This is a genomic window from Desmonostoc vinosum (assembly GCF_059505385.1).
Map to the genome: position 1 here is coordinate 1 of NZ_JCACKM010000058.1, position 41,582 is coordinate 41,582.

Genomic DNA, 41,582 nt, shown 5'->3' on the forward strand with positions numbered 1-41,582 from the left:
TGAATGCATTGGCTGGTAGTTCTATTGCTTGTCCATCTATTGACTCGCAATTACTTATGACTTATACCGCTTATTTGGTTCAAAGCGGTTTTTTGAATGTTGCTTATACCATTTCTCAAAATTCTTAATCAACATTCCTTTTTTAGTATCAATTCTCTATAATCCTGCAAAATATCAATCTGCGCGTCTTTGCGTCCCCGCGTCATCATCTGTATCAATTTTAAGGTGAAACGGTATTAGTTGTAGAGAGTAATTGATGCATATTCCCTAATTTTTGTACAGACCTGCTGTTTAAAGCATATCTACAAAATTGTTGATTTCTAATTCTGTAGATTAAAAAAAGTCAGGATGTTTAGATATATGAATCTTTCTCAATACACACTTCTAATTACTGGAATTGATGGGTTTATCGGTTTGCGTACAGCTGAATTAGCTATAGCGCAAGGTATGAAAGTCCGTGGACTACAAAGCTCTTTAGAAAATGACAAAAAAGTGCAAAATTTAGGTATCGAAGTGATTACTGGAAGTATCAATGATACTACTATTGCTCAAAAAGCTTGTCAAGGAGTAGACATTGTTTTACACACAGATCAAATTGCCGAAGAAGCTGGCTCACTCGAACATTTTCGTAAGATAAATGTTGAGGGCAGTGTCAATATTGCTCAAGCTGCTAAAAATATTGGTGTTAAAACCTTTGTGCATCTTTCTAGTGTGATGGTTTATGGTTTTAACTATCCTAATGGTGTTACAGAATCAGGCCCACTTTCTCATGAAAATAATCCTTACTGTCAAACGCAAATTGAAGCTGAAGCAGCACTTTTAAAACTGAATAATCCACCAGATTTTGGTATTGTTATTATTAGATCTGGGGATGTTTATGGCCCTGGGAGTATTCCTTGGGTAGTCAAACCAATTCTGATGATGCGTCAGAAATTATTTGCATATGCCAATGATGGTAAGGGTGTAATCAATCATTTGTATATAGATAATTTAATTAATGCCATATTTCTAGCAATAGAAAAAGAAACTTATGGTGAAATATTTAATATCACTGATGGGCAAGAAACTTCTTGGAAAGAATATTTTACGCATTTAGCAGCAGTAGAAGGTTTACCTGCTCCTTTTTCATTACCAAAAGATGAAATGAAGTTATTTTTACAGATGCGGGTTCAAGGGCAAAAACTTTTTCGAAAAAAAGTCGATATTTTACCTGAGTCTGTAGATTTTATGACTCGTCCTTATGCTTATTCTATTGAAAAAGCAAAAAAGCTGTTAAATTATCAACCAATTATTGACTTAGAAGAAGGGATAAAGATAACACATCAATGGCTGCAAAAAACTGACATTCAAAGTTTGATTAGATAGTCTACGAATTTGTAGAAAATTTATCTATTATGAACATAAAACAGCCACGAGTAAGTATAGGTTTACCAGTGTACAACGGCGATAAATTTATCAAAGAATCCATAGATTCGCTCTTAGCTCAGACCTTTGCAGATTTTGAGTTGATTATTTCAGATAATGCCTCTACAGATAAAACAGAAGAAATTTGCCGAGCATACATTGAACAAGATAAACGTATACGTTACTACCGCAATCAACATAATATTGGTTGTGCCCCTAATTTCAACCGTGTATTTGAATTGTCTTTAGGTCAGTATTTTAAGTGGGCTGCTCACGATGATTTACATGCTGCGGATTTCATCAAGAAGTGTGTTGATGTACTTGATGAAGATCCTACGATCATACTGTGTCATTCCTACACATATTTAATTGATGAATATGGAAAATTTATCCAAAACTACGAAGTTAAACTTAAAACGTATTCACCAAAACCACACGAGCGTTTTCACGAATTACTGAATTGGCATTTATGTTATCAATGCTATGGAGTAATACGTGCTAGTGCTTTGAAAGCAATACCGCCTATGGGTAGTTATGCGTCTGCTGACGGAACTTTACTGTTGAGGCTTAGTCTTTTAGGTCAGTTTTATGAAATTCCAGAATATCTATTTTTTGCTAGAAACCATCCACAACAATCTATGAGTATGTTCTGGCCTAATCACTTGTTGATTCTAAACAGTCATTCCAAAGATTCATTAAAACTACCTGATTTTTATGCGTATTCTATTTGGTTTGATTCAGCCAATCAAGGAAAAGTTTTGTTGCCGCATTGGAGAATTTTATGGGAGTTTATAGTTTCTATATGGCTCTTTGATTTGAGTTTATATGAAAGATTATGTTGTCATTTAAGTATATATATGCAGTTGAAAGGTACAGAGTATCTGCTGCTGAAAGATTTGCTGAAATTGTTAAAATCACTTTGGCAAAGTTGGCAAGGGCCATTAGTTAAAGAACAATAAATCGCTTCAATTCATGTGTGTAATTATGATGAAAGTATTTAAATACTGTCATTTACTTCTTGCTATGCTTACGAGTATTAGCTTTGCTAAAACAGCAAATGCTAGGGAAACTGCAACATTAAGTATTGTTGTAGATGGTATACGTCATCAAAAAGGCGAGATTTGCTTCCGAATTTACGCAGGTGAACAAGGATTTCCTCTAAATAATACTAGTGAGGTTCAAAGTGGCTGCGCGAAGATTACGGGAAGCTCTATAAAAAAGGAGTTTTTGGGTTTACAGCCAGGTGCATATGCTGTTGCTGTTGTTGACGATCAAAATGGCGATCGCCAGCTTAACAGAGATTTATTCGGGATTCCACAAGAAGGTTTTGGTCTCTCCCAAAATCCAGTTATATCAATACGAACAGGTATACCCAAATTTAAAGACGCGAGTTTTGTTCTGAAACAAGATACAAAAATCAGCATTGTGATGAAATATTCGCTTGATCCGTGAATTGATAGATGGGAATGGAGAATTGGAAATTGAGATAAGGAATAAAGCAATGCTTTTAACTAGTTTATCAATAGCATTTAATTGGCATCGTAAGTTTTTAGGAAAGTCAAGAGTTGCTTTAAGAGAAACACAAAATAAAACTTTGGCAGAAGATGTCAAAGCTGTTTTATCTTACAAAGCATTTATCAATACAAAAACTAAGAACACTGTTGACAACACAAGAATATTAGGAATATTAGCAGCTGCAAAAGGATCAGAGAATTATCTACCTTATACTATTCCCAAAATCATTCAACAAGTCTCAGAAATAGGATTGATGGCTGACATAATTATAGGTTTAAATAATGGGTTTGAATGTCCAACTGTTATTGACCGTTTTACTTTGCTTACTGATGTCCAAATCATTCATCTATATACTGAAGAGAAGATAGTAAACAATATTCCCGCTAAAATATTTGACAATTTGATGTGTAAGGGTAAACCTTATGACTTAGCTAATTTCAATGTTAAAAAATGCAAACACAGAATATTTGTTGTTCATCAAAGAGAGGGACAATATTCAGCAGGTAAAATTAGAGTTTTGGGAGATATTTATGGCTCATTATTGCTGAAGAGTACATGTAATGGATGGATACCGCCTGCTCTTTTAATAGCTTTTGATGCTGAATCTCAATTTTTATGTGAGCGTAAGTATCCAATAGTTGAGCCAAATACTAACGGTTTAAAGATAATATTAAATCAATTCCAAAGGCAACCAGAAATTGATGTTTTAGGTACAAGACAAAGGCATATTGTTTATCAACAAGGAATAGAAGATGGAATTGAAATTTTACTACCAAATTTTGATGAGGATCTGCCTCCTATCCAATGGTTTATGAATATTGCTCATGGGAGAATAAACGGCTTTATGTATAAACCAGGAGGAGGTACAGTTGGTAGAACTGATGTGATAATTAGTTTAATATCTGTAATTGCCGAAAGGTATCCAGGAATGAAACTTGAAGATTCTCATCTCAGTATCTTAGCTAAACATGCAGGCTTTAAAGGCGACATATTTATAGATGTTATTTGTACTAACAGAGTTCCTAGTTTAACAGATATGACAATGGATAATCCGCCTAAAAAAAGTTGGATTGAGCAAATATATAGATGGAATACTACTCATGAAGCAATGAAGCTATTATATGGAGAACATAATATAAAAGAGATATCACATGATGGGTTTCCCTGGTTTGGTTTAAAAAAGATAGTACCATTTTGGCAAAGAGTATTTACAAATGAAAAACTAAATTTATACACGGTGTATAAAAAACTAAAAGTTTTGACTATCGCTTTGTTAACTTCTCGCAAAATTAGGAATAGAAGTATGCAAAATCCAGAAGTGCTACAAGGCAGTAAGGCTAAAGCATCTTGGTAAAGATAGCTGAGTGATAAACAAAATATCCGACTTCTTCAAGAGAAGTCGGATATTTATGACATGCTCTAGATAAGCTACGATTTATTATTGAGGACAGTAACTAAATATCACCAACAAGCGATCGCTTCTTTTCCTTTGAGTATATCAGGCTTATCTAAACTCCTCTTCTTAATATTTTGAGAAATATAAAAGGCTGTTGCTAAAACTTTTACTTTCCGACTTACTGGATATAAATTTATTTCATCTCTACCCCTCACTTTTCGCAAAAATTTTATTAGTTCTGTGAAAAGAGACAAAGGAATTTTACCAGATGCTATTTTGATTTTTACCTATGTATATTTAACTGTGATACACATATTATGCGAATGAGATACTCATATGCAACTCTTAAAAGAGTATTTACTAAGTTAAAGATACTGATTCTAAATAATTGCTCTTTTATTTGAGAAAAGTTAAGCGATCGCTTAACATGATTCATGTATAAATACTTTTACTATTTTTCTACATTTATATTTTAATCTCTCTAAAGGATGTTGAATTACTAATTACTTCGGTACTCCAAGTTTTCCATGAATTGAACAAAAGTAGACTCATCCTTTAGGAAGATGCTCGTCAGGAAGAGTAGCATTAAATTAGGTTTGGTGTGTCGAATAACTGCTTTCTATGGAGGTTTAGCAAAGCGCTAAGCCTTTTTTATAATTTTATTTTTGATAAGATTACCTTTTTTGAATTCAAAATTGAAAATAACGAAGGCATGAGGCAGGAGACCGTTTTTGTAACGGGGATTTATACTCTGCTTCAAAAACTTGGGACGAAGTCCGGTTTTAGACATGATTGTTTCGATAAAAATATTGGAAACTAGATGGCGTAAGCCACAAAGGTTCAATGCGTTATTCTCCAAATCCACGCCAGTCCGCTCAAGTCGGGAAACCCGCCCACGCGGCTGGCTCCTCCATTTTGGGTTAGTATATTTGTTCATTAATCAAATAAAATTGCTATAATTTAACATTGATTACTTAATATTAATATTTGTTAAATAATTTTGTTGATTTAACTGTCTTAACTGTCTTAACTGTCTTAAATATTTTAGAATAATTACTTCTTAACTGTCTTAACTGACCTTGAACACATATTTAATTACTGATATACCTTTAGTTGCAGAAACAATTTACATTAAGGAAAACACCATGTCTACAAACACAGTTAAAACAGTGGATGTCGGAGTGGTACCGTTCTTTGGGCGTTTTTTACAAGAGCAAACCACTGAAGGAACAGATACACCTTCTTTTCCTTGGACTTTCAAGTTTCCTTCCGATTTGGAAGACCAATAATTTTGGTCTTCTGCATCTCAAATGAAAGGATTGGCAGTTACTAAATAACTGCTAATCCTTGTTAACAACCAATAGCAAGGAATAATATACCCATTCTGTAAAGAAAAGTAGCCGCGATCGCTTCTACATCCCCTACCATTTTGAAAGTTAGCAGTGGGTTTTTACTACTAAATTTATTGAGATTAAATCTCTTACTTAAAATTACGAATTATTTATATTTGGAGATTAAACCCTTGTGACAAGCATAGTAAATACACAAACAGTTTTGATGTTTGATGGGGTAGATGATTATATAGATTTTGGCAGAAACGATCTTAGCGGTGTTTTCGCTCAAGGGAGTTCAGCTTTTACGGTTTCAGGGTGGGTAAATCCACATGAACTAACAAGTAAAGCAACTAGTTACGGAACACGCAATGTATTTTTTGCTCGTTCCTCAGAAAGATACAGCGATAATTTTGAATTTGGTATCAGTGAAACAGGAAACTTAGATGTCTTCATTGATGAAACTGTTAGCAAGGGTATCAAAACTTTCGGACAAGGAGAATTAACTATAGGACAATGGCACTTTTTTGCCATTGTTTTTAATAGTGGTCAACTAACCATATATCTCGATGATCATGAATACAAAGATTCTCTTAGAGGTTCATCTTTAAACAAAGCAACAAGTTCTATAACTCTAGGCGCAACGTTACATAAACAGGTTTATTTCAAAGGGCAATTAGCAAATATTAGCGTCTGGAATTATCCCTGTACTCAAGCACAAATCCAGACTCATCGTTGTGGGCTAATAGTCGCAGAGGAAGCAGGATTAGTGGCTTACTGGAAATTAGATGACGGGCAAGGAACAACAGTTAAAAATCAAACTGGAAAGTCTTTTCAAGGAAATTTCCGTGGTAATCCTAGTTGGGATTTAGTAGAAATTCCATTTGCAACACAATCATCCAATCAAGTTCCGTTTGCAGTAGAATCATCCAATCAAGAAGAGATCCAAAACGAGAGCCAAATTGAGACAACAGAAGTTATTCCTGAAGAAAATATCTCACCACTAACCACCAATTTATTAGCAGCAACGGTATCGTTAGTCAGCGACGAAGAAGACCAACCAAAAGAAACTCAACAAACAGAAATCAACCGCGAAGAATCCGAGATTATCCCAACACTGATAACTCTTCAATCACATGAAGAGGAAACCAAAACAGACCAAACTGAAGATCCCGTCAATATTCAAGAAGCACAAACATTAACTCAGGAGAAATCCCCAGAAACTATGAATACAAAAGCCCAGCCCAAATATAAAATACTTTCCATTGATGGAGGCGGTATTCGGGGCATCATTCCTGCATTCCTCCTCTCAGAAATTGAAAGGCGAACACAAAAGCCTATATTCAGTTTGTTTGATTTAATTACTGGCACTTCCAGCGGCGGAATTTTAGCACTTGGACTAACTAAACCTAGATTAAATTCAGAGCTATCTGAGAACTTATCGCTAGCTGAATACACTGCTGAGGATCTTGTACAACTATTTCTTGAGTATGGTGTGGAAATATTTTATGAGCCATTCTTTGAAAGAATACTTGGGCCAATAGAGGATATATTTCTCCAGCCAAAATATTCTTCCGAAAGTAGAGAAGAAATTTTCAGGCAATATTTTGGCAATATCCCTCTAAAAAATAATCTCAAAGAAGTTTTTGTAACTAGTTACGATATCGAGCAGCGAATTCCGATATTTTTTACTAATCAACTGGAAAAACAAGAGATAAAATCTAAAAGTTTTCGCAAGTTGTGTGAAGGGTTTTCGCTCCTAGATGTAGCATTAGCAACTACTGCTACCCCAACTTATTTTGCTCCTCATCGAATTGTAAATTACCACAATACTAACGGCTTCTATACTTTAATTGATGGTGGAGTGTTTGCTAATAATCCAGCCCATTTAGCTATTTTAGAGGCACAAATTAGTAGTAAACAAAAAGCCAACAAAGTTCTTAATACAGAAGATATCTTAGTAGTTTCTTTAGGTACAGGTTCGCTGACGAGTGTTTACCCATATAATGAAGTCAAGAATTGGGGACTCTTGCAATGGGGAAGACCACTTTTAAATATTGTGTTTGATGGTAGTAGTGAAGTAGTATCTGGAGAACTAGAACGCTTGTATGAACCTAGTGATAAAGAAGCTAAAAGTTTTTATTATCGCTTTCAAACATTTTTAGATAGTGAGCTAGAAGAAATAGATAATACCAAGCTACAAAATACTCGTCAGCTACAAGCTACAGCCCATCGACTGATATCTGAAAAAAGTCAACAAATCGATGAACTGTGTAGTCTCTTGTTGGGCTAAATCAGATTTCTTATATCTTGCACTAGTGTGCGATTTCTAATCGCCAAGCCTAAGTGTAATACCAATTTCCGAAAATAATTAGATGTTGGGTTTCGTCCCTCAACCCAACCTACGTCTTTTTGAATTTTGAATTGGTATTAGTCATGTTTTCACTTTATAAGGATTGTAGGTTAAGTACAATGGATGAACTCGTCAAAAAAATTGCTGCTTTAGGCCTTCCTGGCATACTTTTCGTGATTGCAACAGCTACATCAGGAGGTAGTGTTGCTGCCGTTGTCACTATGCTTTCATCGCTGGGTGGGCCTTTCGGCCTCTTAGGAGGTTTAGGCCTGCTTGGACTGGTAGGTATTCTAGCGGAATATATAGCGGGATTTGGAATTGAAAACGTTCTCAAGCTCATTTATACAGAACGTAGCAATACCGAATCTGTGAGATTTCTTCTCAAAGAAATTAAAGATTTACCCATTACAGATGAGCTAAAACTCAAACTGAAACATCATATTAGCCCAGTAGTTGTTACTGAACCTGAAGAAGGCCCTACTCCGAAAACAATCGAAATTGTCGATGAGGAATTATCAACCTAGTACATTCGATTTGATTCCTTGTTTTTTAATGGAGATTTACTAATCTTGAATCTCTAAAAGGAGAAATGGCCTCTGAGGCTAATTTAATTCTCAAAAGCCATTTCAAAATTCCTATTAAGGATTTCAGGATGAAGAGTTAACAAATTTTTCAATCTTTGGCAACACTCCACAGACAGAGGAACTCTAGTTAAAGACAGTTTAAATTAGCTAGATATGGTAAACACTTGGTATATGTAAAGGCGTGGCTTTTAGTCATGCCTTTTTTGTTTGAATAATTATTCAATATTACTATGGAAAGATGAATCAATAAAAAATCTATTATTTTGGTATTCAAAAATACTAACATGAGATAACAGGGAACAACAAAAGTATATTTTAGTGTTGGGTTTTTGATGCATTGACTGTACAACAAAGGTTTTAAACATACCACATATCGACAATTATCGATATCATTCTTTAGATAGTAGAGATAACTATTTTATAGAGTTACTATTCAGCCTGTTAATGCCTGAAAAACGTGTATGCACCCTGGAATGATCGCCAGGGTTTTTTTTGTCTATATTTATTGTAAGCACTAGTTACATATCAGGTTTGACAAGATTTGCATACAGTCTTTGGGAAGATGAACTTCAGTAAGAGTAATACTAAATTATTCTTGGTGTAGTAAATGCTTGGTATATATAGAGGCTTGGCTGAACCAAGCCTTTTTTTATGGTTGAATACAAATATTTTCTATTTTCAATGTAACAAGTTAGCAGAATCAACGTCTAAAAATAAGGTTGCTTGCGCTTGTTGACGTAAAATAGAAGCTGGACAATTTGTACTAATAGATTGCTGCAACATCTGCTTAATGATATTTGCTTTACGTTTTTCGGGTGCAAGACAGAGAATTTTTCGGGCTGAACAAATCATAGGTATGGTGACAGTAAAAGCGTATTGTGGAACAGTCTCTAAATTCGGAAATTGACCTGTGTTTACCTGTTGCTGACGGTTCGCTGTATCGAGTTTTGCTAGTTTCACGCTATAAGGATCTTGGAAATTAGCTACAGCAGGATCGTTAAAAGCTAAATGTCCATTTTCACCAACGCCAAGACAGCACAAGTCTATTGGTTGGGCTTGCAATAGTTTGGTATAGCGATCGCATTCTACTAGAGGTTGCAATGCATCACCTTCTATATAATGAAATTGCTTGGGTTTTATCCGCTTGTGGACACGCTCTTGCATGTAGTGCCGAAAACTGGCACAATGCTCAGCAGTAATTCCCAAGTATTCATCTAAGTGAAACAAGGTAATCTTTGACCAATCAATACCTCCTAATGCAATCAAAGCATCAAGAAATTTGAGTTGGGAGTTACCTGTTGCTAACAAGACAGCGGCGGAATTTTGTTGCTGGAGCAGGTGTTGTAAATACTTTTGGGCAATTTCGGCAACATCCTGGGCCATTTCGACTTCAGAGTTGTAAATCTGCACCATCAGCTGATTGACAAGGAAAAATTTTGTGGCGGCTGGCATTTGCTTATTACACAACAAACGTCATGAACTCCCAATTACAAAGGCAACGAGCAATTAGGGCATTTGAAGATTTTTTATCTACCCCTTTAGAAAAGCTCCTACAACGGCATCTTAACATTCCTACTCAAACATTAGCTTTGGATTTATTTAATGATGTAGCTGAGAATGTACCTGCTTACAAGGCTTTTTTAAGAGAAAGGGAAATAGATTCTACAAATATTAAAACTTTTGAAGATTTCCAGAAGTTGCCAGCGATCGCCAAAGAAAATTATATATCGCGTTATCCTTTGGCTGACTTGTGTCGTCACGGAGAACTAGCAGCGTGCGATATGATAGCCGCTTCCTCTGGTTCTACAGGGAAACCCACATTTTGGCCCCGTTTTTTGACAGACGAGTTACAAATCGCTACCCGTTTTGAACAAATTTTTCACGATAGTTTTGACGCTGATACTAAATCTACCCTAGCTGTGATTTGTTTCACTCTGGGCACTTGGGTAGGTGGCATGTATACCACAAATTGCTGTCGCTATCTTGCCAGCAAAGGCTATCCCATCACTGTAATTACTCCTGGTAACAATAAAGCAGAAATTCTGCGCGTTATCCAAGAATTGGGTGCAGTATTTGAGCAAGTTGTATTGTTAGGATATCCGCCATTTCTCAAAGATGTGATTGATACTGGCATTGCTGGTGGTGTGGAATGGCAGCAATACCACATTAAACTAGTGATGGCAGGAGAAGTATTTAGTGAGGAATGGCGCAGTCTGGTTGGTGAACGGGTTGGTTCCCCAAATCCCTACTACAACTCAGTTGCACTTTATGGAACTGCGGACGCTGGGGTGTTGGGTAATGAAACACCATTGAGTATTTGCATTCGCCGCTTTTTGGCAGCAAATCCAGATGCAGCTAAAGCTTTATTTGGTGAGTCCCGCTTACCCACTCTGGTACAGTATGACCCCACCAGCCGGATTTTTGAAGTTCAAGATGGGACTTTGCTGTTTTCTGGCGACAATGGCGTTCCCTTGATACGTTACAACATCTTGGATAGCGGCGGCATCATTAGTTATGATGCCATGCTTGAGTTTTTGGCAGGATGGGGTTTTGATCCTATTGCCGCATTAGATAGTCAACTGACAAAATCTCATGGTACTCAGCACTCACCCAGAGGTGTGCATCCGCTACCTTTCGTCTATGTTTTCGGACGTTCTAATTTTACTGTTTCTTACTTTGGTGCAAATATCTACCCGGAAAATGTGACAGTGGGATTAGAACAACCAGTCATTCAAGAATGGGTGACGGGTAAGTTTGTCTTGCAAGTCAAGGAAGATGCAGACAAAAACCGATTTTTATCTGTGATTGTGGAATTAGCACCAGGATTAGAGATTAGTGAAGAGAAAAAACAAGCGATCGCATCTTCCATTCTCTCGCAATTGTTGCGTCTTAACAGCGAGTTTGCCAACTACGTTCCCCCAGAATATCAGACACCGCAAGTTACATTAACTCTCACTGGCGACGCCGAATATTTTCCCATCGGCGTCAAGCATCGTTATACGCGTCGTTAAATAATTCGTAATTCGTAATTCGTAATTAAGTTTTGTAATGGTGTTAAATCCCCATTACAAAACTTGTCGGTTATAAGCTAAAAAACATCTAAATTACATAATCAAATTAAATAAAACTCTTGTGGGGTGGGCATCTTGCCCGCCCTAATTATGCAAGTTATATGTGGAACAGCTTAGAACCGGGGACTTAAACCCACGGAACTTGTTAATTGAAGGGAATAGGGAATTGTCACTACTCCCCTAATGCAGATTTGACATAAGAAATTGCTAAGGGTGTGATTTGTTGGACGAGATTGTTGATTACTTCTTGTTCATACTCAGTCCAAATTCTCGGATGACTAAAAACGCAAGGTTGTAAAATGCCCCAAAGTTGACCATGATGGCGAATATGGGCGTGAATTAGGGCACGATGTCCAAAAGTTTTCTGCTCAAATTGCCGATTTAAAATTTGAGGATTAGCAGTTTCTATATCTTCAATAAATATAGAAGGTTCAGCACGCAACGCCGCCGCGAACATCGGATCTTCCTTTGGCAAGGATGAGGGTTGAAGTTGCCATTTATCATGGTAAACACGCGGTATATCTGGAGTGCGAACCCAACAAAAGGCAACTCTACCAAAACCTGTCTGGGGATTGTGGAGATAGAGAAAACAGCGATCGCATTCTAAAAACTCACCCACAACTGGTAATAGTCCTGAAAGTACCTCAGCAGGCGATTGATCCAAGTTTACAATATTGGCGATCGTCGGTGGCAGGTTTTGCGGCATCATGAGAACTTAACAAATATATATATAGTCATCGTTTTAGATTAGTTCTTAATCGTTCTTTGAACATCTCCCAATAGAAAAATCCCGCTTAGAACTAATATCTAAACGGGTGATTTTTTCTTAAACACTTTATTCCAACCTAGTTGAGATTACAAATCAGGTGGTAATATAACTTGGTCAATTGCATGGATCACGCCGTTGCTACCTGTGATATCTGCCTGTATGACCTTAGCATCATTCACAGTTACACCTGTGGCAGGATCAACTTTGACATTGATTGCGCCACCTTCAAGACTTTTAACTTCGCCAGATTTCAAATCGGTAGACAATACCTTACCAGCTACCACATGGTAAGTTAAGAGCTTGACCAATACTTCTTTGTTCTCTGGCTTCAACAAATCTTGTACAGCGTCTTGCGGTAGTTTAGCAAAAGCTGCATCAGTGGGTGCAAAAACGGTTAAGTTATCCTTACCTTGCAAAGCATCGGTCAAACCAGCAGCTTTCAAAGCTTTGGTGAGAGTTGTGAAAGAACTGTTTGATTCTGCTAGCGCTAATAAGGTTTTGCCTTGAGTTTCGCTTGTATCAGGTGTGGTGGGTGTCCCAGAAGGTGGTACTTCTGTTGGTGTAGCCGGAGTATCACTAGGTACGGGTGTAGTACCACGTTTATATTGAGGCTCATCAAAAATACTCGGTCTGGGATTTAGTACCCCACCACTGTTGTTAGTTTGCGAAACTTCTTTTTTGGGTTTCTTTTTGCCTTTTTCTAATTCAGTAGCAGCCTCAGTAGGTGTATACTGAGCATTGGCTTGAATACGTTGACCTCTGTTATCAGGAGCTTCGTTGAAAACACTGGAGTTAGGATTTAGTGCCTCTTTTGCTTGGGATGATAAACTCACAACGAGACTGACAGCTGTTAATCCCGCTATACTTGCCAATGTAGTCAAAAATTTGCTGTAATAAGCCTTCATAAATTTTGTTTTTCTTTTTGTCTAAAGGTTACATAAAGATTTATAACATTTTGTTATGCACAAAATCTAACCTAAGAAGGAAGTATATTTTTTCGCAAAAATATTTTGTGCTAATAAGAGTTATCCAACAATTGGCAGGTACTAATCAAGCATTATACAAATTTAGCACCAATCTTATGTAAATTAGGCTGACCCTACCCTAAAGTTGATTGGCGATCGCACTACAAAACTAGAAACTGACAATTAAAAAAATATCATATCATTTTGGGGCAGAGGAGCAGGAGGTGGGGAGAGGGACAGTTGTAGTGAAGTTCAGAAATTTGGATAATTTATTTGTAAGATTATATACTATTGTTCGCAAAAATCACTTAAACCTGAAAACCTTAAGCCTTTGATAATCAGGATATTTTTTGATTGAGCAATTAATAAATTGCCACAACGAGTAAATCAAATACTTAAATAGTTAAGTATCTTAAATCATCAGAAAAATCACAAAGGTTAGGTTTGTTTATGTAAAGTGAATTAAAATATTTAATTATTTGATAACCGAATTTGAACAACAAATTGCAGTTTTTGAGAAATCGCTAATTTTGCTAAAAATTGAGTCATGATTTAATCTTCAAGTAAGTAAAAAATCAATTAAGCTAGCGATCTCACTAAAAATAACATTAACAGAAGATAGAATTAGAGAGTCAATAAATTAATCAGTTACAAGGGATACAATATGTTAGAATTATACCAATGGGAGTTATCTCAATACTCAGAAAAAGTGCGGTTAATCTTAGATTATAAAGGATTAGAATACCGCAAAATAGAAGTAACGCCCGGAATTGGGCAAGTAGAACTATTCCGTCTCACTGGCCAAAAACAAGTTCCAGTATTAAAAGATGGTAATAAATATATTGCAGATTCTACGGAGATAGCTAAGTATTTAGACTTAGAGTATCCTGAGCGGCCGTTGATACCGATAAATCCCAAACAACGGGGTTTATGCTTACTTATAGAAGAATGGGCAGATGAGTCAATAGGTATCAAAGGTAGGAAAGCTTTATTTTCTGCGATTAGTCAAAATCAAAGCTTCCGCAAATCTTTATTACCAACTTCTACACCAGATGTACTCAAAACTCTAGTCGAAGGAGTGCCAACCGACCTGTTGACAGTTTTAGGTTTTGGTGTAGGCTATAGTCCAGATGCAATCAGGTCAGCGATCGCGGACTTAAAACAAGACCTCGAAGCCTTAACCTTATTGTTGGCGGATAGTCCCTATTTAACTGGAGATGAACCCACTTTAGCTGACCTAACAGTCGCTGGTTTATCGATCCTGTTAAAATTCCCCGATGGCCCATATCTAGATCTGCCAGCCACAATTAGAGGTAAAGGAGTGCCAATCTTCGCCGAAAATCCCGACTATGAAGCATTCTTCACCTGGCGCGATCGCATTTATGCCCAATTTCGCAAACCATTAATTGGTGCAGCCTCATCAACTGGCAGTGCGCCGACTTCGATTCCGATTGATTAGGGATTGGGGATTGGGGACTGGGTACTGGGGATTGGGGATTGGGGACTGGGGACTGGGTACTGGGGATTGGGGAATAACAAATGACGAATGACCAATGACCAATAACAAATGACAACTAACCCATTAGGTTCGGTTATTCAAGGATCTCTGACTGGGGGATTAGAAGTAAGATTACACCCTGATATATCTGTTGAAGATATGCGGGTGGGTAAGTTTTTGGTTGTGCAAGGGATGCGATCGCGTTTTTTCTGTATGCTGACAGATGTAGCTTTAGGAGCTGCTAATGCGCGGATTATCGCTAATCCCCCCAGTTGGGAAGATACTTTTTTACGTGAGGTTTTAGCCGGTAGTAGTACATATGGCACTATCAACCTCGCACCAATGTTGATGTTTACCCCCGAATCTGATGAGTCTTTCTCCACCACAAATGGCAAATCTGTAAATCCCTTTATCCCATCAACAACGGGTTTGGCTTCATTCCAGCCACAAACCAGTACCACGATGGAATTGTTACCTGTTAAAACTATTCCCAGCCATTTTAGTCAGGTATACGAGGCCAGTGTCGATGATTTTCGCCGCGTGTTTGGTTGGGAAGATGACCCCCAAAGGCGTAACTTTTCTATCGGCAAACCTTTGGATATGGATGTGCCGGTTTGCATCGATTTAAATCGCTTTGTTGAACGTAGCAACGGGGTTTTTGGCAAATCTGGTACTGGTAAATCCTTCTTGACGCGGTTACTTTTGGCTGGCGTTATCCGTAAAAATGCAGCAGTCAACTTGATTTTTGATATGCATTCAGAGTATGGCTGGGAAGCAGTCGCCGAAGGTAAGAACGTTAACACCGTTAAAGGCTTAAAGCAACTGTTTCCTGGTAAAGTCGAAGTCTATACCCTAGACCCAGAATCAACAAAACGCCGGGGTGTGCGTGATGCTCAAGAACTTTATCTGAGCTATGAGCAAATCGAAGTTGAAGATGTGAAGTTATGTAGCCGTGATTTGGGACTCTCGGATGCAGCTCTAGACAACGCCAACATCCTTTACAGCGAGTTCAACAAGTCTTGGATTGTTCAGCTTTTGAACATGACCAACGAAGAAATCGAAATGTTTTGCGACGAGAAGCGGGGACATAAAGGGTCAATTATGGCGTTGCAACGCAAACTACTACGCCTAGACGGATTGAAGTACATGCGAGCAGTTTGCCCCCAGAATTATATTAATAAAATCTTACAGTCTTTAGAGGCCGGCAAGAATGTTGTGGTAGAGTTTGGTTCCCAGTCCAATATGCTTTCTTATATGTTAGTGACCAACATGATCACCCGGCGGATTCACGAACACTACGTCAAAAAAGCTGATAAATTTTTGCAAAGTAAAAATCCTACCGATCGCCCGACGCCACTCATGATTACTATCGAGGAAGCGCACCGTTTTCTTGACCCAGCAGTAGTACAGAGTACTATCTTTGGAACAATTGCCAGAGAACTGCGAAAATATTTCGTCACACTTTTGGTAGTTGATCAACGCCCGTCAGGCATAGATAATGAAGTTATGTCCCAGATTGGTACTCGCATCACCGCCTTGCTCAACGATGAAAAAGACATTGATGCAATTTTTACAGGCGTGTCTGGTGGTAGTGGTCTGCGATCAGTGTTAGCAAAATTAGACTCCAAACAACAAGCCTTAATTTTGGGTCACGCCGTTCCCATGCCAGTAGTGGTACGTACTCGACCCTACGATTCAATCTTCTACACCGAAATTGGTGACACAGATTGGCAAGAAAAGCCAGATGCAGAAGTCTTTGCAGCTGCTGAGTTAGCCAAAGCTGATCTCGGTTTCTAAGAAGTCATTTGTCCTTTGTAATGACAAACAATCCTACGAGTGACCAAAGAATAAAAGGATACAAGCACCATTATTTATAAGGGTTGTAATGCGTGAATTTTGCACTTCGCAGCAGTAGCGAGTCCGCGTTCGCTTTTATCGTCTCGTAGGCTCCTACGTTGCTTTAAGCGAAGCTATGCCGTAGGCTTTAACCCCCTTGGCGTTAGACTTTCCTCTCGCAGAAGACCGCACTAGCTCACCAATGACTCATTCGTAACATCCCCCCTGCGATCGCAACTAATAAGTTCGGTTATCCGGCTAGTTCTGGGCAACAGAAGAAAGGATTTTAACGTCACTATAGATATAGTCAACACTCTCAAGGAAGTTTAATTTTTTTGCAAACAAGCAATTTTGGATTATAATTAAAAGATTTTTCTAGGCTACTTTACTATCCGCCTGATTTATCGTAATATAAAGTTAAGTAGAACTCATACTGACTTCGTATATTACAGTTGCCGCCAGCAACTAGAGAAAAGAAGAATTATCAACAACCACCCAGCGTGCTTTATAAAGATTGAAAACTTAAGGATGGTAGTGGAACCCATCTCAGGGGCGCATTGTCTTTACAACGTCCTGTATAAATACATTGCTTCTGGTAGCACCCTATGTTTCGTAATGTACGTACTACCTTCCCCCAACCATTCAAGTAATAAAATATTCATTGTGTTTACGGAGTAGAGGAAAACGCACCAATGCCTACTGTTAACACCCAAACGGAAAACCTGAACACCAAATTTACGGCTGATATGGTGCGAACCTATCTGCGAGAAATTGGTCGTGTACCCCTGCTCACCCGTGAGCAAGAGATTGTTTACGGGAAGCAGGTGCAACAAATGATGACGCTAATCGAAGCCAAAGAGGCTTTAGCGAAAAAATTGCAGCGGGAACCAAGTTTATCAGAATGGGCTGATCAGGTTCACCAATCGGAAACCGAGGTAAAACAAACGGTAGCCCAAGGCAAACGCGCCAAGCAAAAGATGATCGAAGCCAATCTGCGCTTGGTAGTTGCTATTGCGAAGAAGTACCAGAAACGAAACATGGAGTTTCTGGATTTAATTCAGGAAGGAACTCTAGGATTAGAACGGGGTGTAGAGAAATTTGATCCTACAAGGGGTTATAAATTTTCCACCTATGCTTACTGGTGGATTCGCCAAGCAATTACCCGCGCGATCGCCCAGCAAGGACGCACCATCCGTTTACCAATCCACATCACCGAAAAGCTGAACAAAATCAAAAAAGTCCAGCGCGAACTAGCTCAAACTTTGGGGCGATCGCCCACACCAGCAGAAATTGCCAAAGAACTGGAACTAGAACCCGCCCAGATCCGCGAGTATCTGAACATGGCGCGTCAACCAGTTTCTTTAGATGTGCGAGTTGGCGATAACCAGGACACCGAACTGCAAGAAATGCTCGAAGACGATGGCCCATCGCCAGAATACTACACCAACCAAGAATTCTTGCGCCAAGACCTCAACAACCTCCTAGCAGAACTAACTCCTCAACAACGAGAAGTATTAGCACTGCGCTTTGGTTTAGAAGACGGCAACGAAATGTCCTTAGCGAAAGTTGGTGAACGGTTGAATCTCAGCCGTGAACGTGTCCGCCAGTTAGAGCATCAAGCCCTTGCTCATCTGCGTCGCCGTCGTGCCAATGTTAAAGAATACATTGCCAGCTAACGTAGAGACGTAGCCATGCTACGTCCACATAAAAAAGGTAACGCGCCTCCTAAATTTAGGGGGCTATTTTTTTGGCTCTATCGTAGATCGCCCTCAGACTAGAAGTCTGGGGCTACACAAACGAAGTCCGCCTCTGCGGACTTATTGAAACCCGCGTAGGCGGGTTTAGTTTGTATAGCCGCGATTTCCAATCGCCTGGTGTTTCTTCTGAAGAACCATTTTTTTATCAAGTAAATATTATGAGTGGAACTCACAAGGAACAATGAAAATACCTCTTCTGTATTCCCTGTTCCCTGCTGTAATTTGTCATTAATTGCACACAATCGAATCAATCATAGAGTGAAATATGAACAGTCTAAGCAAATATTTTCTGACATTATTGATTTAAATTACATAAAAAAATCGCTTTTCTACAGTTTTTTTTTGTAACCAATGTATATCAAACTATTGACAGAGCCTGGAAAATTCCAGACTTAGATCAGGTTGAAGAAAGTTCCGAAGAACTTATGCTGATGTTTTCAAAGGAGAAGTAGGGTGACTAACAACATTCGTCGGTTTTTACTCCCTCAGTTGGCAATTCCTGCTGTCGGCTTACTTCTGGCTTTAGGTTTTATCAGCAAGCAAAGTCAACCAGTGCTGAGTAACCAACTCGAAGAAACATCCACATCATCAGCTCGTTTTCAGAAAGACTCCGAAACCTCAATTTTGTCTCGACTCAGAGAAGTGCGAGAACAGAGGCAAGCCAAGGTGGCCTCTCGCAGCAAGATGGTACAGAAAATAAAGCAAAGTAAAGCTAAAACAAATCGCTCTCCACAGCAGTCTAAATTGATATCCTCTACAGCTTTGGCGAATAGAAAAAGAACAGCACCTACAACTACAGCAATGGTTGCGGAACCTCAACAAGCTCGTAACCAAGCAGGAATTTTACCAAGAACAAACCTCCCCAGAACGGATGGTATTTATCTCTACGGTCAGTCACCACAACCAAATCAGCCAGGGCAAGGATATATCATCTTTCAAAAGCGGCGTGGTAATGTGACGGGGGCTTTGTATATGCCCCGGTCAGAGTTTAGTTGCTTTCGAGGTACACTCGATCGCTCAGGTGAGTTAGCGATGACAGTTAACAGTACACCAGATGGAGCTAATTCTAGTCAAGTAGCTGCAACTAGCAGACTGCCTCGTGTACCAAACGACGAATTTAGTACTTATGCACACTCAGTAACACTGCAAGAATACTATAAGCTAAATTCTATTAGTGCTAGCGATCGCCGGATGTTGCGAGTGTGTAATCAATCTTCCTAGATGGTTGGAAAGGGAATAGGGAATAGGGAATTTTTATGAAAAAGTGAGTCGCACAATTATATCGTTGAAATCTTGATCACCTACATTGTGTAAATCCTCAAAACCAAAGATGTTATCACCCAACAAGCGAAGATGGTCAGCCTGATCAGAATTAGCTCCCAAAAATGGGAAGTAAACAGCTGGATCGTTACTGGAATTGCTATCTAAAATTGCATCGGGTCTACCATTAGCAATCAAAAATGGTGCAAAAATCCCATCAGCAGGAAAACTACCAGTAAAAGTATTTGTAGTTTGGTTATTACCTGTCAAATCAATCCCCACAACACGCCCACGCACAGCCGCTTGAGTATAACCAGCCTGCCCAGGTAAAATATCTGCATTGCGATCGCCATCGGTATCAATGCCACCATTTTCACCAGTTATTTGATAGAAACCCATAAAGTTATCAAAAGCGGCTTCGGCGTTGACAATAAAATTAGCTTTCACTGGTGTGATTACACCCCTTAAATCAATCAGTTCAGCTTGTGATCCACCTTGGAGTTTTGCACCTAGAGGTGGGCTTTGATCATTACCTTGAATCTTGACAATCAAATCTTGGAAGTCATTAGTACCACTACCATCTTCCCAAGCTAGAGTAAACTGGTCACTACCTAAATTAGTTACTTTTTGTGTCGTTTGATCAGAAAACAACACTTCTGTAATTGGGTTATTTCCAGCGCGGCGTAAACATAACCGACCTTAATTTTGGTGTTGCTATGACGATGGGTATGGGGATGCTGAAAATAGCCATCAAGACCTTGCTGTTGCATGAAATCGGCTATGGCTTGAGCGTGGCTCACACAAATTTGTTGAAACTCTGCCAAGGATAAAGGCAAAAAACAGGCGACAAAGGGATTGATGGGGGAAGGTTTGCCGGATTCCAACTGATGAGCCGAGGCTTGAAGTAAGTTCAGGGCAACGGCCTCCTGGGCTGACCAACGACAGATTTTTTTGAGAGCAAAAACCCAATCACTTAAAATTTCTAGTCGCGCAAAGTCCAAAGGCCAAGATACCTGATAACAAGATACTGCCTCTTCCCAGCGCTTCAAGGAGCGTAAGACATTGCCCAAATTAAACCAAGCTATTCCAAGTTGTGGATCAAGTTGCACCGCCCACCGCAAATGTTGCTCTGCCTTCTGGTAGTTTCCCTGGCAATTGAGAAAAAAGCCGTAATTGCTGTGATTATTGGCATGATTGGGCTGTAATACCAGGGAGCGATGAAAGGCTTGATCCGCCGCTTGATATTGAGAATTAGCAGATAAAGCGATCGCCAAATTGGCATAGGCATCGGCAAATTCAGGATTTTGAGCGCTGATATATTTCCCCTTGGGGCTAGCAAATTATCAAAATGCCAAATTTAAATATTTAAAAGCAAACCTTGGTATTCTAAATAGTGAAGCACTTGGTTGACACATTGCTCAACGGTGAATCTATCTGTTTGACAGATAATGTCTGGATTTGTTGGTTCTTCGTAAGGGTCAGAAATGCCTGTAAAATTTTTAATTTGTCCCGCCTTAGCTTTAGCGTAAAGTCCTTTAACATCACGGGATTCACAAACTGCTAATGATGCTTGGACGTAAATTTCTTTAAAGTTTGTAGTTGTCTGTTTTAGTTCCTCTCGAATTTCACGATAGGGACTAATAGCGGCAACGATCGCAATTATGCCATTACGACTGAGTAAGTTAGCCACAAAGCCAATACGACGCACATTTATATCTCGGTCTGGTTTACTAAAGCCTAGTCCTTGTGAAAGATGGGTGCGAACGACATCACCATCTAGCAGTTCTACACAATAATTGCGCCTGAGTAGTTCTTGGGCTACACTTTGAGCGATCGTTGTTTTGCCAGCACCACTTAATCCTGTCAGCCAGAGAATTGCACCTTGTTGTTTCATATTGAATTTAATCATCGACAAGCAATTATATTAGACCTCTTGCAAAAGCCAGACACTCGCCAGAAAATAAATTTTCTGGCTGATAACTAAAGTCGGTTGAAACCGACTAATAATAGTATTTTTAGTCCGTTGAAACGGACTTTTGCTATTAGGCAGAGACTTGAGTCTCTGACGGTTCAAGTATTTTTGCAAAAAGTCTATTAAGTATTTTTCTCAATGGCGATTGCTCCTCATTTCAATTGTTAAGAGGGAACAGGGAAAGCAAAACCGAGAAATTCGGCATACTAAGATTTTCATCCTCTCTGCTTTCCCTGCTTTGTTGAGGGTTTGAAATAACTGTTTTAATATTCAATTCCTGGTTGCGCTTTAACACCTTGGTCACGGAAAGGGTGTTTAACCAGGGTCATTTCAGTGACTAAATCGGCTCGTTCAATTAAAGCCGGTGGTGCGCCTCTACCTGTCAAGATTACATGTTTATCAGCTGGCTTTTGTGCTAACCCAGCTAAGACTTCCTCAACTTGTAAATAACCCATCTTGAGGGCAATATTAATTTCATCCAACAAGACTAGGCGAAAATTGGGATTGCGGATGTATTCTAATGATTTTTCCCAAGCGGCGTGAGCTTTGTCAAGGTCGCGATCGCGGTCTTGGGTTTCCCAAGTGAAGCCTTCACCCATGGCATGGAATTCTAGCTGGTCTTCCCAAAAACTGAAAACTCTTTTTTCTGAGGGTTCCCAGGCTCCTTTGATAAATTGGATAATTGCTACTTTATAGCCATGACCTAGCGATCGCAACACTATTCCTAAAGCCGCAGTAGTTTTACCTTTACCATTGCCAGTATTGACGATAATTAACCCTTTTTCTGGTACAGCTTGTGCTATCCGCCGATTCTGCACTTCTTTACGTCGCTGCATCTTTTTACGGTACTGTTCATCAGTTAACGATGATGACATTACTTCGTCAATCAAGCGTCCAATTTCGTTATCTGAGTTCAATTTGTTGGAGGTATCGTTGTTCATCAATCTTGATTGGAAATAATTTTTACAAAATAAGGGCAGAGGGCTTGATGATAAAAAATCCTTCAATTATACTTCTAGCTAATGCATTAAAGCTGTGAATGATGCGTTACGCTACGTGATCACAGATACTTAGATTTTTTCATAAATCAAATTGAAATCCTATATTCAGTGAAATATTACTGAAAAACATTGGTATATTTTTAAGTTTTTTAACCCCAGCAGTATACAATTATATAAAGTTATATAGTGTACAAACTAAACTTTTAATTTGAATTTACTATTGCTATTTTAAATAACTTAGCAGATTAATTAAAGCATTTTATAAAAACTGCGATCGCATCCTTCACCAAAACAGTGCTGAGTAATCATTAGAAAAACGGTTGCCATCAGCGGCAGCAGATAGCCTCGAACTCAGCACCAGGGGTTTCAATCGTCCGCTGCGTTTGAACTGCTAGCCTGCTGATTGTTGCGATTTCTTGCTGCTTCTAGTTTTTGCCGAATTGCAGCCTGCACCTTCTCATCAAAATCAGGGTCATCAGGACTAGCAATAATCCTGCGTGGACGTTGATTAATCCTGTCTAAATATGCTTGAAAAGCAGCTTGATCTCCACGATACTTAAGAAAGTACTGCTTCAACCCAGCATCAGATATTGCATCATAATTAGTGCGACTCATTAGATAACTCTCCATTAGGCAGAATTTGGAACTCAAGCTCGTCGTCATACCCTACGATGATTTATACCCATGTGCTTAACTGTGGTGGAAAAGCAGTTCACAGTCCTCCAGATTAAAGATAATATTTCTCATCAATCTATTCATCATCTTCACTCCAATACTGTTGAGGCGCATTGCCGTGGATTTCTATAATTTTGGCTTTTTTGATTTTGTTATCAGGTGGATTAATTGCTTCCAATTGCACATCAAATTCCCAATTGTCTCCAAAGTCATAAAGATAAGTCATCCTAGCACCCGGCTCTAAAGACAAGTCACCAATCTTGACTTGATTTGCAAATGGTGGTGTTTCCATGTAAGGATGACCAATCTTAATTGTGCGACCACAACGGTCTTTGTAGCTAAACTCATACAAATGGTCATAGTCAAAATCAAAAGCATCAAGAATTGTTTCAGCTAACCAACTAAGTTCCTTTTTCGCTGGTATAACAATGCGTCTCCAACAGCGAGTCAGAGACACTTTAAAAATATAAATACCATCATGAAAACCTTGCTGAGTCAAAATTAAATTATGCTCCCATTCCGGGAAAAACGGTTTGAGGTATGACTGTAATTTTCCAAAAGTCACATTGACATCATCCCGTAACTCTCCTCTTATCCCCAGGGGAAATAGTAACTGTAACAAAGCATCACCCAAAGGCAAGCGTTGTAAACTAGTAATTCGCCACCCTTTACCCTCTTGAGGTTTTCCTTGCTTAATATTTATTAAACCAAATAATTCTAATAGAGCAACATTATGCAAACCAGGGTAATAAGCAATATCTTGCTGATTTTCGTATTTGGCAAATTTTAAACCTTTATCTAGAACCCGTACCCAAAACTGAGTACATCTAAATAAATTCCCAAATGGGTCTTGGTGTTCACCTAAAATTTCGTTATTTCCCCAAATTAACCAAGCTTCTAATAAGTTGAAATAGCGTTCTGTTGAGTTCAGATTTGACCATGATGTCAAGATAGCAGTATCTAAAACTAAAATTTGCTTTTTCCCTTGGGCTTTAATTTGACCTATTCCAGAACTGCGTAATAGAAGATAAAGTCCGTTAATGTAAGGATACGATTTTTGTACAGGGCGTTTGAGTTTGATTTCAATTGGATGACTCAATCGAGAATTAAGTTCTGATAATACTTTCAGTGGTAGAAGGTTATTAACACTACTAACTTCCACTCCTTTTGGTTGTATGAAATCTAACAGAGTTTGAAAATCACGCACAATTGTACCAGGGTGATTTTCATCAATGCTGAGTTCTTGCAATAGTTGTGTTTGTGATTCGTTTATGGAAGGCAGTTCAGGACTGAGTGTACTTTCTAGCTGTGCAAATATATCATCCATAAAAAATTCTAGATTTTAAATTTCCAATTTATCCTTCCGTGCAACCCTGTTGTTTATACTGTAGTTTTCAGATTTTATTGACTAAATGTTGACACACTAACTATTACATTAGGATATTCAACACCGTTAACCACTTGAAATATGAATGATAATATTTTCACTTTCTTGTTGACAATCTCGCAAATTTGATATGAATAGTAACACTCGTTTACAGATGATTCTTGCTGATACACCAATTGGTATAGTATTACCTGCGATCGCCCAACTTAGCTTACCCAATTGGTGGTTAGCAGGAGGTGCAATTCGCAACACAGTTTGGCGTTCAATATTTGGTAACGACTGTGAATTATTTATCAAAGACTTTGATATCGCCTTCTTTGATCAAGCCGGGAACCGTTCTCAAGAACTAGCAGCAAAAGCCAGCCTCACAGAACAGTTCCCAAATGACTTATTTGATGTTAAAAATCAAGCCAGTTTTGCACGTTGGCGTCCTGGTGACAGACCTTACACAAGTACAGAAGACGGCATCAAAGAATGGTTGCATACCGCCACAGCGGTAGGAGTTCGACTAGATACACAAGGGCAATGGCAATTTTTCACTCCCTACGGTTTAGATGACCTGTTTAATGGCATTATTCGACCCACACCAACACATATACACAATCAAGATGCCCACAACAAAGCATCCGGATTTCTGCAAAAGTGTTCTTGTCTGCGGTCGATATGATGAAGTGGGGAGTGGTTCGACTCCGCTCACCAACCGGGGGATGAGGGAGATGAGGGAGCAGGGGAGGCAGGGGGAGAAATAACAAACATCAATTCCCAATTCCCCATCACATTTGCTTAATATGTGCGTAGAGAAGTTCGCGATCGCTTTTAGGATCTACAATTAAGCACTGACTTTTACCACCATCGCCATCACTTACGGTAACGACGGTGACATGCGCTTTTGGACACACCCCCAAACAACTGGTACTCACAACCCGAAATTCACCCCATAACCCCTCAAATTTCAGACGAGATTTCAGCCAATTCTGTAAGTCGTCTGAAGCCGTAGAACCTCCCCGCTCTTTTGCACACTGGGAACACACCAACACTAAACCAGACTTGCACTTGAGAGAAGCAGTTGGAATAAGAGTGCTTGATGAGCGAGAACTCACGGGTGAAGGTGGTTGAGCAGGGGATGAGAACCACTTGAAGATGCGTTGAATCAGTGCTTTGATACGCTTAATCAGTTTCTTCATGAACGACTTGCCTACCTATTTCTCTGACAGCATCGCGTAAATTTCCCGCTTTGTCTGTTCTAGTTAAATAATTCGTAATTCGTAATTAAATGAAGATTGATTACAACAAAATCTTTCCCCGCGTCCCCGCGTCCCCGCGTCTCCACATCCCCGCATCCCCGCGTCGTTCAAAGCGCACAATATTAAAAACCTACATCTGTCAGCCTCTCTGCTCCCTTGTCACAATCTCCAGCCAAAATAAAGTTAGAGATCTTGTGGAGTTATCACTAATGCAATTAGCAGACAAACTGCCGCGATGGTTAACTATAGGATTGGCATTTCCTATTACTATTCTTAATGGTTGGCTATTGCTCCAGGTTGTGCAGTATTTTCAACCCCTAGTCAGCGTTTTTGTGGCTGCTGTTTTACTCGCTTTTGTTTTGGACTATCCAATTCAGTTTTTGCAGAGACGAGGGGTGCAACGTAATCTGGCTATTGTAGGAGTTTTGCTTGCAGCTGTAGTGATTTTAGTGGCTTTAGGCATCACCTTAGTTCCCCTGATCATAGAACAACTCAATGAGCTAGCTAACATTTTGCCCAGTTGGATTGATTCTGGTACTCAACAATTGCAAACTTTTCAGGATTGGGTGCTGAATCAACAACAACTTCCTATTAATTTAAGTGGTTTATTCACCCAAGCTCTTGAGAGATTATCTAGCCAACTTCAATCTTTTACAGGTAGAATTTTGAGTTTTGCGGTAGATACAATCGGAATTGTGGTCAATGTACTACTAGCGGTTGTGTTAACTATATATTTAGTGTTGAATGGCGATCGCTTATGGGATGGAATTTATCAGTGGTTTCCCTTACATATTGGGTTACAATTACGACAACTACTGCGAGAAGATTTTCATAATTACTTTATCGGTCAAGCAACATTAGGTGCTGTACTGGCATCGACAATCACACTGGCATTTGTGGCACTGCAAGTTCCTTTGGCTTTACTTTTTGGTATTGCTATTGGCTTTTTCTCTCTGTTTCCCTTTGGAACGGGGATAGGCATTGCTATAGTAAGTTTGTTGGTGGCATTGCAAAATTTTTGGTTAGGGGTAGAAGTTTTAGGTGTTGCTGTGGCGATCGACCAAGTTAATTCTAATTTTATTGCACCACGCATTCTCGGGAATTTAACAGGTCTAAATCCTGTATGGGTAGTAATCTCGTTACTAGTAGGAGCAAAACTAGGAGGTGTGCTAGGTTTGCTAGTTGCCATTCCCACCGCTAGTTTTATCAAAGACATTGCAGATAGCTGGCGTGCTGGAGGATTTACTCAGATAAATGAGATTGAATCAGAACCAACAAAAGTGATCAACGAGAAAGCCGGAACTTATAGCCAATAGGCAGTCCTCAAGAAGAGGAAAGGAAGCAGGGAGGAGGGGGAAACCCCATGTATAAGCTAGGCATCTCCCTCCCCAACTGGTTGCGCTTGCCTGGAAAATAAAAGCAACTGTGATCGCTCGATTTAACTGGAAATATGCCTGACTCACTTGCAAATCTAGACCTTTCTCCGCTGAACCTGGATCTAACAACATTAAAAGCAATTGAGCAATTGCTCAATCACATCGAATTGCTGATTAACGAAGAACCTGAAAATGCAGTCACTTTTTTATACAAAATAAAACAAGAGATTGTGCAACTAAAAGGTCAAACAGGCAAGCTAGGCACTGACATAATACATCTAGGAGTTAGTGAATTAAGACAATCTTTTCATGCTCATTTGGGTTCAGATCAGATTCAAGACAATAAAAGCCCTTCTTCCCATCTGCTAATTTTTTATGCTGTAGAGTGTGGATTAAAGAGTATATGGCTGAAAAGAAACAAGCTGAACAGCACTGCTAAAATTCAGGATCAATCCGTTCTCACAAAAGATGGACACAATATTACTGTCTGGCTCAAGAAACTGGGAATATCAGCTCAATCTTTGGGAAGTAACAAAATTCCTGGTTTTCGTCTTGAAAGAGGAGGTTCAAGTTGGGATGTTGGAAAAGCTCACCAAGCTTGGCGGTATGGTGTTCGCATGGAGTTTCAAGATGAAAAAGTTTTAGTTGAATGGTTAGATAGTCTCTGCAACTGGATTAAGAACAACATCAGCATATGATTCCTTTAGATATCCGTCTTTACACTTGGGTTGACGTTGAAGAAGTTTTACTTCGCATTCAAGAACAGAGTGGTTTGCCACAATGGTTAACTTGGGTGCAAGCCTATTGGGATAGTTTAACAATTGGAATTTGCCCTGGTACTCAAGCAGAAGCGAAAGATTGGCTGTCAGAAGTATACGATCCTCGATTCCGAATTGATTCGCAGCAGGATATGGCAAACGGTTTGATTCTTTTAGAGAGTCTACTGAAGGTAGAACGTACTTTACCAGTAATTTTGGAAGAAACAGAAGAAAAACCACCTGTTCCTAAACTTATACCGAGTTTGGCAAGATCAGGAATACTTGTTCCACACGGTCAATATCATAGACTTCCGCCTAGCTTTGCCTCGGATTTGCCACCATTAGTAGCTTTCCATTCATTTAAAGGAGGTGTCGGACGCACAACTCATGCTCTTGCTTTTACTCAAGCATTAACAAAGGAAGGGTATCGTGTTCTACTGGTAGATGGGGATATGGAAGCACCAGGAATCAGTTGGCTGTTTGAGAAAAGATTACCTTCTCCACCCGTATCTTTCGCCGATCTGCTAGCTTTAGCTCATGGCGATCCATCTCCAGAAGCAAACAACACAGTTCAATTAGTTGCCGATCGCCTCCAGAGTGCCCTAATTGATGATATTTTTGTCTTGCCTTCATTCCGTTCAACTGAACGATTTTCCTCTTTATAAATCAGACCGGAGCATCTGATACAAGGTGCTAAAAATCCTTTTATTCTGACACAAATATTAGTTGATCTGGGGAAAACTTTAGCTGTAGATGTTGTAATAGTAGACTTGCGTGCTGGACTTTCGGAATTTTCTACTGGACTTCTTTTAGACCCACGAGTTTACCGCATTTTTGTTACCACTTTAAGTGGGCAGTCTATTTCAGGAACAACAAGACTTCTAAAACTGTTGGGGGAGAGAGCGCCATCCGCACGGAATACAGACCCATTACCAGCAATAATCATTAGTCAAGTTCCTGATGAAGTTCAAAATACAGAATTATCACCTGATCTAGAAAAAAGTTTGTTATCTGAACCAGAAAAAACACTAATTAAGGCAGCTAAATCTTTTATAAAAGAAGATCAAGAAATTATAAGAGTGATTACAGGATTTTATGATAATTTGCTTATTTTACCTTCAAGTTGGGAAGAGGTAATAACTAGAATTAATCGTTCAGAAATTATCGATGCTGTACGCCCATTACTAGATTTATTACCTATAAAACGTGGTCAGCCTCTTGAAGAAAGCCCTCCTACTTTAAAATCTCAAAGAGAAAGTTTCACAGAATTTACTAAAAAACTGGTGTTTGCAGAAACGACAGAAGCAGATGATTTTTTAGCCACTATTCCTTTACGTAACTTGGCTTCAGATCACAGACGCCAAGTCCCAATTACAGTTGTAGTTGGAGCTAAAGGATCGGGAAAAACCTACACTTTTTTACAAATAATTCGTAGAGAAAACTGGCAAACTTTTGCTGAAGATGCTTGTGCAACTCAGGTTCAAGTCGATGCTTTCATTTGCCCTATTTTGGCATCAAAAAACCTTGACCCTCCAGCTGTGCAATTGGTAGGGGAAGTCCAGAAAAAAACAGCACAGGTATTGGGTTTTAATAGTCCCAGAGACATCCAAAGTATTCGTGACCATATTGGAAATTTTGGTCAGCTTAATCTATACGAAGGACAGTGGCGAGAACGGTGGTTAGATTTAATGGCCTGGGGTGTTGGATTCCAACCTCAAAAAGAGGGTGCTGGTAGAGCATTAACTGAACATCTACTTCAGAAGCAACAGCGACTGCTTATAGTTATTGATGGTCTAGAAGACCTTTTCCAGAACTTTGCTAGTAACGAAACTCAACAGACAGCTCTACGGGCTTTACTTCAAGAAGTTCCAGAGTGGCTTGGGCAGCAGCCTAGTCGTCCTCTAGGTATTCTCATTTTTGTTAGACGTGATATGGTACTGGCTGCTGTACGCCAAAATGCGGCCCAAATGATCGCACGCTACGAGCCTTATGCTCTGAAGTGGAATAGAGAAGAGGCTTTAAGACTCGTGGCTTGGGTAACTAACCGATCAGAAATCAAACTCAACATTGATATCGAAAAACTTCAGGATTTGCGGGAAGAGGAACTGACTCAGATTTTAGTACCTTTATGGGGTAAAAAACTAGGTTCCGATAGCTCGAAGGAAGCTGCTTCAGCCAGATTTGTGATTGCAGCGCTTTCAGACTTTAGAGGACAAATTCAATCACGGGACTTAGTACGTCTTCTCCATTTAGCTGCAAGAGAATCTGTAAATGATAATCGCTGGCAAGATCGCATTCTTGTTCCTGCAGGAATTAAGGGTGCTTTACCTGAATGCAGCACTCAGAAAATAACGGAAATTGAGTTAGAAAACACCGCTTTAAAAGATGTTTTTACTAAATTACGTAATCTTCTTGAAGAAGAGCGAAAAATTCCTTTCACGCGCGAGCAGCTACGATTATCTGTAGAAGAAATGAAGATATTGGAAGAAAATGGTGTAGTCATTCGAGAAAAAGATGATTATTATATGCCGGAAATCTTTCGTTTAGGATTGGGCTTTTCGTTGACTGCTGTTGGGCGTCCGTCGGTTATGTCGCTGGCGCGTCGTGCTGCTAAACGGGGAGCTTAAAAAGCGAAAGCCTACTTTAAGTTAATTGCGATCGCACCATCCAAGCTAAGATACCTAAAATTTGCTCCACTGGGGGAATCAAGTATTCAGTTAAATCAATAGTTACAGTGCTGTCCTTCAACTTGAGAAAGTCCACAGGTTGCCACTGCTAACACTACCGTCAATAGTAGTAATAGGTTTTTCGTTTTTGGCATTAAATCTTTGAGCAGCGATCATTTCTGCAATACACTGCCCCAAGGTTAAACTCTTGTTTGACTTTTGTTTGACTTTTCTTAGAGAAAACTCTCTATAAGACATCAACTGTCTCCCATGAAATCCCCTCTCTGTTTTGGGATACCATGTACACACAAATTAATCACCCCAATTTTTGCTGTGTATTGTGTGTACACCGTAGCTGTTTCGGCAGAGGGTTGGAGGTAAGGTTACGCCGGATAAATCCGCAAGCGGCGATTTGGTTCTTCCCCAAAACTGTGCGACTTGAGGCGATAGTGTTCTACCAACTCATGTTGCATCTTGCGGACTTGAGGAGAACGGGGGAGTAACTCGACTGGTTGCCCTTTGGGAATGACAATTTGCTCTACAGCTAATCTCGCTTCTTCGAGAGCGTCAATTTCGTCGTCGCTGCCGCTGTGCAAAAACAGTTGCAGTTCTTTGTCATCGGCAATTTCTGGGTCATCAATGTTCAGTAAGCGGCGTAAACCACGGGTAATCTGGGGAATGGTACTGGATTTAATCATGTGAATAGGCACATGACGAGCCTTAGCCATTTGACGTAATTTGGCGTGGTTTTTGACGTGCGATCGCAATGCCAAAATTGCATCAGCACTATCAATATCTTTTGTCAATACTACTGGTAAAGTTAGTACATTGATTACCTGTTCTAGTTGATGGCGACTAACACCATAGGGATAAATGTGCAGTGGCAAATCTTCGCCATTGGGCCCGGACTGTCTAGTTGCATTAAAATCAATACTTTCAGAATAATTGAAAGATTCATCTAGCAAGCGATCAAATTCACTGCGTCCAGAAACCCGTTCGCGTTCTACAGGCAATGCTGGTAGTGCAACCATTTGTCCAGATGCCCGCCAACCATTAGCTGGTCGTGGTGGTGCAAAAGATTCCTCCCCTGTGGCTATTTGTCCACCGCGACCATTGACAACGGCTAACTGTCGTGTAACTGAGACTTTGCCATGTTCATCAACGGTTCTTGTCTGTGGATTAGGTTGACGCCCTCGCAGTAGATTATCTACAGTGTCAGCAACGCTTTCATGGACAACCCAGCGCTGACGCTCTAACATTTCCACAGCAATTTCAAAGGTGGGAGGGGCTTTGCGTTCCAAAACGGTTTTTTGACTACCCCGGCGTCTGGCTTCGTCGTCTCCCAGTGTCACAGCTTGGATACCGCCAACTAAATCAGCAAGAGTGGGGTTTTTGATCAGGTTTTCAATTTGATTACCGTGGGCAGTACCTACTAGCTGCACACCCCGCTCAGCAATGGTACGAGCTGCTAAAGCTTCTAGCTCGGTGCCAATTTCATCAATCACGATGACTTCTGGCATGTGATTTTCCACTGCTTCAATCATGACTTGATGCTGTTGTTCTGGATGAGCTACTTGCATTCGTCTAGCTCGACCAATGGCGGGGTGGGCAACATCACCATCCCCAGCGATTTCATTAGAGGTATCGATAATTACCACTCGCTTATTCAAATCATCTGCCAAGACACGGGCAATTTCACGTAAAGCAGTGGTTTTACCTACACCTGGACGCCCAAGCATGAGAATCGATTTACCAGTTTCCACCAAATCGCGGATCATGCCAATGGTTCCGAATACCGCTCGACCAACACGACAGGTCAAGCCAATAATCTTGCCAGTGCGGTTACGAATGGCGCTGATCCGATGCAAAGTTTGCTCAATTCCTGCGCGATTATCTCCACCAAAGGTTCCGACTCGCACAATGCAATCATCTATCTGTTCTTGAGTAACGGGTGCATCGCTGAGATACTCTGCTTGATTAGGAAAGCGAGCTTCTGGGCGACGACCCAGATCCAAGACCACCTCTACTAAACTATCTCGTTTGGAATGATTCTCTAGTACTTGTCGCAGGTCTTGGGGCAAAATATCTAACAACTTTTGGAGATCGTCTGTAATCGTCATGCTTTTCTGGTGACGTTTTTCAAAGATAACGAATGAGCGATTAGCGCTCCTGCCGTGACTTGAGCTGGGAAACGAGAGAATGGGCAAGCTCTACAGCCTGCCAGAGTAATTCGCCGTCTTCTTCTAGGCGAATAGTTGCTTTGACACTTGTGTTATTTACCTCCTTATTCTCTAACTGTTCGAGAATTGGTGACAGCAATACACGGGCGTAGCTGCCGTAGGCTACCCCAGAAATTGAGGAGGGGGAGATTGACAGACGCGGGGACGCGGTGAAAAAATTCTCCGTGTCTCTGTGTCTCCGTGTCTTTGTGTCCTCTTCTCCTGCCTCTTTGAGCAGTCCCATCGCTTTGAGTTTGGCAACAGTGTAGCTATTGGTGCCACCTGCTAATTGCACATATCCCGGTAATTTGGCTGCCAAAACTTTTTGTCCCAATTTCACTGCTGCTATGGTGGTGCCATCTCCAATATCACCACTCATGGGACGGCCATCGGTTTGCCAAATTAAAGCACTATGGCATGGGGCAATCAACTCATAAATTGCGTGTAGATAATCAATCAGATCCTCACCATCAGGACAGCTAATGGCTAATACCTTTAGTTGGTTTACCCACGGTGAAATTGCTTGCCACAAGCGCTGGAATTCTGCTAAGTGTCCTACTTTTGTATGTATTTCTACAGCATCTACTCCCGTTGACATTACCAATGGTGCGATCGCTCCCGGCTTTATCATATGTGACTCTGTATAAATTATATCATATGGACAAACTGGAATGCAGCGTCCACAGCCATAGCATTTTTGTTCAACAACTCCTGAAAAGTGGTCTTGTATACGGTTAAACACAATTGCTTGCGCCGGACAAATCCTTTGACAGGGTCTGGGGCAGTCGGTAGGGCACTTAGTAGAATTAAACTCGGCTTTGCGAAAATGGGGATCTTCTCCATCGTTCAAGCTGACCATCAAAAAGGGTGAGTTACCTTTGTAGTCAAAGCCTCGCTCCTGAGCGTCTCTAGTTAAGGCTCTGGCTACTTGCAACGCTTCTTGCGCCGCAGCAATCACTGCTGGATCAGCTGCAACATCTATGCAGTCAGTACCCGCCAAAGTGTAGGCTAATGTCAAACTTCTGACCGCAGGCAAGTGCTGGAAGCTAGCTCCGCAAATGAGCTTGAACCAGTGACCTTGTTTGAGAGATTGTAAAGGGGCGAACAGATCAGTCACATCTCTATTATGCGTTTACGCGAATAAAAATAGTAGTCTGTGATCATAAATTGTTCTGATTTCCTCACGGGGGGTGAGGGAGATGTGGTTCGACTTCTCCTGTCGGATGTGCTACGCGTAGCTTGCTACCGCGTAGGGGTACGCGGTAGGTAAATTAATTTTTATTTATATTTTCCCATCTTCGACTGCGCCTAATGCCTTGAGGGTGGCAATTTCAGCTGAGGTTAAACCCTTAACGCCTGTGATATTCATGTGTTCATAGGGGCGATCGCTTCTGAGGGTTTTTAAACACTCACCAGTTTTAATATCCCATATTTTGATTGTTTCATCTCGGCTACCGCTAATTAAGGTTTCACCATCAGGACTGAAGGCAACTGAAAATACCCAAGCAGTATGTTCCTGTAATGTTTTCAAACATTCTCCGGTGGGAATATTCCACAACTTAATAGTAAAATCTTCACTACCTGTAGCCAGGATTTGCCCATCAGGACTAAAAGCTATGTCCTGTACTACTTTCGAGTGTCCTTGCAAAATTTTTAAGCATTCGCCTGTTTCTAAATCCCATAATCTCACTGTACTGTCAGAACTCCCGCTAGCAAGAATTTTACTGCTAGGATGAAAGTCAACCGAGCGAATAGTACCACTATGTCCCTGGAGAATTTTTAAGCATTCACCTGTATTAACATCCCAAAACTTGATATTAGAATCAAAACCCCCACTCGCTAATGTTCCATTAATGGGATTAAATGCAACTGAATGTACTGTACTTTGATCTGCATCAATAGTTGTTAGACATTGCCCTGTTGCAATTGACCATACCTTTAATTGTCTATCACTACTACTACTAGCTAGCAGCTTACCATCAGTACTAAAAACAATTGAATATATCCAGTCTGTATGCCCAGATAAAATTTTTAAGCATTCACCTGTATCGAGATTCCATAATCTGACTTTTGCGTCAGCACCACTACTGGCAAGCATTTTTCCACAAGGACTAAATGCAACTGAAAATACCCAAGCAGTATGTACTTGCAAAGTTTTTAAACATTTACCTGTGTTGGCATCCCAGATAATTGTTGCATCATTGCCTCCGCTAGCAAGAGTTTTACCAGATGGGTTAAAAGCTACCGAACTGATCCAATCGGCATGACCCTGGATAGTTTTTAAGCATTCACAGGTATTGATATCCCATATCTTAACTGTCTTATCATAGCTACCACTAGCTAAGGTTTGAGCAGATGGGTTAAAGGCTAATGAACGCACTACATTATTGTGTCCCGGAATAATCTTTAAGCATTCCCCAGTTTGAACATCCCAAAGTCGTACTTTTTGGTCAACACCACTACTAGCAATTATTTGATCACAAGTACTAAAGACAACTGACATTACAGTATCAGTATGACCTTGGAGAATATTGAGACATTTTCCTGTATTAATATCCCACAAGCGGATTGTGCGATCGCTACTACCACTGGCAAGAATTTCGCCAGTAGAATTTAAAGCAATTGACCGTATTCCTTTAGTGTGACCATGAAGAATTTTCAAGCATTCTCCACTGTTAATATCCCAAATCCTGATTGTGTTGTCTCTATGTCCACTACCACTAATCAACCTCATACCAGAAGGGTCAAAGGCTACTGAACGTACATAATCGCTATGCCCATCTAAAGTTTTTAACGATTCTCCAGTATTTACATCCCAAAGCCTGATGATATTTTCATTACCACTACTAGCAAGTATTGTCCCGCTGGGATTGAAAGCGATTGAACGTATTCCCGAAACATGACCTGGCAAACTCTTGAGACATTCTCCTGTTTGAATAGACCATAGTTTTATTGTTTGATCGTAACTACCGCTTGCAAGTATTTGACCACAAGGGCTAAAAGCAACAGCAGGGATGATACTACCATGACCTTTGCAAGTTAAAATTTCTCTATAGGTGGCAGTTTCCAACAAGCGAACTATGCCATTTCCATCACCTGTAGCTAATAGCCTTCCATCAGGACTGAATGCAACTGAAAAGATGGCACCTAACGCTTGTGTAAAAGCACAATCTACTAAACTTGCTGCCAAAAAGTTGACATTTACCAAATTTACATGAGTAAAATTCGCTCCTTTAATGACTGCACAACTTAAATCTCTTCCCTGCAATGCTGACTTATCTCTCTTCAGGGCTAACGTTGCGGCATTCCCGCCAACATAACCCACCTCATCTTCGCTTTTACCTCGTGTCGCTTCAATCACACTAATCAGGGATTCGTGATTAGCTAACATCGGTAAAAGCAAATCCATGACGGCTTTTGTGAGTGGTGCTTTGCCAAAAGTCTCTCTTAGCTTTTCCAAAGGCTCACTTTTAAATGTTCTTAGTGGTGCGTTCCCCAAACCATTACCACGTGAGAAATAACCAGACCAAGTATCATCAACGGGTGTGAGACTTTGATCTATGGGCGATCGCGCCTGTGCCAATTCCGTAAAATCACTAGCTAATGCCCCTAGCTCAGCAGCAAATTTATACGCTACAAAAAACTCTAACAGCGATCGATGCGCTGGAGTATAGTCACCATCAGCATTGCGGACAAGCATTGTCTGGGCCATCATGTCATAATGCCAGTGATCTAAATCCTTCTCTTGTTGCACAACAGAACCAAATAAGCGGCGAATGCGTTCCGGGAACAGTCGATAATTCAAGCTCATTTGGTTTGTAGACAGCATTTCCCAAGAAAGTTCGCACAAAAAGTACAGTTTTTCCGCTAAAGAGGTAAAAGTACGTTCTGCTTTGATATCGCGTTCCATCTTGCGCCGCACTGCATACAAATAAACCCGTGACATATCCACAGGTTTACCAGCCTCAATCTCTGGCAATGCTTCCAAAATTAAGTCAGTCATTACCGGACGACGGGCTAAGTCTAATAATTGCGGATTGCCGATTACTTGTGCAACTGTCGCTGCTTCCGCCTGATATAAAAGCACCTGCTGAATTTGCTCATCGTTGAATTTTTCCAGTTCCAAAACTTCAAATTGCGGTGTTTCCCCGGTCAATTTTTTAGTTGATGCTTGCAGTTCTGCATTTAGTAAAGCCCGTCCTTCTTTCGCCTCTGGGAAATGTTCAGTACGACAAGTGAGGATCACTTTAGCACCGGGAACTACTACCTTTGCCAATTCCCAAAAGTTGTTAATCATCTGTTGGCGGTCAACTTTTGCTGCCATTTCGTCAAAGCCATCGAAAATCAGCAGCAATTTACCCATGCGATTAAGTTGGTCAAAAACTTCGCTGTTGATGCGAATATTGTGTTGGGTAAAAAAGAAACCTGCCAAAACATTCTCCACATTTAGCGCCCTAGCAAAGTCACGTAAAGTGATTACCAAAGGAAGACGGGGACGTTCAACACCACGTTTTTGAGCATCGCGGTAACGTTGCAGTGCTGTCCAAGCATAGTAAAAGACAAACCAAGTTTTACCTGTGCCAAATTCTCCTAGAATTGAGATATGCTCTTTGGCAGGGTCATCAAGCCAAAGGTCAATGTAACCATTAATCCAACCGTCTTCTGCTTCATATCGACTCACCCCGATGCGCCGCTTAGTTACTAAATCAATTTCTTCTTTGGTGCAAGCAAGCGGTACATACTTGGTATCAATTTGGCGACGTTTGATTTCTGCTTCTAGCCAGTCGAGATACCCGCTAAAGTCAGCATCTAAATCAATTAGTTCGTCAAATGTAAAGCAGTCAAGGCGATGATTTTCTTCCTTTTTAACTTCATCCCTGGCGGCGCGGGAAATACGGCGGGTAGTTACTAACCACCCTTCATCAGTTTTTTGCTCATCAACTGAGGAACGCAAGGCCATTACATCACTCAGTCCTACTTCTCCCGCCACGCCACGTACAAGAATGCGGTCATAACTGCGACGTACTGGGATATTGATAATCCATTCAAAATATTCCTCTGTCCAGATTTCATACTTTTCAAAGCTATAGCCCAAGGTTTCAAACCATCCTCGCATTTGTTGGGCTAAGGCGTAGACGCGAAGTGTCTTGTTGTTAGTTGCAGTTGCAGTTCCTGGTAATGCGGGATAATTTTCAACTGCTAACCTGGCGATTTCTGTGCGAATTCCCTCCAGCGTTGGTAATCTTTCCAGTTGTTCTTGGATACTTGCAATCCTTTTATGTAGAGAACCTATTTTTTGGTTCATCAACACATCAGCAGGTGTACGACTACGTTTCGCCACTTCGATAAATACCGTCGCAAATTCAGCTACCTCTCGTCTGACATCAAGTTGCAAACCTCTGATATCATCGCCCAATGCATAAGCATCGAGAAAAGTATCAACCTCAGAAAGCAGAATTGAGGGATTGTTATGGTCTAATGCTGTGCGAAAAGCTTGTTTAATTGCTTCTTGTCGAAATAATTCCAGTAATGGTTTTGGTTTACCTACACCATATTCTACTAAGGCGTAAGCGTAAACACCGCTAAAATCAGCAGGTGGATGCTCTGGATCTAGATGAAATTGTTGGAGTAACTTAATTACAGTTTCACTACGCAGAATTTTTTCTTTAATTAAAGGATTAGCAATGCTAGTAATGGCGTTAAACACTAGATCTAGGTTAATCAAGCTCATTAGTATACTCCGAAAGCACAGAGCTATCTTGCTAACTAAGGGTTAATTACTATTACAAATGATTTACCGCCAAAAAAAGTTTTATTTTATACTTTCTCAAGTATTGAGTAGGTCGGCGTGAATATTTATTATTGAGATAAAGTAGAAAGCAAGGAGCAAAAAGCACGAAGAAAAAGAGTTTAAGTCTATTTTATTTTTCAATGCATAGTTGTGTTTTTCCACGTCGTTTTACTGATCGCAAGAATATACCTAACATCTGCTTTCACCTATCGGCGTTAACTGCCACAACAATAGCTAACACTTTCAAGTGCTGATGTGAAGTGGGAAATTAACTGAAACTTTTACTAACATGCGATTGCGTCACGATTAAATCTGTTGTTTGTACTTGCGTCACGATGGGAACGCGAGTAAAAGTATAATGCAACAATTTATTCTTTGATTACTAGAAAAGCAGTTCAACATCATAGCGATCGCATTTATCGCATTTTAGCAATTAGCGCGATCGCTCAATGCACCATCAAATTGTGACTACCAATCAGCTTGATGCATCGAGAGCGGCTGAGGGCGGGGTATGATCGGTATTAGTTTGACGCGCAGTACGCCGCTTGCGTAGCCTGTCGTAGACATCGCTTTTACGAGTTCCTCCAGCCATTTGATACTCATGGCTATTTTTACCAAACTTATAAGCAACGCCAAGCAAAATTTGCTGAGAGTAGTCTGCTAAATCTTTTTCTTTTTCAGCAATCTGAGTTGATAAAACATCAATAGTAGAGAGGATAGTATTGTAAGTTTCCAGAGATTCACGTAGAGATGCAATTTTATCAGTATAATTTTTAACTGTTAAGCCCACTCCAATATCTAGCGTTGGACTAATTGATTTGACGCAGGCTAGACGCATCTCTGCCTTACTGAGAACACCGGAATTACGTTTTTGTCTTGCCATAATTGATACTCATTTCTTAAAATTCTCATAACTCTATAGTGGACAATTGTTTCCCAGATTGTCATACGTAAAATTATTGGTTTTTGTAAAAAAAATAACTTATAGTCTTCTAAAACAAATGTCAAAGCAGAAGTTGCTTCCGGCTGCGCGGAATACGGAAACGTCGCAGCAAAAATTACTTCCGGGACGACAGAAGTTGCTTCCGGCTGCGCGGAATACGGAAACGTCGCGGCAAAAGTTACTTCTGGGACGACAGAAGTTGCTTCCGGCTGCGCGGAATACGGAAACGTCGCGGCAGAAGTTACTTCCGGGACGACAGAAGTTGCTTTCGTTGAGTTCAATAGGCGATCGCTTATCATCATACCTATATCAGAATTGACGAAAAATGGCGATCGCTTTTTGAATTCTCAGGCGCTCAAATGCATAATTAATCAGCGATTGCTCATGATTGCACCCATATAAGGATTGAGAAAAAGTGGCGAGGTCAATAACGCGCACCAAAAATTTGTTCTACAGTCAGATTTAGATCTGGAAATATTAGCGACTCTATACGATCGTTACCTCTAAATTTTTTTCCCCTATATTCACCTTCATCACTTAAAGAGTAAATTGTGATTGTTGGCTGTTTGGGATCGCCTATCAACTCTTTGCTACCCAAAGCTGCATAATCTACAATCCAATATTCTTGAATACCCATTTCTTCATAATCAGCAAACTTTTTATGATAATCATCTCTCCAGTTAGTACTGACCACTTCAATTACTAATGGTATTGATTCTGGTTTACTAAGGATTGATTGTTTTTCCCATAGTGGTTCATTGCTCAAGTTGGAAAAATTTATTAATAAAACATCTGGATAGTACCCTGACGTTTTATTTTCTGGTTTCACTGTAGCGGTTTTAGGTATACCGTAAAAAAGTTTAAGGCGAAGGCATTCATAACCTAAAATAATTGTTAAAAAAGCTACAATTAGCTCGTGCTTCCCTGATGGTGGGGGCATTTGAATAATATCTCCATCGTGTAATTCATACCGGATATTTTCTGGTTGTGTTGCTAAAAACTCTAAAAATTCATCAAATGTAACTAGTTTTTGTAGTGCTTGTGTCATTTCCTTAACTCTCTCTTATCTAATATCTTGGCTAGCAATTAAGCATCAAAACAGTTGAGATAGCTGATTAATTCTCGGAACTGTTTATATTTTTCTTTCAATTGCCTTTACTAAAGATTCTTTCGGTAATTGTTACACTAGGGCGATCGCTCTAGTGCGAATTTTTATAGGTGAAGTCATAGAAAACTTGATTTTATTGGCATCTAGCTTAGATTATAACGATAGCAAACCGACAGATGCGTTAGCGTATCCTACGCTTAAGCAAGCTACGCGGAGCGTCTCGTTCGCGTTAGCGTCTCCGAAGGAGAAGAGAAGCTTAACGAAGTTATCGCCCATAATCACACCCATATCAGAATTGACGAAAAATGGCGATCGCTTCACTCTCTTGACGAGGTGGGTTTACTTAGGTAGTAGCGTGTCTAGCCTTAAATGTTGCAAAAAAATTGTAGGTTGGGTTGAGCGGAGCGAAACCCAACATGTATCTCGGTGTTGGGTTTGGTTCCTCAAACGCCACTTCCCTCAACGGTGGGAACCCCCGCACGTGAGTGGCTCCCCAACCTACGGCTATTACACTATTTTAGCCTTGACACGCTAGTAGATTCTCAATCTCATTTGCTGCACGATTCGCTGAGATGAGAAAATTCTATCTTTACAGAATCGCTTGACTGGATTATGAAAGGCAAAGGCGATCACTGAGGATTCCTCGTTAGTGACGTACCCGACGCTGACTCTTCGAGTACAGCGCGGGCTTCTCAATGACTCT

General features: G+C 40.1%; 35 protein-coding genes. 17 read left to right on the forward strand and 18 right to left on the reverse strand.

Annotation, left to right across the window (positions count from 1 at the left end):
- The first annotated feature begins 360 nt into the window (after positions 1-360).
- The 4 genes from AC5JMF_RS10270 to AC5JMF_RS10285 are packed head-to-tail and all read left to right on the forward strand — an operon-like array spanning position 361 to position 4,273.
- Positions 361-1,365: an NAD-dependent epimerase/dehydratase family protein gene (locus AC5JMF_RS10270; protein ID WP_495795606.1), complete on the forward strand. Its 1,005-nt coding sequence runs from the start codon at positions 361-363 to the stop codon at positions 1,363-1,365.
- Positions 1,366-1,394: 29 nt separating this feature from the next.
- Positions 1,395-2,363 carry a glycosyltransferase family 2 protein gene (locus AC5JMF_RS10275; protein ID WP_495795607.1) on the forward strand — a complete coding sequence of 323 codons (969 nt, stop codon included), beginning with the start codon at positions 1,395-1,397 and terminating at the stop codon, positions 2,361-2,363.
- Positions 2,364-2,388: 25 nt separating this feature from the next.
- Positions 2,389-2,856 carry a DUF2141 domain-containing protein gene (locus AC5JMF_RS10280; protein ID WP_495795608.1) on the forward strand — a complete coding sequence of 156 codons (468 nt, stop codon included), beginning with the start codon at positions 2,389-2,391 and terminating at the stop codon, positions 2,854-2,856.
- Positions 2,846-4,273 carry a hypothetical protein gene (locus AC5JMF_RS10285; RefSeq protein ID WP_495795609.1) on the forward strand — a complete coding sequence of 476 codons (1,428 nt, stop codon included), beginning with the start codon at positions 2,846-2,848 and terminating at the stop codon, positions 4,271-4,273. The genes AC5JMF_RS10280 and AC5JMF_RS10285 overlap by 11 nt, the downstream gene beginning before the upstream one ends.
- A gap of 107 nt (positions 4,274-4,380) precedes the next feature.
- Here AC5JMF_RS10285 and AC5JMF_RS10290 read toward each other — a convergent pair whose 3' ends face one another.
- Positions 4,381-4,539 carry a hypothetical protein gene (locus AC5JMF_RS10290; RefSeq protein WP_495795610.1) on the reverse strand — a complete coding sequence of 53 codons (159 nt, stop codon included), beginning with the start codon at positions 4,537-4,539 and terminating at the stop codon, positions 4,381-4,383.
- 921 nt (positions 4,540-5,460) lie between these two features.
- On the opposite strand from AC5JMF_RS10290, the gene AC5JMF_RS10295 reads away from it, so the two are divergent.
- The 3 genes from AC5JMF_RS10295 (at position 5,461) to AC5JMF_RS10305 (ending at position 8,523) form a co-directional block, all read left to right on the forward strand.
- Positions 5,461-5,604, forward strand: coding sequence for a microviridin/marinostatin family tricyclic proteinase inhibitor (locus AC5JMF_RS10295; protein WP_495795611.1), 144 nt, complete (start codon positions 5,461-5,463; stop codon positions 5,602-5,604).
- A 235-nt stretch (positions 5,605-5,839) separates the two neighbouring features.
- Positions 5,840-7,939 carry a patatin-like phospholipase family protein gene (locus AC5JMF_RS10300; protein WP_495795612.1) on the forward strand — a complete coding sequence of 700 codons (2,100 nt, stop codon included), beginning with the start codon at positions 5,840-5,842 and terminating at the stop codon, positions 7,937-7,939.
- A 179-nt stretch (positions 7,940-8,118) separates the two neighbouring features.
- A complete protein-coding gene (locus AC5JMF_RS10305) occupies positions 8,119-8,523 on the forward strand; it encodes a hypothetical protein (protein ID WP_495795613.1) in 405 nt (134 codons plus the stop codon).
- 738 nt (positions 8,524-9,261) lie between these two features.
- Here AC5JMF_RS10305 and AC5JMF_RS10310 read toward each other — a convergent pair.
- Positions 9,262-10,035, reverse strand: a complete 774-nt coding sequence (locus AC5JMF_RS10310; protein ID WP_495795614.1) for a glucosamine-6-phosphate deaminase — start codon at positions 10,033-10,035, stop codon at positions 9,262-9,264.
- A gap of 23 nt (positions 10,036-10,058) precedes the next feature.
- Here AC5JMF_RS10310 and AC5JMF_RS10315 point away from each other — a divergent pair, with 23 nt between their 5' ends.
- Entirely contained in the window at positions 10,059-11,594 is a 1,536-nt protein-coding gene (locus tag AC5JMF_RS10315; RefSeq protein WP_495795615.1) for a phenylacetate--CoA ligase family protein, read from the forward strand.
- Between the two features lie 232 nt (positions 11,595-11,826).
- On the opposite strand, the gene AC5JMF_RS10320 is transcribed toward AC5JMF_RS10315, so the two are convergent.
- Positions 11,827-12,363 carry a GAF domain-containing protein gene (locus tag AC5JMF_RS10320; RefSeq protein ID WP_495795616.1) on the reverse strand — a complete coding sequence of 179 codons (537 nt, stop codon included), beginning with the start codon at positions 12,361-12,363 and terminating at the stop codon, positions 11,827-11,829.
- Between the two features lie 146 nt (positions 12,364-12,509).
- Positions 12,510-13,328 (reverse strand): fasciclin domain-containing protein, encoded by an 819-nt coding sequence (locus AC5JMF_RS10325; protein ID WP_495795617.1) that lies wholly within the window; start codon positions 13,326-13,328, stop codon positions 12,510-12,512.
- Between the two features lie 724 nt (positions 13,329-14,052).
- Between AC5JMF_RS10325 and AC5JMF_RS10330 the strand changes: the two genes are divergently transcribed.
- The 4 genes from AC5JMF_RS10330 to AC5JMF_RS10345 all read left to right on the forward strand — a co-directional run bounded on the left by AC5JMF_RS10330 (position 14,053) and on the right by AC5JMF_RS10345 (position 19,700).
- On the forward strand, positions 14,053-14,847 hold the full coding sequence (locus AC5JMF_RS10330) for a glutathione S-transferase family protein (protein WP_495795618.1): 795 nt from the start codon (positions 14,053-14,055) through the stop codon (positions 14,845-14,847).
- Between the two features lie 108 nt (positions 14,848-14,955).
- The gene (locus tag AC5JMF_RS10335) at positions 14,956-16,683 is read left to right on the forward strand and encodes a helicase HerA domain-containing protein (protein WP_495795619.1); all 1,728 of its coding nucleotides are present in this window, start codon (positions 14,956-14,958) and stop codon (positions 16,681-16,683) included.
- A gap of 731 nt (positions 16,684-17,414) precedes the next feature.
- A complete protein-coding gene (locus AC5JMF_RS10340) occupies positions 17,415-18,398 on the forward strand; it encodes an RNA polymerase sigma factor, RpoD/SigA family (protein WP_495795620.1) in 984 nt (327 codons plus the stop codon).
- Positions 18,399-18,932: 534 nt separating this feature from the next.
- The gene (locus AC5JMF_RS10345) at positions 18,933-19,700 is read left to right on the forward strand and encodes a hypothetical protein (RefSeq protein ID WP_495795621.1); all 768 of its coding nucleotides are present in this window, start codon (positions 18,933-18,935) and stop codon (positions 19,698-19,700) included.
- A 33-nt stretch (positions 19,701-19,733) separates the two neighbouring features.
- On the opposite strand, the gene AC5JMF_RS10350 is transcribed toward AC5JMF_RS10345, so the two are convergent.
- The 7 genes from AC5JMF_RS10350 to AC5JMF_RS10380 form a co-directional block, all read right to left on the reverse strand.
- Positions 19,734-20,393, reverse strand: a complete 660-nt coding sequence (locus AC5JMF_RS10350; RefSeq protein ID WP_495795622.1) for a DUF4114 domain-containing protein — start codon at positions 20,391-20,393, stop codon at positions 19,734-19,736.
- On the reverse strand, positions 20,360-21,013 hold the full coding sequence (locus AC5JMF_RS10355) for a hypothetical protein (protein ID WP_495795623.1): 654 nt from the start codon (positions 21,011-21,013) through the stop codon (positions 20,360-20,362). Before AC5JMF_RS10355 ends, AC5JMF_RS10350 begins: the two co-directional genes overlap by 34 nt.
- Before the next feature lie 83 nt (positions 21,014-21,096).
- Positions 21,097-21,633 (reverse strand): adenylyl-sulfate kinase, encoded by a 537-nt coding sequence (cysC, locus tag AC5JMF_RS10360; RefSeq protein WP_495795624.1) that lies wholly within the window; start codon positions 21,631-21,633, stop codon positions 21,097-21,099.
- A 30-nt stretch (positions 21,634-21,663) separates the two neighbouring features.
- Positions 21,664-21,825: a hypothetical protein gene (locus tag AC5JMF_RS10365; protein WP_495795625.1), complete on the reverse strand. Its 162-nt coding sequence runs from the start codon at positions 21,823-21,825 to the stop codon at positions 21,664-21,666.
- A gap of 149 nt (positions 21,826-21,974) precedes the next feature.
- Positions 21,975-22,652: a cob(I)yrinic acid a,c-diamide adenosyltransferase gene (gene cobO, locus AC5JMF_RS10370; RefSeq protein ID WP_495795626.1), complete on the reverse strand. Its 678-nt coding sequence runs from the start codon at positions 22,650-22,652 to the stop codon at positions 21,975-21,977.
- A 426-nt stretch (positions 22,653-23,078) separates the two neighbouring features.
- A complete protein-coding gene (locus AC5JMF_RS10375) occupies positions 23,079-23,327 on the reverse strand; it encodes a DUF6887 family protein (protein WP_495795627.1) in 249 nt (82 codons plus the stop codon).
- A gap of 136 nt (positions 23,328-23,463) precedes the next feature.
- Positions 23,464-24,714, reverse strand: coding sequence for a plasmid pRiA4b ORF-3 family protein (locus AC5JMF_RS10380; protein WP_495795628.1), 1,251 nt, complete (start codon positions 24,712-24,714; stop codon positions 23,464-23,466).
- Positions 24,715-24,904: 190 nt separating this feature from the next.
- Here AC5JMF_RS10380 and AC5JMF_RS10385 point away from each other — a divergent pair, with 190 nt between their 5' ends.
- Positions 24,905-25,441, forward strand: coding sequence for a nucleotidyltransferase family protein (locus tag AC5JMF_RS10385; protein ID WP_495795629.1), 537 nt, complete (start codon positions 24,905-24,907; stop codon positions 25,439-25,441).
- Between the two features lie 106 nt (positions 25,442-25,547).
- Here AC5JMF_RS10385 and AC5JMF_RS10390 read toward each other — a convergent pair whose 3' ends face one another.
- Complete coding sequence (locus AC5JMF_RS10390) at positions 25,548-25,958, reverse strand: hypothetical protein (RefSeq protein ID WP_495795630.1); 411 nt, start codon at positions 25,956-25,958, stop codon at positions 25,548-25,550.
- Positions 25,959-26,227: 269 nt separating this feature from the next.
- Here AC5JMF_RS10390 and AC5JMF_RS10395 point away from each other — a divergent pair, with 269 nt between their 5' ends.
- From AC5JMF_RS10395 to AC5JMF_RS10410, 4 genes are all read left to right on the forward strand, one after another.
- Entirely contained in the window at positions 26,228-27,334 is a 1,107-nt protein-coding gene (locus tag AC5JMF_RS10395; protein WP_495795631.1) for an AI-2E family transporter, read from the forward strand.
- Positions 27,335-27,468: 134 nt separating this feature from the next.
- Positions 27,469-28,092, forward strand: coding sequence for a hypothetical protein (locus AC5JMF_RS10400; protein ID WP_495795632.1), 624 nt, complete (start codon positions 27,469-27,471; stop codon positions 28,090-28,092).
- Positions 28,089-28,817: a KGGVGR-motif variant AAA ATPase gene (locus AC5JMF_RS10405; RefSeq protein ID WP_495795633.1), complete on the forward strand. Its 729-nt coding sequence runs from the start codon at positions 28,089-28,091 to the stop codon at positions 28,815-28,817. Before AC5JMF_RS10400 ends, AC5JMF_RS10405 begins: the two co-directional genes overlap by 4 nt.
- Positions 28,818-28,922: 105 nt before the next feature.
- Complete coding sequence (locus AC5JMF_RS10410) at positions 28,923-30,779, forward strand: hypothetical protein (protein ID WP_495795634.1); 1,857 nt, start codon at positions 28,923-28,925, stop codon at positions 30,777-30,779.
- Between the two features lie 117 nt (positions 30,780-30,896).
- Here AC5JMF_RS10410 and AC5JMF_RS10415 read toward each other — a convergent pair whose 3' ends face one another.
- The 6 genes from AC5JMF_RS10415 to AC5JMF_RS10440 all read right to left on the reverse strand — a co-directional run bounded on the left by AC5JMF_RS10415 (position 30,897) and on the right by AC5JMF_RS10440 (position 40,819).
- Positions 30,897-31,076: a hypothetical protein gene (locus tag AC5JMF_RS10415; RefSeq protein ID WP_495795635.1), complete on the reverse strand. Its 180-nt coding sequence runs from the start codon at positions 31,074-31,076 to the stop codon at positions 30,897-30,899.
- Between the two features lie 125 nt (positions 31,077-31,201).
- The gene (locus AC5JMF_RS10420) at positions 31,202-32,938 is read right to left on the reverse strand and encodes a R3H domain-containing nucleic acid-binding protein (RefSeq protein ID WP_495795636.1); all 1,737 of its coding nucleotides are present in this window, start codon (positions 32,936-32,938) and stop codon (positions 31,202-31,204) included.
- Between the two features lie 40 nt (positions 32,939-32,978).
- Positions 32,979-34,154 (reverse strand): circadian clock protein LdpA, encoded by a 1,176-nt coding sequence (gene ldpA / locus AC5JMF_RS10425; RefSeq protein WP_495795637.1) that lies wholly within the window; start codon positions 34,152-34,154, stop codon positions 32,979-32,981.
- A gap of 165 nt (positions 34,155-34,319) precedes the next feature.
- Positions 34,320-38,768, reverse strand: a complete 4,449-nt coding sequence (locus tag AC5JMF_RS10430) for a WD40 domain-containing protein (RefSeq protein ID WP_495795638.1) — start codon at positions 38,766-38,768, stop codon at positions 34,320-34,322.
- A gap of 535 nt (positions 38,769-39,303) precedes the next feature.
- Positions 39,304-39,711, reverse strand: coding sequence for a hypothetical protein (locus tag AC5JMF_RS10435; RefSeq protein ID WP_495795639.1), 408 nt, complete (start codon positions 39,709-39,711; stop codon positions 39,304-39,306).
- A gap of 484 nt (positions 39,712-40,195) precedes the next feature.
- Complete coding sequence (locus AC5JMF_RS10440) at positions 40,196-40,819, reverse strand: Uma2 family endonuclease (RefSeq protein ID WP_495795640.1); 624 nt, start codon at positions 40,817-40,819, stop codon at positions 40,196-40,198.
- Between the last annotated feature and the right edge of the window lie 763 nt (positions 40,820-41,582).

What these genes read in the sequence shown, in the direction of transcription:
- AC5JMF_RS10270 (WP_495795606.1), top strand. Translation starts at nt 361, where the DNA reads ATGAATCTTTCTCAATACACACTTCTAATTACTGGAATTGATGGGTTT.
- AC5JMF_RS10275 (WP_495795607.1), top strand. Translation starts at nt 1,395, where the DNA reads ATGAACATAAAACAGCCACGAGTAAGTATAGGTTTACCAGTGTACAAC.
- AC5JMF_RS10280 (WP_495795608.1), top strand. Translation starts at nt 2,389, where the DNA reads ATGATGAAAGTATTTAAATACTGTCATTTACTTCTTGCTATGCTTACG.
- AC5JMF_RS10295 (WP_495795611.1), top strand. Translation starts at nt 5,461, where the DNA reads ATGTCTACAAACACAGTTAAAACAGTGGATGTCGGAGTGGTACCGTTC.
- AC5JMF_RS10305 (WP_495795613.1), top strand. Translation starts at nt 8,119, where the DNA reads ATGGATGAACTCGTCAAAAAAATTGCTGCTTTAGGCCTTCCTGGCATA.
- AC5JMF_RS10310 (WP_495795614.1), bottom strand. Translation starts at nt 10,035, where the DNA reads ATGCCAGCCGCCACAAAATTTTTCCTTGTCAATCAGCTGATGGTGCAG.
- AC5JMF_RS10315 (WP_495795615.1), top strand. Translation starts at nt 10,059, where the DNA reads ATGAACTCCCAATTACAAAGGCAACGAGCAATTAGGGCATTTGAAGAT.
- AC5JMF_RS10320 (WP_495795616.1), bottom strand. Translation starts at nt 12,363, where the DNA reads ATGATGCCGCAAAACCTGCCACCGACGATCGCCAATATTGTAAACTTG.
- AC5JMF_RS10325 (WP_495795617.1), bottom strand. Translation starts at nt 13,328, where the DNA reads ATGAAGGCTTATTACAGCAAATTTTTGACTACATTGGCAAGTATAGCG.
- AC5JMF_RS10330 (WP_495795618.1), top strand. Translation starts at nt 14,053, where the DNA reads ATGTTAGAATTATACCAATGGGAGTTATCTCAATACTCAGAAAAAGTG.
- AC5JMF_RS10335 (WP_495795619.1), top strand. Translation starts at nt 14,956, where the DNA reads ATGACAACTAACCCATTAGGTTCGGTTATTCAAGGATCTCTGACTGGG.
- AC5JMF_RS10340 (WP_495795620.1), top strand. Translation starts at nt 17,415, where the DNA reads ATGCCTACTGTTAACACCCAAACGGAAAACCTGAACACCAAATTTACG.
- cysC (WP_495795624.1), bottom strand. Translation starts at nt 21,633, where the DNA reads ATGAAACAACAAGGTGCAATTCTCTGGCTGACAGGATTAAGTGGTGCT.
- cobO (WP_495795626.1), bottom strand. Translation starts at nt 22,652, where the DNA reads ATGAACAACGATACCTCCAACAAATTGAACTCAGATAACGAAATTGGA.
- AC5JMF_RS10375 (WP_495795627.1), bottom strand. Translation starts at nt 23,327, where the DNA reads ATGAGTCGCACTAATTATGATGCAATATCTGATGCTGGGTTGAAGCAG.
- AC5JMF_RS10380 (WP_495795628.1), bottom strand. Translation starts at nt 24,714, where the DNA reads ATGGATGATATATTTGCACAGCTAGAAAGTACACTCAGTCCTGAACTG.
- AC5JMF_RS10385 (WP_495795629.1), top strand. Translation starts at nt 24,905, where the DNA reads ATGAATAGTAACACTCGTTTACAGATGATTCTTGCTGATACACCAATT.
- AC5JMF_RS10390 (WP_495795630.1), bottom strand. Translation starts at nt 25,958, where the DNA reads ATGAAGAAACTGATTAAGCGTATCAAAGCACTGATTCAACGCATCTTC.
- AC5JMF_RS10395 (WP_495795631.1), top strand. Translation starts at nt 26,228, where the DNA reads ATGCAATTAGCAGACAAACTGCCGCGATGGTTAACTATAGGATTGGCA.
- AC5JMF_RS10400 (WP_495795632.1), top strand. Translation starts at nt 27,469, where the DNA reads ATGCCTGACTCACTTGCAAATCTAGACCTTTCTCCGCTGAACCTGGAT.
- AC5JMF_RS10405 (WP_495795633.1), top strand. Translation starts at nt 28,089, where the DNA reads ATGATTCCTTTAGATATCCGTCTTTACACTTGGGTTGACGTTGAAGAA.
- AC5JMF_RS10415 (WP_495795635.1), bottom strand. Translation starts at nt 31,076, where the DNA reads ATGTCTTATAGAGAGTTTTCTCTAAGAAAAGTCAAACAAAAGTCAAAC.
- AC5JMF_RS10420 (WP_495795636.1), bottom strand. Translation starts at nt 32,938, where the DNA reads ATGACGATTACAGACGATCTCCAAAAGTTGTTAGATATTTTGCCCCAA.
- AC5JMF_RS10430 (WP_495795638.1), bottom strand. Translation starts at nt 38,768, where the DNA reads ATGAGCTTGATTAACCTAGATCTAGTGTTTAACGCCATTACTAGCATT.
- AC5JMF_RS10435 (WP_495795639.1), bottom strand. Translation starts at nt 39,711, where the DNA reads ATGGCAAGACAAAAACGTAATTCCGGTGTTCTCAGTAAGGCAGAGATG.
- AC5JMF_RS10440 (WP_495795640.1), bottom strand. Translation starts at nt 40,819, where the DNA reads ATGACACAAGCACTACAAAAACTAGTTACATTTGATGAATTTTTAGAG.